Annotated in this window: 51 protein-coding genes and 3 riboswitches (2 of these 54 only partly in view); of the genes, 13 read left to right on the top strand and 38 right to left on the bottom strand. The window is 36.6% G+C overall.

What is annotated here, in order from left to right:
* The 7 genes from CAR_RS02475 to CAR_RS02445 form a co-directional block, all read right to left on the bottom strand.
* Nucleotides 1–665, bottom strand: the 5' portion of a protein-coding gene (locus CAR_RS02475; protein ID WP_013710152.1) for a carbon-phosphorus lyase complex subunit PhnI. The gene continues 442 nt to the left of window position 1, outside the view; only the first 665 of its 1,107 coding nucleotides appear in the window; the start codon lies at nt 663–665; its stop codon lies beyond the left edge, outside the window.
* Nucleotides 666–1,241 carry a phosphonate C-P lyase system protein PhnH gene (phnH, locus tag CAR_RS02470; protein ID WP_013710151.1) on the bottom strand — a complete coding sequence of 192 codons (576 nt, stop codon included), beginning with the start codon at nt 1,239–1,241 and terminating at the stop codon, nt 666–668. It lies immediately after the preceding gene.
* Between the two features lie 9 nt (nt 1,242–1,250).
* Entirely contained in the window at nt 1,251–1,673 is a 423-nt protein-coding gene (gene phnG, locus CAR_RS02465) for a phosphonate C-P lyase system protein PhnG (protein WP_013710150.1), read from the bottom strand.
* A gap of 238 nt (nt 1,674–1,911) precedes the next feature.
* Nucleotides 1,912–2,625 carry a GntR family transcriptional regulator gene (locus CAR_RS02460; RefSeq protein WP_013710149.1) on the bottom strand — a complete coding sequence of 238 codons (714 nt, stop codon included), beginning with the start codon at nt 2,623–2,625 and terminating at the stop codon, nt 1,912–1,914.
* Between the two features lie 246 nt (nt 2,626–2,871).
* Nucleotides 2,872–4,470: an ABC transporter permease gene (locus CAR_RS02455; protein WP_013710148.1), complete on the bottom strand. Its 1,599-nt coding sequence runs from the start codon at nt 4,468–4,470 to the stop codon at nt 2,872–2,874.
* A gap of 2 nt (nt 4,471–4,472) precedes the next feature.
* Complete coding sequence (locus CAR_RS02450; protein WP_013710147.1) at nt 4,473–5,387, bottom strand: ABC transporter ATP-binding protein; 915 nt, start codon at nt 5,385–5,387, stop codon at nt 4,473–4,475.
* A 59-nt stretch (nt 5,388–5,446) separates the two neighbouring features.
* A complete protein-coding gene (locus tag CAR_RS02445; RefSeq protein ID WP_013710146.1) occupies nt 5,447–6,631 on the bottom strand; it encodes a CapA family protein in 1,185 nt (394 codons plus the stop codon).
* Nucleotides 6,632–6,884: 253 nt separating this feature from the next.
* On the opposite strand from CAR_RS02445, the gene CAR_RS02440 reads away from it, so the two are divergent.
* From CAR_RS02440 to mgtA, 3 genes are all read left to right on the top strand, one after another.
* Complete coding sequence (locus tag CAR_RS02440) at nt 6,885–7,289, top strand: Zn-finger containing protein (protein WP_013710145.1); 405 nt, start codon at nt 6,885–6,887, stop codon at nt 7,287–7,289.
* A 239-nt stretch (nt 7,290–7,528) separates the two neighbouring features.
* Entirely contained in the window at nt 7,529–9,178 is a 1,650-nt protein-coding gene (locus CAR_RS02435) for a peptide ABC transporter substrate-binding protein (RefSeq protein ID WP_013710144.1), read from the top strand.
* A gap of 212 nt (nt 9,179–9,390) precedes the next feature.
* Nucleotides 9,391–9,554, top strand: a riboswitch (M-box (ykoK) riboswitch).
* Nucleotides 9,555–9,908: 354 nt separating this feature from the next.
* Entirely contained in the window at nt 9,909–12,524 is a 2,616-nt protein-coding gene (mgtA, locus tag CAR_RS02430) for a magnesium-translocating P-type ATPase (RefSeq protein ID WP_013710143.1), read from the top strand.
* Nucleotides 12,525–12,687: 163 nt separating this feature from the next.
* Here mgtA and CAR_RS02425 read toward each other — a convergent pair whose 3' ends face one another.
* The 5 genes from CAR_RS02425 to CAR_RS02405 form a co-directional block, all read right to left on the bottom strand.
* Nucleotides 12,688–14,013, bottom strand: a complete 1,326-nt coding sequence (locus CAR_RS02425) for an MBL fold metallo-hydrolase (RefSeq protein WP_013710142.1) — start codon at nt 14,011–14,013, stop codon at nt 12,688–12,690.
* A 15-nt stretch (nt 14,014–14,028) separates the two neighbouring features.
* Nucleotides 14,029–15,357 carry an ABC transporter substrate-binding protein gene (locus CAR_RS02420; RefSeq protein WP_013710141.1) on the bottom strand — a complete coding sequence of 443 codons (1,329 nt, stop codon included), beginning with the start codon at nt 15,355–15,357 and terminating at the stop codon, nt 14,029–14,031.
* Nucleotides 15,358–15,408: 51 nt separating this feature from the next.
* On the bottom strand, nt 15,409–16,170 hold the full coding sequence (locus CAR_RS02415; RefSeq protein WP_052303153.1) for a carbohydrate ABC transporter permease: 762 nt from the start codon (nt 16,168–16,170) through the stop codon (nt 15,409–15,411).
* Nucleotides 16,171–16,329: 159 nt separating this feature from the next.
* On the bottom strand, nt 16,330–17,220 hold the full coding sequence (locus CAR_RS02410; RefSeq protein WP_013710139.1) for a carbohydrate ABC transporter permease: 891 nt from the start codon (nt 17,218–17,220) through the stop codon (nt 16,330–16,332).
* Complete coding sequence (locus tag CAR_RS02405) at nt 17,217–18,272, bottom strand: ABC transporter ATP-binding protein (protein WP_013710138.1); 1,056 nt, start codon at nt 18,270–18,272, stop codon at nt 17,217–17,219. Before CAR_RS02405 ends, CAR_RS02410 begins: the two co-directional genes overlap by 4 nt.
* 501 nt (nt 18,273–18,773) lie before the next feature.
* Here CAR_RS02405 and CAR_RS02400 point away from each other — a divergent pair.
* Nucleotides 18,774–19,100, top strand: a complete 327-nt coding sequence (locus CAR_RS02400) for a MazG-like protein (RefSeq protein ID WP_041556096.1) — start codon at nt 18,774–18,776, stop codon at nt 19,098–19,100.
* A gap of 66 nt (nt 19,101–19,166) precedes the next feature.
* On the opposite strand, the gene CAR_RS02395 is transcribed toward CAR_RS02400, so the two are convergent.
* The 6 genes from CAR_RS02395 to CAR_RS02370 form a co-directional block, all read right to left on the bottom strand.
* Entirely contained in the window at nt 19,167–19,592 is a 426-nt protein-coding gene (locus CAR_RS02395) for an OsmC family protein (protein ID WP_013710136.1), read from the bottom strand.
* Entirely contained in the window at nt 19,589–20,356 is a 768-nt protein-coding gene (locus CAR_RS02390) for an amino acid ABC transporter ATP-binding protein (protein WP_013710135.1), read from the bottom strand. Before CAR_RS02390 ends, CAR_RS02395 begins: the two co-directional genes overlap by 4 nt.
* A gap of 13 nt (nt 20,357–20,369) precedes the next feature.
* Nucleotides 20,370–21,014 carry an amino acid ABC transporter permease gene (locus CAR_RS02385; RefSeq protein WP_007721307.1) on the bottom strand — a complete coding sequence of 215 codons (645 nt, stop codon included), beginning with the start codon at nt 21,012–21,014 and terminating at the stop codon, nt 20,370–20,372.
* 39 nt (nt 21,015–21,053) lie between these two features.
* On the bottom strand, nt 21,054–21,878 hold the full coding sequence (locus CAR_RS02380; protein ID WP_013710134.1) for a substrate-binding periplasmic protein: 825 nt from the start codon (nt 21,876–21,878) through the stop codon (nt 21,054–21,056).
* Between the two features lie 220 nt (nt 21,879–22,098).
* A complete protein-coding gene (locus CAR_RS02375; protein WP_013710133.1) occupies nt 22,099–22,863 on the bottom strand; it encodes a class I SAM-dependent methyltransferase in 765 nt (254 codons plus the stop codon).
* On the bottom strand, nt 22,864–23,397 hold the full coding sequence (locus tag CAR_RS02370; protein ID WP_013710132.1) for an RDD family protein: 534 nt from the start codon (nt 23,395–23,397) through the stop codon (nt 22,864–22,866).
* A 234-nt stretch (nt 23,398–23,631) separates the two neighbouring features.
* On the opposite strand from CAR_RS02370, the gene CAR_RS02365 reads away from it, so the two are divergent.
* Both CAR_RS02365 and CAR_RS12815 read left to right on the top strand, forming a co-directional pair.
* Nucleotides 23,632–24,117 (top strand): DNA-deoxyinosine glycosylase, encoded by a 486-nt coding sequence (locus CAR_RS02365; protein ID WP_013710131.1) that lies wholly within the window; start codon nt 23,632–23,634, stop codon nt 24,115–24,117.
* Between the two features lie 40 nt (nt 24,118–24,157).
* Nucleotides 24,158–25,045 (top strand): GIY-YIG nuclease family protein, encoded by an 888-nt coding sequence (locus tag CAR_RS12815; protein WP_013710130.1) that lies wholly within the window; start codon nt 24,158–24,160, stop codon nt 25,043–25,045.
* A 41-nt stretch (nt 25,046–25,086) separates the two neighbouring features.
* Here the strand turns inward: CAR_RS12815 and CAR_RS02355 are convergent, their stop codons facing one another.
* The 3 genes from CAR_RS02355 to CAR_RS02345 form a co-directional block, all read right to left on the bottom strand.
* Entirely contained in the window at nt 25,087–26,862 is a 1,776-nt protein-coding gene (locus tag CAR_RS02355) for a DUF2207 domain-containing protein (RefSeq protein ID WP_041556095.1), read from the bottom strand.
* A 289-nt stretch (nt 26,863–27,151) separates the two neighbouring features.
* A complete protein-coding gene (locus CAR_RS02350; protein ID WP_013710128.1) occupies nt 27,152–27,859 on the bottom strand; it encodes a DsbA family oxidoreductase in 708 nt (235 codons plus the stop codon).
* A 180-nt stretch (nt 27,860–28,039) separates the two neighbouring features.
* On the bottom strand, nt 28,040–29,251 hold the full coding sequence (locus CAR_RS02345) for an amidohydrolase (RefSeq protein WP_013710127.1): 1,212 nt from the start codon (nt 29,249–29,251) through the stop codon (nt 28,040–28,042).
* A gap of 430 nt (nt 29,252–29,681) precedes the next feature.
* Between CAR_RS02345 and CAR_RS02340 the strand changes: the two genes are divergently transcribed.
* A complete protein-coding gene (locus tag CAR_RS02340) occupies nt 29,682–31,124 on the top strand; it encodes a WD40/YVTN/BNR-like repeat-containing protein (RefSeq protein WP_238526703.1) in 1,443 nt (480 codons plus the stop codon).
* Between the two features lie 109 nt (nt 31,125–31,233).
* On the opposite strand, the gene CAR_RS02335 is transcribed toward CAR_RS02340, so the two are convergent.
* The 7 genes from CAR_RS02335 to CAR_RS02305 form a co-directional block, all read right to left on the bottom strand.
* Complete coding sequence (locus tag CAR_RS02335; RefSeq protein ID WP_013710125.1) at nt 31,234–31,899, bottom strand: HAD family hydrolase; 666 nt, start codon at nt 31,897–31,899, stop codon at nt 31,234–31,236.
* A gap of 9 nt (nt 31,900–31,908) precedes the next feature.
* On the bottom strand, nt 31,909–32,370 hold the full coding sequence (gene ribH, locus CAR_RS02330; protein WP_013710124.1) for a 6,7-dimethyl-8-ribityllumazine synthase: 462 nt from the start codon (nt 32,368–32,370) through the stop codon (nt 31,909–31,911).
* Between the two features lie 48 nt (nt 32,371–32,418).
* On the bottom strand, nt 32,419–33,612 hold the full coding sequence (locus tag CAR_RS02325; RefSeq protein ID WP_013710123.1) for a bifunctional 3,4-dihydroxy-2-butanone-4-phosphate synthase/GTP cyclohydrolase II: 1,194 nt from the start codon (nt 33,610–33,612) through the stop codon (nt 32,419–32,421).
* 18 nt (nt 33,613–33,630) lie between these two features.
* The gene (locus CAR_RS02320; RefSeq protein WP_013710122.1) at nt 33,631–34,284 is read right to left on the bottom strand and encodes a riboflavin synthase; all 654 of its coding nucleotides are present in this window, start codon (nt 34,282–34,284) and stop codon (nt 33,631–33,633) included.
* Nucleotides 34,285–34,311: 27 nt separating this feature from the next.
* Nucleotides 34,312–35,385, bottom strand: coding sequence for a bifunctional diaminohydroxyphosphoribosylaminopyrimidine deaminase/5-amino-6-(5-phosphoribosylamino)uracil reductase RibD (gene ribD / locus CAR_RS02315; RefSeq protein WP_148229435.1), 1,074 nt, complete (start codon nt 35,383–35,385; stop codon nt 34,312–34,314).
* Between the two features lie 144 nt (nt 35,386–35,529).
* Nucleotides 35,530–35,645: riboswitch (FMN riboswitch) on the bottom strand.
* A gap of 152 nt (nt 35,646–35,797) precedes the next feature.
* A riboswitch (FMN riboswitch) is annotated at nt 35,798–35,912 on the bottom strand.
* A gap of 423 nt (nt 35,913–36,335) precedes the next feature.
* Complete coding sequence (locus tag CAR_RS02310; RefSeq protein ID WP_013710119.1) at nt 36,336–37,124, bottom strand: enoyl-CoA hydratase/isomerase family protein; 789 nt, start codon at nt 37,122–37,124, stop codon at nt 36,336–36,338.
* A gap of 449 nt (nt 37,125–37,573) precedes the next feature.
* Nucleotides 37,574–38,374, bottom strand: a complete 801-nt coding sequence (locus CAR_RS02305; protein ID WP_013710118.1) for a MerR family transcriptional regulator — start codon at nt 38,372–38,374, stop codon at nt 37,574–37,576.
* A gap of 183 nt (nt 38,375–38,557) precedes the next feature.
* Between CAR_RS02305 and CAR_RS02300 the strand changes: the two genes are divergently transcribed.
* The 4 genes from CAR_RS02300 to CAR_RS02285 all read left to right on the top strand — a co-directional run bounded on the left by CAR_RS02300 (nt 38,558) and on the right by CAR_RS02285 (nt 43,697).
* Entirely contained in the window at nt 38,558–40,306 is a 1,749-nt protein-coding gene (locus CAR_RS02300) for an ABC transporter ATP-binding protein (protein ID WP_041556093.1), read from the top strand.
* Entirely contained in the window at nt 40,299–42,113 is a 1,815-nt protein-coding gene (locus tag CAR_RS02295; RefSeq protein WP_013710116.1) for an ABC transporter ATP-binding protein, read from the top strand. The genes CAR_RS02300 and CAR_RS02295 overlap by 8 nt, the downstream gene beginning before the upstream one ends.
* Nucleotides 42,114–42,529: 416 nt before the next feature.
* Complete coding sequence (locus CAR_RS02290; protein ID WP_041556092.1) at nt 42,530–42,943, top strand: SRPBCC family protein; 414 nt, start codon at nt 42,530–42,532, stop codon at nt 42,941–42,943.
* Nucleotides 42,944–43,298: 355 nt separating this feature from the next.
* Nucleotides 43,299–43,697, top strand: a complete 399-nt coding sequence (locus tag CAR_RS02285) for a VOC family protein (protein ID WP_041556091.1) — start codon at nt 43,299–43,301, stop codon at nt 43,695–43,697.
* A gap of 109 nt (nt 43,698–43,806) precedes the next feature.
* Here CAR_RS02285 and CAR_RS02280 read toward each other — a convergent pair whose 3' ends face one another.
* The 3 genes from CAR_RS02280 to CAR_RS02270 are packed head-to-tail and all read right to left on the bottom strand — an operon-like array spanning nt 43,807 to nt 46,700.
* Nucleotides 43,807–44,565: an ABC transporter ATP-binding protein gene (locus CAR_RS02280; RefSeq protein WP_013710113.1), complete on the bottom strand. Its 759-nt coding sequence runs from the start codon at nt 44,563–44,565 to the stop codon at nt 43,807–43,809.
* 2 nt (nt 44,566–44,567) lie between these two features.
* Nucleotides 44,568–45,635 carry a FecCD family ABC transporter permease gene (locus CAR_RS02275; protein WP_041556090.1) on the bottom strand — a complete coding sequence of 356 codons (1,068 nt, stop codon included), beginning with the start codon at nt 45,633–45,635 and terminating at the stop codon, nt 44,568–44,570.
* Nucleotides 45,636–45,659: 24 nt separating this feature from the next.
* Entirely contained in the window at nt 45,660–46,700 is a 1,041-nt protein-coding gene (locus CAR_RS02270) for an ABC transporter substrate-binding protein (protein ID WP_013710111.1), read from the bottom strand.
* A 683-nt stretch (nt 46,701–47,383) separates the two neighbouring features.
* Between CAR_RS02270 and CAR_RS02265 the strand changes: the two genes are divergently transcribed.
* Nucleotides 47,384–48,655 carry a DEAD/DEAH box helicase gene (locus CAR_RS02265; RefSeq protein WP_013710110.1) on the top strand — a complete coding sequence of 424 codons (1,272 nt, stop codon included), beginning with the start codon at nt 47,384–47,386 and terminating at the stop codon, nt 48,653–48,655.
* 580 nt (nt 48,656–49,235) lie between these two features.
* Here CAR_RS02265 and CAR_RS02260 read toward each other — a convergent pair.
* The 7 genes from CAR_RS02260 to sufC form a co-directional block, all read right to left on the bottom strand.
* Complete coding sequence (locus CAR_RS02260) at nt 49,236–49,889, bottom strand: hypothetical protein (RefSeq protein WP_013710109.1); 654 nt, start codon at nt 49,887–49,889, stop codon at nt 49,236–49,238.
* 8 nt (nt 49,890–49,897) lie between these two features.
* Nucleotides 49,898–51,415, bottom strand: a complete 1,518-nt coding sequence (locus CAR_RS02255) for a hypothetical protein (protein ID WP_041556089.1) — start codon at nt 51,413–51,415, stop codon at nt 49,898–49,900.
* A gap of 467 nt (nt 51,416–51,882) precedes the next feature.
* The gene (gene sufB / locus CAR_RS02250; protein WP_013710107.1) at nt 51,883–53,277 is read right to left on the bottom strand and encodes a Fe-S cluster assembly protein SufB; all 1,395 of its coding nucleotides are present in this window, start codon (nt 53,275–53,277) and stop codon (nt 51,883–51,885) included.
* Nucleotides 53,277–53,741, bottom strand: a complete 465-nt coding sequence (sufU, locus tag CAR_RS02245; protein WP_013710106.1) for a Fe-S cluster assembly sulfur transfer protein SufU — start codon at nt 53,739–53,741, stop codon at nt 53,277–53,279. The genes sufB and sufU overlap by 1 nt, the downstream gene beginning before the upstream one ends.
* A complete protein-coding gene (locus CAR_RS02240) occupies nt 53,728–54,966 on the bottom strand; it encodes a cysteine desulfurase (RefSeq protein WP_013710105.1) in 1,239 nt (412 codons plus the stop codon). The genes sufU and CAR_RS02240 overlap by 14 nt, the downstream gene beginning before the upstream one ends.
* On the bottom strand, nt 54,963–56,249 hold the full coding sequence (gene sufD, locus CAR_RS02235) for a Fe-S cluster assembly protein SufD (RefSeq protein WP_013710104.1): 1,287 nt from the start codon (nt 56,247–56,249) through the stop codon (nt 54,963–54,965). The genes CAR_RS02240 and sufD overlap by 4 nt, the downstream gene beginning before the upstream one ends.
* An 11-nt stretch (nt 56,250–56,260) precedes the next feature.
* Complete coding sequence (gene sufC / locus CAR_RS02230; protein ID WP_013710103.1) at nt 56,261–57,034, bottom strand: Fe-S cluster assembly ATPase SufC; 774 nt, start codon at nt 57,032–57,034, stop codon at nt 56,261–56,263.
* A gap of 253 nt (nt 57,035–57,287) precedes the next feature.
* Here sufC and CAR_RS02225 point away from each other — a divergent pair, with 253 nt between their 5' ends.
* A protein-coding gene (locus CAR_RS02225; RefSeq protein WP_013710102.1) for a gamma-glutamyl-gamma-aminobutyrate hydrolase family protein crosses the window boundary here: on the top strand, nt 57,288–57,671 show its 5' portion. The gene runs 345 nt beyond the window's last position; the window shows 384 of its 729 coding nt (coding positions 1–384); the start codon lies at nt 57,288–57,290; its stop codon lies beyond the right edge, outside the window.

Raw genomic sequence — 57,671 nt, 5'->3', positions numbered from 1 at the left:
ATTCCTGCATATCCTAAAGAGGTAACTGCCCCTGTTTGGCCACGAGTCAAAGATTGTAGACGTTGGCTGCGTGATGTAGGGAATTGAATACTGCTTTTGGTAATATCATCAGGTTCACGGTCGTTTAGTGGTTGCGAAGTATACAATCCTTCTTCTTCCAGATAATCTATGACTTTCGGAAGCTGCCGTAAATTCATCACTGGAGCATCAAATTCTTTTTTTTCGAAGTTTTCAGCTGTCTCTCGCACCTGCTCTTGGGTTTCATTCAGCAAATCAAAATCTAAGAAGCGTTGCTTGAAATCACTAGCACTTCCTAGCAATTGCCCTCCTGGAATGTCTTTAAACGAAGCTGAAATGCGTCGTTCAACGAACATGGATTTTGTGCTGGTCGTATTTGTGTAATAAAGTCTTGCTAAAGTTGAACGGTGGGCACGCATTAAAAATACAGCTTCCTCCATACTCCCACTTGCTTGTTTTATGGCCAATGCAGCCAGCTCTTCGTCATAAAGACTGCTTTCTGACATGACTTGATCGACTAAAGGTCGCATTCCTGCCAAGATATCAGCAACATCTAAAACTCTTCCATCTTTGATTCGGTCGTAATCCAATGCTAGATTGGAACGTTCAATGGCTTTTTGTCCACCTTTTACTGCTACATAACCCATTTAGCGCACCTCTCTCATTTTTGTTGTTCGTGGCAGACCCATACATTGTCCAAATTGGTCAATGATAAAACAGTCAACACCTAGAGGAAACTCGCTTATTGCTTCATTACGTGCCTCAATCCAAAACTCAGCAGTGGGAATAGCTACTTCACGACTACCATTCACGCCTGGTCCACTTAATGTATATTTTTCACTAGTTGTTAGGTTTTCTGTTTCGATAATTACTGTTGCACTACGATTGGGATCCATTAAAGTCCCTTTCTTAGCTTGCTGAAAAACATTAATCAAATAATCTTGATTTGTTCCATCTGGCAGAATAATATAATCTGCTTCAATAAGTGGTACGAAAGTAGCTAACGTTCGAATTTTTATTTCTTCAATAGCTGTTGGTTCTTCACCTACTAAATGAAATGTCACTTCACCGTCTAATAAAGTCATCAAGATATCCATTGTTTCATCCAAAAGACTTGTCTGATAGTCAAATGTCGTTCCCAATTCAACGATTTTTCCTGGACGAGATAAACTATCCAAAATATTTCGGAAAACTCTTTGCGTATCCTTCACTTTGTTTTGCATGTTATCCTCCTATTGATTCATTGTTTCGAAATTTACTTTTGTTTGAGCTAGTTGTCTTTGTTTCTCTCCAACGGCTTCTTCACCTGTTGTCTCTATATCTTTCAAGATTCTGAACCACTCAGCTGTTTCTGGCAATTCAGCACTGTATGCCGCATCGATGATTGCTAACGCTCTGGAAAATTTTGTTTCATGGCCTTTTACAATACCGATTCCAACTTTACCTTCAATGCGTACTTTTGTTTCTGTAATTAGCACTTCGCCTAAATAAAAGAGTGAATTTTTGGCTGACTCTCTCACCTTGATCATAGTCAATGCCTCGCTTGGTTCAGAAATCATTTCAATGGGATAATTATTTTCAATTATTTCAGCTAACTTGAGTGACTCTTCTTTTCCAAAATCGATTAAAATGCGTGTCCTTCTTTTTCTATTCATGTGGAACGCCCCCTTCGAAATTTAGTCTAACTTGTCGCCAAGTGGGATACTATGAAATTTGCGTAAAGGTTTGTAAAGTATTGTTATCGTTTGTTAAATTAAGACTTTTATTGTTAACTCCTGCTTCATCATTGAACCTTTTCTATCTACTAAGCTACCCAATAGTTCACGTCCTTCTACTCCTATAAAAGCACAACAAAAAAACCGCTTGACTGTTTGTCGCAGTCAAGCGGTTTCTTTAATCTATTTCAATTTTATATTTAAACAAATCACTCCGATAAATAATTTTAGTTATTTCAAGGAGTTTGTCAGTTTTTTTATCTCGACAATCACTTTTCATTATTAATAAGGGTACTAATTCTCCGCATTTGAGCAATCTTTGTTCCTCTAATTGCGGAAATGAAATACTTAACTCAGAACCGCTACTTGTAAAATTCGAGAACCCCTTTTTAAAATAATAATTGAATATTGAAGTAATTTTTTTCCCATCTTCTGCAATATTCGGGAATGTCTCAGTAGACACATAAGAGTAGTGCAATGCTGCTGGTTTACCATGAACGATGCGCAACCGACAAATTTCATACACTTGGCCTTCATTAGAAAACAGCTGCTGACGATCGTCACTTTCGTTCAATTGAATCGGAAGACAATGGATATTGATCGATTGATACGCTATACCTTGCTGTTTCATCTTTTCTGAAAAGCTGATATCTCCTCGCAATGCAAGTTCGATAGTGGGGCCTTTTTCACGTGGAAAATGACCGATTCCTTGTTTTGAAGTGATATAGCCCATAGCTTCCAACATTTGGTAAACTTTTCTAATTCTGTTACGAGTCGTCCCAAAATAATCTGCTAATTCATTTTCACTTGGCAACTTTTTATTTGTTGGAAATTCATGGCGAATAATTTTTTCCAAAATATAATCACGCATCTCTGTTTCTGTTATTTCCATAAAAATTCCGTCCTCATTTCAAATAATATTTCCGCTGATTAAATCGTGCATTCTCTATTTTAAAAAGAACCTTCACGTTACTCTTAATCAAGTTCTTACCTAGTTATGACTTAACGTTATATCATTTATCGTATTTTATCAAGCTCCTATTACTTAAAAAGCACACGAATTCTACAGCTATAAATCAACCTTTATTAAAGTAAATGACCTTTTCAACCTTTATTAAAAGCGACTAACTTATCATCCTTAGATATCCCTTTTGTTGTAGCCTAAAAACCCTATGATAGTAAGACCAACCCCTACTAGACTTAACGTAATAAGAGGGGACCAAGCAATTTCTTCATTTGGCAGTTGAGGTATGTGATGGAAGGCAGAGATATTATTTACCCACTCTGGAAATTCGAGTAAATTGCCAAGGTAGATGACCAAAATAGCAAAAGTTACATAGATCCAAATCAAGCCTGTTCTCTTAGGAAATACTCCTACAAGTACTGTTGTTAATCCTAAAACCACCAGAATTGCCGGAATATAGACTAGCCCAGATGCGATAACTGTTCCTACGCCAATAGTTGTTTTTATAATTTGACTTGCCGAAGCATACAACCCTAATCCAATCAGCAATTGCATCAGTACAGCCGTTAAAAATGCTATAGTATAATAACTTCCCATCACTTTATTTCGAGAAACAGATCGACTATATAAGTTTTCCGTTCGCCCCAATCGTTCTTCCTTTTTCAGTTTTAATAAGACCGATACCGCTGGAACAGCAGCAAAAACAGACATAATACCCACCAACAATGTAATAAACTGTTCAGTCATAGAATCACTTAAGTCATCGCCTAAGATGACTTGAACCAATTCAAAGTCCGAGAAATAAGCTTCTAAATCGCCTAAAATAGAACCGAAAGCAGCACTCATTAGAAAAACACCAATGGCCCATGAAATAATCGTTCCTTTTTCCAATCGCCAAGTTAAGCCGAATCGGCTCTTTAACACATTCGAAGCGTAAACTTTTCCTTTACGCTCAGGTAATAATCCAGCATTAATGTCCCTTTGCTGGTTCAAATAAAAGGCACTCACTAATAAAATAGCCATCCCACTAATTAATGCACTAACTGGCCACCAGTCATTGTCGACAAATACCGCTGTTCGAACAGTCCAACCTAATGGGGAAACGAGTGACAGCATCTCATTGTTAACATCTCCAACAGCTCTTATGATGTAGGCAGTTATTAGTACCGCAAAAGAAATTCCTGTAGCACCTCTAGATGTTTCAGCTAATTGTGCTGTAACGGCGGTCACGCTTGCAAAAAATAGCCCTGTGCTTGCAAGGATACCCCCATATAGCAAAGCAGATTCTACACTAAACGCTTCGTGGTTAAATAACCCTAGACCTAGCGACAAAATCATAAACAATAGACTATTTACGATAACCATCATACTAATTGTTGCAGCTAAATATGCTAGCCGTCCCACAGGTAATGCTAGAATCATTTCCAATCGGCCTTCTTCTTCATCCATCCTCGTACTAGAACTGACCAATAATATATTCATAACGCTGGCTGCAATAGCTGAAAATAATAACATTTCACTTGCAAAAACAGCCCCTAAATTAAAGGTATCCACTTCATAAAGCGATCCTAGCATGGCTATCATAGCTGGATTTTGCATTGTCAAACCAAATTCTATGATCTCTTTTTGACCGGTATAAATAGTTGTATAGGCAGTTACTGTAGCGATTGAAACACCAATCAAACCACTTAACCATAAAACAATTTTTACTCCATTTTGTTGGAAAAGCAGTCGTATGATCTGACCAGTTCCTTTAAAATGCTGACCAACCATCGCTAGACACCCCCTTTTAAGCCACTTTGTTCCTGACTGTCCCCTTTGTAGTGGCGTATAAATAAATCTTCCAAAGTCGGAGGAGCACTTTCAAGTTTCAAAATACCAAATTGACTGATATGGCGAATAACTTTCGCGAGTTCTTCGCTGTCTACCTGGAATACCCATCCCGTATTTGTCTGGACAACATCATGTACACCTTTTAGCTCGAGCAAATCTATCAAAGGTTCACTTGTCTCAACAGTTAATTTTGTTCGTGTCAAATGGCGCATCTCAGCTAATGTTCCTGTTTCAATAATTTCACCTTCGCGAATAATGGCTACCCGATCACACAGCTTTTCAACTTCAGAAAGAATATGACTCGACAACAATACACTCTTACCTTGTTGTTTCATCTCTAAAATAAGTTCTTGAAAAATACGCTCCATCAATGGATCCAAACCCGCAGTTGGTTCATCAAGAATATACAAGTCTGCCTCAGAAGCAAATGCAGCGATTAAGGCTATTTTTTGTCGATTCCCTTTCGAATAAGTGCGGCATTTTTTTGACGGATCCAGTTTAAACAGTTGAATCAATTCATCACGCCGGTTTTGATTTCCATTGCCGCGCATGGCTATGAATAAATCAATTACTTCACCGCCAGTTAAATTGGGCCATAGTTTAGCCTCACCTGAAACATATGCAACCCGTTTATGAATTTCTACAGCATCTTTCCAAGCGTCTTGCCCAAAAATCGTTACTTGTCCTTCACTTGGTTTCAACATCCCAAGTAAAACACGAATAGTTGTGGATTTCCCGGCACCATTGGGACCAATAAATCCGTAAATTTCACCTTCATTTACAGAGAGATCGACGTTTTTTAAAGCAGTAAATTTCCCAAATCGTTTAGTTAACCCTTTTACTTCTACTAAACTCATTTTTAGCCCTCCAATTGAAACAACTTTTAACTAATGGTGACCGTACTTTTTTGTTCCTTCTATTTTAGAAATTCAGCATCAATAACTGTTTCGGTTGTCTGCTGTAAAGACTCTTTAGAAATTTGATTTCCTTGAGAGCTGTTAAGGGTATGTTGACTGGCAATTTCTTCGGTATAATCATCCAGCTGGTAAATTCTAAACGCCTTTCTTGAATCCTTATTATCGCTTTTATTGCCTGTATAATGCATCACTGTCGCATCCCATTTCACATTTTCAAGGCTTTTCTCTTCTTCAGTCATTACAAAATCAAAGGAAATCATTCCTCCTAACATATTATTTTCAGTTCCCGTAGACATCGCAGAGAGAAAATTACCCAATGAGTAAACGACTAATGTCTGGTTCCCGTTTTTACCTTCTACCCAATCAATTGGTTGAATCACATGAGGATGAGTTCCAATTACTGCATCTACTTCTAAATCCGCAAACAATTGGGCATATTTTTTTTGAAACTCATTCGGTTCAAGCATGTGTTCATCGCCCCAATGAGCAGAGACAATAACGAAATCGCTAATTTGCTTTGCCCGTTCAATATCTTGAGTAATTAACGCTTCATCAAAGTAATTTAAACGATACGAAACATCAGGCTCAATTCCATTAGTTCCGTATGTATAAGCTAAAAAGGAAAACGTTACTCCATCACGCTCAATAACTGGTATCGCATCCCGTTCTTCTTGTGAATCAAACACTCCAGTAAAGATCATATTTTCTTGCTTATCCCATATTTCTAAAGTATTTATGACACCTTGCTTGCCTTTGTCCAATGAATGATTGGATGCTCCATTTACTAAATCAAACCCTAAAGTATTTAAATTGTCTGCCATATCGCTAGGTGTATTAAAGGCTGGATAACCTGAGAAACCAAAATCATCTCCACCAATCAAAGTTTCCTGATTAATAAAAGCTAAGTCTGCTGCTTCAATATCCTCAGCTACATTTTCAAACATAGGTTTAAAATCAAACGTCTCGTCTTCTAATTGCGCTTCTTCAAATATCACATTATGAATCAGGTTATCTCCTACTCCCACAAATGAAACTCTTTTTTCTTCACTAGTTTGATGTTCCACTTGTACCGATGACTCGCTTGATGAAACCTGTTCTGAAGTATCTTCATTAGGCTTCTCAACAATTGACTTTGCACACCCGCTTACTACTAATACGATTAACAAACAGCTCACTTTTTTCATGGTATCCCCCTTTTTTGTAAAACCAACCTCATATAAATCGTAAGCGTTTTAATACTTAATGTAAAGCCTGATGAACCCATACATGAATAGAGCAACAAACTAATAATTTCTTAAAGTATATTATCGTTTTTGATCCTTTGGCAACTCTATTTTTTATCAACTCAGACTAAAGACTGTCGCTGAATGCTGGTCAACATGTTACACTATTTAATGCTAATCTTATGGAACAAAGAGAAAGAGGAGACACTATTAAATGAGAAAATTTAAAACTTACATTCAAAAATTTATGATTGGGAGATATGGGGTAGATAAACTTTCAACCTATTTGCTTTATGGGGGACTGGCTGTTGTTGTCTTAGCTAACTTATTCAATTGGTCAATCATTGGCTTACTCGGCTGGGCAGCTATTATTCTTGGTTACTATCGAACTTTTTCCCGCAATCGGACAAAACGGTATCAGGAAAACCAAAAATTTTTAGCATCCACTCGTCAATTTACTAGGAGTTGGAACCAAAAGCGGAATAAATTTCTGCAACGAAAAGTTTACAAGTATTACTCTTGTCCCAACTGTCATAAAAAATTGCGCGTACCCAGAAACAAAGGAAAAATTAGTATCAAATGCCCACACTGTAAAGACCAATTCATCAAAAAAACTTAGTCAGTAACAAGCTTTATCTTAAAATTGAAGCCTTCTTTATAACTTATCGTTGATTTGCGATAAATTGTAAGAAGGTTCTTTTTTTGACAAAAAAAAAATAAACAACACTCTTTAATCGTATTATATTCTTGTTTTTATTCAGAATTGCGTGAATTTTAGATTAAATCACACATTTTTTTGTATAAACGTGTTATTATATTAAAATAAGGTTAATCAAATTAGATTAAGGAGTGTTTATAGTGAGAAAAACATATAAATTAGCAGCTACCATGAGTACCGCATTTTTATTAACAGCGTGTGGTGGGAACGAAGGTTCAAATTCAACGAGCGGTGATTCTGCAGGCTCTACCTCTGGGGAACAAGTCGTTAATTATACTGCCCCTACAGAGTTATCTACCATGGATACGGCTTTAATTACTGATATCAATAGTTCCAATTATTTGGGACATGTTATTGAAGGATTATTACGTATTGACGAAGAAGGAAATCCTGTACCCGCTATTGCAGCTGACGAAGGCGTAATCTCAGAAGATGGACTTACGTATACGTATACACTTCGTGACGATGCTGTTTGGTCTAACGGCGATCCTGTTACAGCAAATGATTTCGTGTACGCTATGCAAAAATTAGTCAATCCTGATACTGGAGCTTCTTATAGTTATCTAGCAGAAACGATTGTTAACGCACCTGAAATTATGGCTGGAGAAACAGACGTCAGTGAACTAGGCGTTACGGCTAATGGCGATCATGAAATTACGTTTAACTTAACGCAACCAACACCTTACTTCGAATTCCTATTAGCCTTTACGGCTTTCTTCCCTCAAAATGAAGCCTTTGTTGAAGAACAAGGCGATAACTACGGAACTTCTAGTGAAGCATTACTCGCTAATGGACCATTTACATTAGAAAATTGGGATGGCACGGGACTAACTTGGGACTTAGTAAAAAATGATGATTACTATGCAGCTGATGAAGTGACGTTAGACGCTGTGAATGTTCAAGTTGTAAAAGAAACTAGTACTGCTGTTAATTTATTTGAAGGTGGACAAGTAGATAACGCTCAATTAACCGGAGAGATCGTTAAGCAATTCGCTGAAGACGAAAATGTTGTCGTTCAAAAGAAAGCTAGAACCTCTTATTTGGAATTCAATTGGGATAATGAATACTTGCAAAACGAAAAATTAAGAGAAGCTTTAGGACTGGTTATCAATACAGATGATTTAGTGAATACTGTTTTAGCAGATGGTTCAACTGAAATCGGAGGATTTTTGCCAGCTGATTTTGTAACTGATCCAGCTACTGGTGAAGATTTTACTGAAGAAGCAGGAACTTTCTTATCTTATGATACAGAGCGTGCTCAAGAGCTATGGGAAGAAGCTAAATCTGAATTAGGCGTAGATAGTATCTCTCTATCTTTTGTTGGAGACGATGATGAAAAGAGCAAGCAAATCAGTCAATACATCCAAGGCCAAATTCAAAATAATTTACCTGGTATCTCTGTTGAGTTACGTAATGTACCTAAGAAGAACCGTCTTGCATTAGCTGATACTCGTGATTTTGATATCTTGCTTACTGGATGGGGTGCTGACTTTGCGGATGCCATTAACTTTATGGACCTGCTATACAGCGATTCTCCTTATAACGAAGGTGGATATGCAAATAGCGATTATGATGCTTTGATCGACCAAGCGAAAACAACAAATGCAAATGATGATGAAAAACGTTGGGAAGATCTCCAACAAGCTCATAAAGTCATAACTGACGATTTTGCTTTCATTCCTTTGTACCAAGAAGCAGAAACACAACTTCGTAACCCTGCTGTTGAAGGAATCATTTTCAATTCAGTTGGTGTAGAGTTTGACTTAAGTCGCGCTAGTGTTAAAAATTAATTAGTTGAAAACGAGAAAGACCAAAGAAATTTCCAATTCGGAAATTTCTTTGGTCTTTTTTTATTGTTATATAAAACCCTAATTCTACTCTTCAACTTTTAAGTATCTTTGTAATATTAACAAATAAAATAATTCTCCTAAGTATCCTTATCAAAATAATAGAGTAACTTGACTTCTAAAAATCTTTGAGCTAGCATAGAATATGAAATGAATAAGACTTCTGTTAGGTGAGGCTCCTATATGGACACACGCTGCTGCCCAAAAACGTCGAGAGACACCAATGGGTCAACAGGAATAATCGAATTAAGGTTATTTTTAATGTAGCTGATGGACAATCTACGCCATATAGTGCTAAAACTCAACGATGGAGATGGTTAAAGTTTTTTTGATATGAAAAAAAATTTAGCTAAATATGGAATCGTTTATTTGGAATGGACATTCAAGCATATACTCTATCGTTGAATAGAGTATATGCTTTTTTTGTTGTTGTCTTTACAAAAAGGTTTTAATCCTAATTTTGAAGCTTTGTCTTATCATTTCATATAGTGAATGGTTTGATCAAAAAAAGTGAGGTGAGTGGTATGGAAAAAAGTTCTAGTAATGATAGTCCAGGTGATGATTTTTGGAGAATGAAAGAAGGAATAAGTAAGCCTGCTATGAACCTCTTCTTGGTTAGGAAACTCGTGCAGTAAACCTTATTTCTTTTGGTAAGACAAGGGAGGAAATAATAATGACAAACAAAAAGAATTCTATTTATACAGAAAAAAAATCTAAAAATAACCAATTGAAGGAATTAGGTTACCTCAAAGAAGAAGCTGTTTTAAAACAGCTGAAGTCAAATGCGTCAGGATTAAGCAATCAAGAAGCGAAAAAACGTTTAGAAGAATTTGGGCTAAATGAAGTAGCAGCCCAAAAGCCTGTTTCTTGGTATCAATTAGTGTTTCAAGCATTTAAAGATCCTTTTATTTATGTTTTGACTCTTTTATTAGTCGTTTCATCTGCCACTAAAGATTTTGAAGCCAGTATTGTGATGGCCATGATGATTTTGTTTAGTGCTGGTCTTCATTTCATTCAAGAATACCGTTCTCAAAAAGCTAGTTTAGCTTTGAAAGAACTGATTGAAACGACTTGCGCTGTGACTAGAGATGGCGTAACAAAAGAAATTCCAATCGATGAAGTGGTTCCTGGTGATATTGTCACTCTTTCAACTGGAGATTTGATTCCAGCAGACTCTCGTTTGTTCTGGGCAAAGGATTTATTTGTTAATCAATCTTCAATGACTGGCGAATCCATGCCCATCGAAAAACTTGCTTCTTTGAAAACAGAAATAGAAGATTCACAGTTGACCGCTTTAGATTTTCCTAATTTACTGTTTATGGGTACCGATGTTTTAAGCGGCCAAGGTAAAGTTGTTGTTGTTAAAACTGGTGAAGATACTCTCTTTGGCGATATCGCTGCTCAATCTTCTAAGTCTAGAGGCGAAACGAGTTTTGACCGCGGAGTAAAAAATGTAAGTAAATTATTGATCAGATTTATGTTGGTTATGGTCCCTATTGTTTTTTTGATCAATGGAATCTCAAAAGGAGATTGGAGCGAAGCATTCTTCTTCTCAATAGCCGTAGCCGTTGGTCTGACACCAGAAATGTTGCCAATGATTATTACCAGCAACCTTGCTAAAGGTGCGATTACGATGTCTAAGAAAAAAGTAATTGTTAAAGAATTAAATGCCATTCAAAACTTAGGCGCTATGGATGTTTTATGTACTGATAAAACAGGCACCATAACGGAAGACAAAGTTGTTTTAGTGCAACATGTTAACCCAGTTGGTGAAGAAAGTAATCGTGTTTTAGAATTAGCGTATATGAATTCCAATTACCAAACCGGTTGGAAAAATGTGATGGATCATGCTGTGATTGAGTACTTCAATGAGAATCGTGAAGAAAATGAATTAGAAAAAATCGAGAAAATCGATGAAATCCCTTTTGATTTTTCAAGACGACGCCTAACTGTTGCTGTTAAAGCCGGTAATCAGCAATTAATGATCACAAAAGGTGCCGTTGAAGAAATGCTGAAAGTTTGTCAATATGTAGAATTAAATAACGAAATCATTCCATTAACTCTTGAGCTACAAAAAAAGATGGAAGAAGTTAGCATCAAGATGAATAAAGAAGGCATGCGTGCCCTTGGTGTTGCGTATAAACAAAACGTTCATGATTCAGCTGTCTATTCCATTAAAGACGAATCTGATATGGTCCTTGTTGGTTTCATGGGGTTCTTAGATCCGCCAAAACAATCCTCTATCACAGCTATTAAATCGCTTCATGAACATGGTGTGAATGTAAAAGTATTGACAGGCGATAATGAGATCGTTGCTCAAAAAATCTGCAAAGATGTCGGAATCCAAGTCGATCGAGCAATCCTTGGAACAGAACTTGAATCCATGACAGATACTGAACTGATGGACGCTACAGAAGAAGTGAATCTTTTTGCTAAATTAAACCCCACTCAAAAAGCTCGGATCATTGAGCTGTTGCAACAAAAAGGACACACTGTTGGATTTATGGGCGACGGAATCAATGATGCTCCAGCATTGAGAATAGCTGATGTAGGTATCTCCGTTGATACTGCAGCTGATATTACTAAAGAAGCCAGTTCAATTATTCTTTTGGAAAAAAGTTTGACAGTTTTAGAAGATGGCGTTTTAGAAGGTCGGACTGTTTTTGGAAACATGATGAAATACATCAAGATGACAATCAGTTCAAACTTTGGAAATGTATTTAGTGTCTTAGTTGCAAGTGCTTTTTTACCATTCTTGCCTATGCTTTCAATTCAACTTTTAGTACAAAATCTTATTTATGATGTTGCTCAATTAACGATTCCTTGGGATAAAATGGACTCTGAAGACTTAATGAAACCATCTAAATGGGGAACCTCAGATTTATTAAAGTTTACGTTTAGTATTGGACCAATCAGTTCTATTTTTGATATTCTAACCTTTATCTTAATGTGGTTTGTATTTCAAGCCAATACCGTCCAAGATGCTGCACTATTCCATACTGGTTGGTTTGTGATTGGTTTAATCACTCAAACCGTTGTCGTGCATATTATCAGAACGAAAAAAATTCCATTTATCCAAAGTAGAGCTAGTATGAGTGTAACCATCTCAACATTTGCTGTTGTAGCAGCTGCAGTGTTTATTCCAGGCAGTACATTTGGAACATTTTTTGACTTTGTAACACTGCCAACGACTTACTGGAAATGGATGATACTAATTGTCCTATCCTATATCGTAATGGTACAAGTCGTCAAATCTATTTATATCAATATTAATAAACAATGGTTATAGTAATTGAAAAATCATAGTAAAAAAGGAGTGAGATCATAATCTCACTCCTTTTTTACTATGAATGATAATATACTTTTCTACAAAAAATGTGACGCAATTGGTTAATCAATCTACTCTATAGGTTAATTAACCTGGTAACGATGCGAATCTTTTCAAACACACTTTACTCTATCACACCTATTTCAGTCTTTTGTTTCGCCAAGTAGTTCTTGTTTACTTCTGGAACAAAACTGTCCAATCCTTTTTCAATTAATCTCTGTTGGAAGACTTCTGGTTTAAAACTATGCCACGGAATCGTTTGTTTTGCGCCAACATTTTCAGCAATCGTAAGTAAATCTTCTTTTGTCGCATGACCGCTCGTCCCCATTTGAACAAAAGAAAATTGATGAATTTCTAAAAAATACAGTAATTCTGCATAACGTGCATCATAATCTCCTAGAGGTTCCCCGTTACTATGGACATAAATGCCGTTATTAAAATAAGTCACAGTCTCTTTATTTTTATAACTATTTTGTAAAACATAGTGTGATGGATGTTGAATCAATTCCTGTAAAGTCAACACTTCTTCTACATATTCCTTTATATCCATTTGAGTGCTTTCTAGAATCCGCCATTTTTTTTCGGGATAAAATGCATGCAGTACTTCTGCATATGCCGATTCAAAAACCATTTTACGTCCATACAATTCAGTTTCTTCAGCAATAGCTTTTATACGCTCGATATTCCGAATATAAGGATTATATAAAATAATTGAATCAGGATCATCTTGCAACAATTCTCCCCACTTTTGAAGCAGTTCCTTTTCAGAAACAGGTTCTTCTGTTGCTTGCTTTTTTTCACCATCAAAGCTAAAAGAGGTTCCTTCCAAAAGAAGCACATCCGGTTTCCATGCCTTTGCTTCATTTGCCCATTCGATGATGCGTTCAGGATGCTCTCCATTTAGACGAACATCTCCAGAGTGAATCAATTTTAATTCTTGAGTTTCAATAAAAAATGCACTGCAACCGACTGAATCGTGATCGCTCCATTTAGGTGTAACCGTAATATCGCCAACTTGAACTGCTGTATCAAAATCAAACAGTCGTATATCTGCTTTGCTAGGGTTTTCTTCACCGACTTTAATTAACACATAGTACAAACGGTATGCATCTTCAGATAGGTAAACCACAGTTCCTTCTGGTAAATACTGCAATCCCCCCATATGGTCCAAATGCAAATGAGAAATAAATAGAGTTGTCTTCAAAGTTGATTCATTGACAGATGCCAATTTTATTTTTTTGAACGATTCAGTCTCATAGAGGTAAGGTATTGAAGGCAATTGGTTAGTCACAAGGAGAAATTCCAGTTCAGATAATGTTTCATCAATCTGTTCAGTATCCCCACCAACACTCAAGCCAAAGTCGCATATGACTCTGGCTTGGGCTGTTTGGACTTCCATGATATTGCCGCCAATGGTGTGTAAACCACTCCAAAAACGATACTGTGTCATGTTTAAGTCTCCTTTTTAGTTATTATTAGTTGAAATAATTTCTTCTGCCTTCTTATTCAGTTCCGTTAACGCTTCTTGTTCATCTACATCATTTACTAAAACATCATCCATCGTGTTCAATAACTCATTACGGTATTCGCCATATCCAACAAATGAAGGTGCAGAGATTCCATAGTCTAATTCAAGAGTTGCTGCTTCTGCTGTTGGGTTTTCTTCTAAATAGGTTTTGTATTCTGGAACTTCTAAAGCAGCTTTACTAATCGGGACATAACCTGTTTCCATAGACCAGAAAGCTGTATTTTCAGGTTCTAATAAGAAGCTTAGGAACGCAACTGCAGCTTCTTGTTCTTCTTCAGTAGCAGAAGAAAAGACACCTAAATCATTACCCGCAAAAATGGTTAAAGGAGTATCATTGTAAGTTGGCAGTTCAGCCGTGCTCCAGTTGATTCCATTTTCTTCAGCTACAGGTCCAACATGTGCTAATCCAGCACTAGATCCAATATACAAAGCACTTTCCCCACGAGCAAATGGACCTGAGAAGAAACCATCTTCACCAGCTGTACGTGCGTGGCCTTCGTCAATCAATCCCATTAAAAATTCAAGAGTTTCAACACTTTCAGGAGAATCAATGTCTACTTCTAATGTTTCACCATCAATGAACGTTGAATCATTTTGACGAGCCATCGTTTCGTATTCCATCTCAAAGGCATTTTCAAGTCCCATGGCAATACTGTCATCTCCAGCAGCAACCATTTTTTCACCTAAAGCTTTTACGTCTTCCCAAGTAGTCGGCACTTCTACCCCATATTCATCCAATAAATCTTGGTTGTAGTACATGACACGCGTTGACTTTGAAAAAGGCATAGCATAAGTTTGCTCATTGTACACAGAGCTTTCCATAAATCCTGGGTAGATATCATCCAATTCTTCTTGTGTAAAGCCATTTTCCCCTGTTAGAATATCATCCAGTGGTAAAAGCAATTCGTTGGTCGCCAAATCCGGTACTAAACCAGGAGTTAGTTGAGACAATGTAGGAAGATCTCCCGAAACACCAGAGGCCATAATGGACTGTTCAAGCGTTTCATAGTCCCCTTGGTTCATTTCTTCTACGGTATACAATTCTTGTGATTCATTAAACTCTTCCGTCAAAGCTGTGATGGCTTCTTGGTGAGGGCCATTCATCGCATGCCAAAAAGTAATCTCAGTTTCTTCTGTACCTTCAGTTGCTTTAGTTGATCCCCCTGCATCTGCTTCTTCATTTCCTGTTCCACAAGCGGCCAATAAAAGACTGCTTGAAAGCAGTAAACCTGTACCAAATGTTAACCAATTCCTTTTTTTGCTCATCTGTCATTCTCCTCTAATTCTATTTTTTAAATTGCATAAAACCTATATAAATTACCCTTTTAATCCACTTTTTGAAATCCCCATAATGATGTATTTTTGGAGAAAAAGATACACAATAACCATTGGAATAACCACAATAGTTGCTGCCGCCATCAGAAGTTCATATTGCGTTCCAGCTTCAGTTGTAAAAGCCTGCAGACCAACGGGCAATGTACGTAAAGCACGATCATTTGTCACGATCAAAGGCCACATAAATGCATTCCAACTTCCAATAATTTTCAAAATGGTAATAGCTACAATTGACGATTTAGCCAACGGAACCATTATCGTCCATAAAAAGCGAAAATCACTACAGCCATCTACTTTAGCTGCATAATGCAATTCTTTTGGAACCGATTGAAAACTTTGCTTCAGCATAAATACCGAAAAAACACTTGCTAGATAGGGAACGATCAGCGCCGCATATGTATTGATCAATCCCATGTTGGATAGTGTCACAAAATTAGGGATGATCAGGATTTCACCGGGGACCATCATCGTCGCAATCAATAATGTGAACAAAATATTTTTGCCATAAAATTCAATTTTAGCAAAGGCAAAAGCAGCCAAAATCGTTGTGATTAGTTCTCCTGCCGTAGAAAGCACGGTAACAAACACACTGTTCAAAAAATAACGGCCAAATGGTGCTGCCTCGAAAGCTTCTGCGTAATTTCCTATCTGCAAGATATCAGGGATCCAAACCGGTGGCATAGCAACCGTTTCTCCTGGAGTCTTCAAGGATGTAGAAACCATCCAAATAAAGGGAATCAACATCGTTGCTGCTCCTAAAACCAACAAAATATAAAGGATGCTTTTTTTAACTTTACTCCCTACATCTGTGTTCTCACGTTCTTTTGAAAAATCTGCCAAAAGTGAACGCGATACTTTTGGGATAGCTTTATTGGATAATTCCTTCATCTTTTTTCTCCTCTCTTAGTAGTGAACAAATTTCTTGTTGTAAGCCATTTGAATAAGCGTAACCACTAAGATAATTAGGAACAACACAATTCCAGCGGCTGCGGCAACACCATATTGGTATTCGGTATAAAATTTTTCATAGATATAATAAACCACTGTCAAAGCTGAATTCCCTGGTCCAGGTCTCCCTTGAAAAAGCGAATACACTTCGTCAAAAACTTTAAAACTACTGATAACTCCCATAACTGTCACCAAAAATGTCGTTGGTCCTAGCAATGGAACTGTGATATTAGTAAACCGTTGCAAATCAGAGGCTCCATCAACCTTAGCTGCCGAGTAATAGCCTTTGTCAATATTGTTCAATCCTACGAGAAACAGAATAATATTGAAGCCGAGTCCTTTCCAGATAGCCATAATGACCAATGCCAACATGGAATATTTTGGATCCGTTATCCAATTGATTGGGTCCACTCCGAATAGTCCTAGAAAATAATTCATCAAGCCATATCTGGAATGGTAAATCCAATTCCAGACAATTGAGATAGCAACCGTACTGGTAACAAATGGCAAGAAATAAATAGACCTAAAAAATCCTGATAAAAACTGCACATTATGTAGAAGTAATGCAATACCCAGTGAAAGCATGATCGATAAAGGAACGACACCCAATACAAAGATAAAGGTATTTTTGATTGCTAAAAATAAATTTGAATCATTAAAAATCTGGATAAAGTTGTCCCAACCATAAGCGTAGACAACATCTTGATAAAAATTGTAATCAGAGTAAAAACTCATGGCAAGTGATTTAAGGATCGGATAGATATTAAAGACCCCAATAATAGCTATCATTGGTGCAATGTAAGCCCATGCTCGCAGGGTACTTTTCAGTGTCGGTTTTTCAATCATCCAATAACAGCCTCCTCCAACACCATCGTATTCCCTTGTTTATCAAAATGCAGAATATCTTGTACATCTGCTGTCAAATGAAGAATATCTCCTTCTATATAATTTCCAGAAAGATTGGTAGCAATGACTTCTTTCTCTCCACATTTGATTTTAATAGAAGTATCTTTCCCTACTCGTTCAATATGTCGAATCTGACCGCTAATAAATCCTTGCGATTCATCTGCAGCTTCTTTAAAATTCTCTGCTCGGACTCCAATAGAATGGAAAGTTGGATCAAAACTCAAAGCACTAGATAATTTGGACCAATTGACTTGTTGCTCATCCACAGAAAAGGTATTGATGATAGGAGTTCCCAAGAACTTCGCTACAAATAGATTAACTGGGCGTTCATACAATGGCTGTGGCTCACTAATTTGCTGAATGGCTCCGTCATTTAAAACCATCACTTGATCAGAGATACTTAACGCTTCTTCTTGATCATGTGTAACAAAAACAGTCGTCACATTTGTTTCTTGTTGTATACGGCGAATCTCTTCTCGCATTTCAATCCTCAATCGTGCATCTAAATTCGATAACGGCTCATCCATCAGTAATATAGAAGGTTCTTTAGCTAACGCACGTGCTATTGCTACCCGTTGCTGCTGTCCTCCTGAGAGCTGTTTCGGTTTTTTATCCACATGATCTTGTATTTTAACCAATTTCGCTAAATCCATCGCTCGAGTTATTCGTTCATTTTTAGACATTTTTGCCATTTTCAAAGGAAACATGATATTTTCTAATACGGATAAATGAGGGTATAACGCATAATTCTGAAAAACCATTCCTACTTTTCGTTTTACAGCATCAGCTTTGGTCACATCTTTTTCACCAAAGTAGATTTTTCCTTCTGAAGGTGTGGTCAGTCCAGAAATCAACATCAATGTCGTTGACTTTCCACAGCCGCTTGGCCCAAGTATCGAAACCAAGGAATGTTCAGGGATAACAAAATTGATATTTTGGAGTACATTTTTTTCTCCATAAGCCATTGTAATATCTTCAAATTTAACCTGCACAAAATTCCCTCCGTTGCTAATAAGCTTCCTTTTTCTTACTTTTCTACTCTAGCATAGGCATGTAGATTCTATGTAAATGCTCCGTAAATTCCGAATGTTTTTTTTAAAGTTTATGTAAATTGGATAGGATGGGGTTAAATACTAGTCATTTCACCCACTCAAATAGAATCTAGTTCTGAGTTGATAGAACTAAGGATCGTTGCGTCAACTCAAACGGAAAACAGTTTTGAGTTACTCGAACTAAGACTCGTTGTATCAACTCAAACGAAAAACCGACTTGAGTTACTCGAACTAAAGCTTGTTGTGTCAACTCAAATGAAAAACAATTCTGAGTTACTCGAACTAAAGCTCGTTGTGCCAACACAAATAGAATCCTGTTCTCAGTTAACTACACAATAAAAAAAGTATTTAAGACTAACATCTCAAATCCTTTTTTTGTTGTGCTATACTAAAACCTTCAAGTTTCACAAAGTGCTTATAGATGAATTGGGAGGGATTTTTATGAATGAAACAACATTTAATGAATTAGTTGAACGCTCTAAAAAATTACGAGCACGTTACCATGAGTTGGAGATAAAGCACCATGAGGATATTTGGAGCGTTGAAGAAGATGCATTAGCATTTCTGACCGATGCTGGTTTAGTTGGACGTTTAACTATGGCCCAACAAGAACGTTGGCCTAGTAGCTCAACAAACGAAACCGATTTAGAGTTAAAAATTGGTGAAACTATGTGGTGGTTGATTGTTTTAGCTGAAAGAATGAACATTAATAGCTCTGAAGCTTTAGAAAACTTTTTATCCACCACTGAAAAAAGATTAGAAAAATAATTCACTAAGTAATCAAAAAAAATACCCGCTCCCCTTGTAACACTAAGGGTAACGAGTATTTTTTCCTTACATTTCTCTTGCTAATTTTTCGCCATTCAATACTACATCATACGTGATTTCAGCCTTTAAGGAATTAGAAACCGTACAGTATTTTTCTTCACTTAAGCGAATAGCACGCCAAATTTTGTCGCTGTTCACTGTGCCGTCTACTACAAAGGTAACATTCATAGCGGTAAAGTCTTTAGGAGCTTCTTCTCTGCGAGTTCCATCAGTAATAATTTCGAGTTTCTCGATTTTATCCAAATGCGGATTCAAAACCATGGTTGCATCAATTCCGATGCAGCCTGCCAAAGAAGCCAACAACATTTCTGTTGGTGTTGCGCCCTCTCCTACTCCGCCATAAGCTGGTGTAGCATCCATCTTAAGTTCATAACCTGAATCGCCTTTAGCGGTAAACTTACGACCTTTATTCCATGTTGTTGTTACAATCATCGTTTTACCCCTTCTCTATGTTCTAATTCTTCCATTTTTAAAAATCTTCTAGCACGCTCTGTTTTTGGTTGTGTAAAAAAAGCTTCTGGTTCATTTTGTTCAACAATAATACCGTCTGCCATAAAAATCACACGATCTGCCACTTCACGTGCAAATTGCATTTCATGTGTCACGATAACCATTGTTCGACCTTCTTTAGCTAATTCTTTGATGACTGTCAAAACTTCATCGACTAATTCAGGATCCAATGAAGATGTTGGCTCATCGAATAACATTACGGTAGGATCCATAGCTAACGCACGTGAAATGGCTACCCGCTGTTGTTGTCCACCCGATAATCTAGAAGGAAATTCATCTTTTTTATCTGATAATCCTACTTGTTCCAACATTTTTTCGCCAAGTTGGTTTGCTTTAGTTTTATCCATTTTCTTAACAGTAATCAACGCTTCCGTTACATTTCCCAATGCCGTTTTATGGGGATACAAGTTAAATTGTTGAAAAACCATTCCTGTATGCAAACGTGCTTCACGAACTTTTTTGGTGCGCTCTTTTTTAGACTGCTCAGCGTTCATAACAACGCCGTTTACTTCAATGCTTCCAGCTGTTAGTTCTTCAAGACCATTCATGCAACGCAGCAAGGTGCTTTTTCCAGATCCACTAGGTCCCAAAATAACCACAACTTCACCTGAACTAATTTGCAAATCAATCGACCTTAAGACTTCTAATGCTCCAAACGATTTTATTAATCCATTTATTTTAATCATGTTAATCCCTCAACTATTCATAGATTGACATACGTGCTTCCAACTTGTTCAGTAGGAAAGAAAAAACTGTGCTCATGATCCAATAAATGACCGCGATTCCCAAGTAAAACGGCATGTAACTATAATATTGAGCAATCAGCAATTGAGCCGAACGCAATAATTCCGTTACACTGATGACCGATACTAAGGACGTTTCTTTCAACATACCAATAAAGGTATTCCCTACTGGCGGAATAGCAATGCGAATGGCTTGCGGAAGAATGATTCGACGCATCGCTTGCCAAGGTGTCATCCCTGTTGCATAAGCAGCTTCCATTTGACCTTTTGGAATCGACTGTAAAGCTCCACGAATCGATTCAGATAAATACGCTCCATTATTAACACTCAATGCAATAAAAGCAGCTGGCAAAGGATCTAAACTAATTCCAAAATCAACTAAACCATAATAAATAATGATGATTTGAACCAATGTCGGTGTGCCTCGGATAATTGATACATACCCTCGTGCAACAGCTTGGATCGCTTTATTGCCTTTCAAACGGGCTATTGCGACGATAATCCCGATAAGAGAACCAAAAAACATCGAAACCAATGTAATTAATAACGTATAATACGCTCCTTGCAACAAGAACGGGATATTCTGTATTAAAACTTCCATAAAAGAAGTACCTCTCTTCTACTTATTCTTGCTTCATGTTTAGTCTTTTGGTGGTGCTTCACCGAACCATTTCATAAAAATTTCATCATACGTACCATCTGCTTTAATATCAGATAAAATAGTATTTACTTCTTCAATAAAGGCTTCATTACCTAATTGAACAGCAATTCCGGCTTGGTCTGATTTGATTGGTTCGCCAACTGCTTTAATCTTCAACCCATTTGCTTCAATGATTGGTTTTAAAGCATACATGTTGTTGATAGTAGCGTCGATTCGACCAGAATCCAAGTCTTTCAATGAAGTGATCACATCATCATACGTACGAATATTAAACTCACCAACTTCAGGCATCAATTCGTTACGCAAATAAGTTTCATCATTTGTTCCTAGACCTACTCCAATATCTTTACCCACAAAATCCTCAACAGAAGTAATCTCTGTATTGTCATCTTTTACAATAACTTTTACTTGATTGGTGATATATGGATCTGAGAATAGCATTTCTTTTTTACGGTCATCCGTGATCGTCATTTGACTAGCAACCATATCAAATTTACCCGTTTGCAATCCAGCGATCATTCCTGAAAATTCTTGAGAGACAAATTCAATGTCCACATCTAATCCTTTAGCAATTTCTTTAGCAATATCTGCATCAAACCCATCCATGTCTTTATCTTCATTGATAAAGTTGTACGGTTGATACGTTCCCATTACGCCGACTTTTAATACCCCAGCGTCTTGAACAGACTGCAATAAATCTCCGCCTTCAGTTGAAGTGGCATCTTCTTTTGTTGATGTTCCACATGCACTAACAAATAATGCTACTGCTGCGATTCCAGCTAGCATCCATTTTTTCTTTTTCACTGTTTATCTCATCCTTTTCTGTTGACGTTCTTAATTTTCAATTTTATCACTTTACAAAAAGTAAGTAAAGTAAATAGTTTGTCATTTAAAAAGTCTACATTCCGTTGATTTTGCGAACTATCGTGTCTCTAGTTTATAACATTAAAGACTGCAAAGGCTAAAAGACGATTCTTTAGCCTTTGCAGTACCTATGATTTCACGCATTCGAGTCTTTATCACTCTATCTTTTTGACTTAGTGGCCTTAAACACCATAAAATCAGCACATCTCAAATCTTCTTCGAATGACGGATATTTTTCCAACATTATTTCTGATGGCTTCGGTTCGACTATACTTTCTATCATAAAGCCTGCTTTAGTTAACTTATCAACATAACTGGTTAATGTCCTGTGGAAAAATAATACTTTATCTTTATCTCCTAATCGTTGTTCATAGGCACCTTCATAAAAATAACGATCCACATTCCAATGCAATTTTTCACTATTATCATTTTTCTCCCACCCACTTCCAGGAGTGACAAAACAAGGATGCAAAATTGAAAAGATAAAACTCCCTCCATCTACTAACAAACGAAACATTTCTTGAAAGGCATTTTCGTAGTTTGGTAGATCTTGTATCACCATGTTGGACACAATCAAATCAAAACTGTTGTCTTCGAGCATATCCAACTTCTCACAATTTCCTCTCATATACTTAATTTGTAAGTCAACTGGCGTTCTCTCCAGTGCAATTTCAATCATTCTTGGAGAATAATCCACAGCGGTCACATTTGATTCAGCCTTGGATAGCAATCTGCTTAAATAACCCTCGCCACATCCTGCATCCAAAACTTGTTTATCTTTCAATTCGCCCATAAGAGAAAATAAAGTAGGATTTAAAAATACTTCTTTGTGAATATCCCCTTGTTCGTTGTGATTTTTTGAGTACGCATCGGCAAAAGCATCCCATCTTCTAATCGCTTCTTCAGCATCAACATTCTGTTCCACTTATGATCCCCTCCTAATAGGAACGACTTGAGTTCCGGCTAACAAATCACCTAAATGACGTTTATCTTTTCTAAAAAACCCCATAACCAATAAGATGAGAGCTAACAGAATTCCAGCATTTGTAAAAACAATCGAACTCCAGGTTGTAAATTCAGAATAAACACCATCGATGACCCCAATATGAGCAAGCTGCCACGGTAAAAATTTAATGCTATTTCTAACCAAACTTCTAAAAAACGAAGGCGTTTTATACTGCACTTTTAACCCAGCACTTCTCTTACCGTATGTCCCAAAGGGTTTCTTGTAATCAAGTAGCGAGAAAATCAGCACTATCGGAACAACCGATTCAAACGTCGCTATCAGTTGGGATTGAACGATTGTGAATTCAGGTATTCCATCTAACACTAAAAAATAAATGACTAAGTTAGCCAGAAGAACAAAAACAAGATAAAGCAAAATCACACCGTAATCAATTGCTAGTTCTTTGATTCTTATTTGCACTCGAATCGGATTATTCTCCCTCACTAACTTCACCCTTTCAAACTAGAATTTGAACTTATGCGTCAATTATACTACATATTTTTACTTATCAGGTTTAAGTACAAGCTCAAAATGCGTTTAGAAAAAACCAAAATATACAAAAGCTATTGCAACGGCAATAACCCTATAGGAATTCCCAATTTTTTACTATACAATTGAAAGATACTAATTCATTTTTTTACATATAGCGGGTGTCTAAAATAAATTTACTATTAAGGAGTCTAACTTATGAAGAGTGGTTTAGAACCAATCTATGATGAAAACACTAAAATTTTAATACTTGGCAGTGCTCCAAGTGAGAAGTCGTTAGAATTGCAACAATACTATGCAAATAAAGGCAATCAATTTTGGAAAATCATTTCTGAATCTTTAAATACTATTGATCCAATCGACTATGAAAAACGGTTGGAATTACTGGTACAAAATCAAATTGGTTTATGGGATATTTATAGTCATTTTGATAGAATTGGAAGTTTAGATAGTAACTTTAAACAAACAAAATTAAATGATTTTGATACGTTACTTTCAACAGCTTCCATTAAACTTATCATTGCAAATGGAGACAAGTCTTATCAAGAAGTTTTAAAATCAACTATTTTTGAGCACCTCACTGTTATAAAATGTTTATCCACTAGCGGTGCAAATAATGGCAAAGCACAAGAACGAAAAATAGAATGGAATGAGGCTCTCCAACTTCCCTTTCTTAGAGAGTAATTTATTCAGATCTTACAGTAGACATGGAGGAAAGAATACAATGAATCGATTTACAGAAGAAGTTATTACTCAGCTTCGCTATTACGTTTATATTTTAGTTAATCCTATTGACCATACCGTTTTTTATATTGGTAAAGGAACAAAAAATAGAGTATTCGCTCATGAATTAGATTATCTAAAAACTGACTTCTCTAATGACCTTGTGGAAAAGCAAAAATTAAATGAAATAAAGACTATTCATTCAAATGGTATGGAAGTTGAGAAATATATTTTGACTTTTGGATTAAGTGAAGATGAAGCCTTCCACGTAGAAAATGCGGTTATTAATTTTTGTAAACTAATTGATGAACAAAAACTGAACGTGAAAAAATTGACTAATATTATGAGTGGACATCGTTCTGATGGACAAAAAGAAGCATTGCAAACTTTTGGAAGAGTCGAACTTTTACAAGATGCACTTAGTCCAAAACCCGTTGATATTAATCAATTAAATTCCCATAAAATTATGTTTGTAAAAATCAAGCCAACTAAAGATAAATCTGATTCTAGTAAGGATTTAAAGGCTGAAGAAATGTACAATCCTGTATCAGAAGCCCTGAAAAAGAGAACATTGGGTGATTGGGTAATGAGTTTAGATAAAGCAAACAGTATAGAATATATCCTAGGTGTCTATCCTGGCAGCGGCATGATTGTTAGTGCTTTTAAAATCATTAAAGATAGTCCTAGATATGAAGTACTTCACAGCACAACAAAATCTGGAAGAAAGCAAAAAAGGTATAATTTCTATCAATATGCCGAACCACTAACAGAAATAGATGGTATCCAACTTTTTCCAGATCATATCAAATTAACAAATTATCAATACGTTAATAGCAGCGGAGTCCCTTGTAATGTCCAAAGTGAAAGAGTTTATGTCGGATTTGATTAGGATACGTTAAACTAATTTTATAACAGTAAAAAGAGGCTCATCTATCGAGCCCCTCCGCCGCCTCCACCACCGGCACCTCCACCTCCACCAAAGGAAGTTGATCCACCTGTTCCGGATGCTGCTGATGAAGCACTTGAGTTAAATCCACCACTTGCTAATCCACTAGACCAGTTGTTTCTAAATCCAGTCATGCCGTTCCAATACCAATAATAATAGATGAAGGAGTTGTCTCCAGAGACATCATTCGGATTCGGAATCATTTCCTTAAATTCATCTGTGATTTCCTCACTTCTAAAGTACAAGGTATTCCAGAATAGAAATTCTTCAAATGTAAATGGATTGGTGTTGTCCGCAAAACCTTTTAAGTCAATTTCTTCTAAATAGTTATCAAATTGAACCAAACGATCAAACAGTTCGTCGCCTTCAGGACTGGCAACAGATACCTCATGTTTTGCACCCCATACATCAACTTTCCCAAAAGAAATAAGGCCTTCTCTTTCTAAATACTCTTTTGAGTAGTCAATCAAATAATCTGCAAACTTGCCTACTTCTTTGGCATGTTTCCTTGCCCATTTTTTCATATCCTCGTCTTTAACAAAACCACTATTATTTGCAGCATCCAATAACATCAACCATAATCCAGTTTCATACGTTTCATCATTAGTCTCTAAATGAGCAATAAAGTCACTGAACGATTGAGGGTAACGTGTCCGTTCTTCCTCAAAATGAATTATTTCTATTTCCGTATCAAATTTCTCGCTAAATAATGATTTGGTTTCAGCTGTGTGGATAAGGATACGTTCTTCATAAGACCATCTCAGCAAGTAAGCTGAAAAGTAATCTTCAAAATAACCTTTGTTCATGTCTTGCAATAAAAATGCAATGCCTGCAAAGTCTTCTCCTTTATAAGGAATTTCTTCTAATATAACTTCTTTATTCTCCTTGATTCTTTGTAATCCAGTACTCATTTGTCCAGCTTCTTCTCTCGCTTGATGTAATTTCTTAACATATTTGATAATAAATGTTGTGATTCCACCAACAGCGACTGCTAGGACAGAAAAAATAACGATAGGTATCGTGTTAGAAATAGGCTCATCATTGTACGCTGAGCCGTTCATGGCCATGTCACGCTGTTCTTCCAAAGTCATACCTGCACTGGCTTGTGTAGTGAACATTCCTTGAGGAAATTGCAGCAATATTGTTACATCGTTGCTGTCGTCTACTTCTTCCTCAGCTTCCCAAACGATCGTGTTGCCCTCTAATTGCATATCCCCTTCAAAACCAAAGCCCCAGAAACGGACATTATCTTCTGTAAAGGGTTCAAATCCAGTAATTTCAACCGTCAAATTTTCAGCTGGAATATCGGAAAACGTATCAAAGTTCCATAGCAGTCCTTGTCCATCTTCCAATTCGCGAACTAAGTTTGATATGGTATACGTTACTTCGTAGTCGTTTTCTCCATACTCACCTATACCCCATATAAGTTCTACCCCATCATCTGTTCCTACAGTACCGTATTGACCTGCCTTTTCCTCTAGTGAAGCGTCTGGATTCCATGGTTCCAACTCTTGATAACCGGCTACTGAAAAATCAAGCAATTTTGAATCCTGCAGATCATCTAACACGATGTACAATTCAGTACCATCATCCATGTTCATCTTTCTATGTTCTGTAACAATCCCCGATCCATCTTCTTGCAGTTCGATTTCGATTCTCATATCCGATAATTGATTTTCCGCAAAAACCGTTTCGCCAAAAGCCATACTAAACAAAAATGCTACCCCTATACTAAGCGACCTTCTTACCCTTTTATTCATTTACTTCCCCCAATTTCTCTTTTACAAAACTCATTTCCAACTAGTTTTGAGTCCGAAGTTTTCTCTATACCTCTAGTATACACAATATCACGATACACTAGGAAACGTTTTCCCTAAAAGCAATTAGAAGTGATTTTTATTTGCACAATGTATTCCTTTAAAAAACGATCTTTTAGCATAAAAAAGAGAGCTTTATCGTTAATTCTTAAAATCAGTATAAAACTAATTTCTAGAAATAACTTAAGCTCTCTTCTATACTATACAACGCTTTTTAATGTTAAAGAATATTTTAGTCACAGACCCATTTGCCATCAATCATGTTACACGCTGCAGCATCTGACCCCATTAACGTTAATCCTTTTAATTGAAATCCTTCTTCTTCAGCAATTTGTTCAATGGTTTGTTCGATCACTTCTTGTGGTTGTGCTCCGCTGATTAAATATTTTTGGTTCACCACTATAGCAGGAGCCCCTTGGATACCATAGTCTTGCACTCGTTGTAAATCTTCCATCACGACTTGTTCTGTTTCTGGATTTTCAAATTGAGTTTTCCAAGCATCAAAATCAATAGAGGTTTGTTTCACAACACTATAAATAACCTTCATGTCTGAAATATCTCTGTTTTCTACAAATAAAGCTTGTTGTAAACCATCAAAAACAGCCCAATAGGCTTCTTGATCCGCGATTATCCCCGCAGCTTTTGCGGCTTTCAAACCATTCTTAGATGTTGGAAACAAGAAACCTTGTTCTTTCATGCCTTCGATGTTGAAACGATGTTCGTCATCATTTTGATTAGCCGATTCCCAATGATGGATTACTTCAGGTTTTACTGCTTCATGAGAACCAAATTGTTGGATAAACTGTTCTTTCTCCCACCCTAAAGCAAATGAACGATGAATAATTTCTAATTTTGGATACTTTTTAGCTACTTTTCTCATACGATAAGACATTGGAAAACAAAAACTGCAGATGACATCATGAAAAAACTCTACTTGCATTTCAACACTCCTATTCGTTAACTTTATTTCACTTACTTATTGTAACTTAAATGAATTTCCTTATCAACTTCTTGATGTGCCATAAAGATGGGTCGAACAATACTTAGATAATTATTAGCCCATTTGGTAATTTCTTCAGGTGCTCTCTCTTGATAGTCTCTAACTAAAAACTTCTACAAATTAGTGAAACTTTCCAGAAACAAGTTCTCCATTAAACATGACAACTCTTTCTGGACAAACTCGTGCAATTAGGTGTGCAGAACTATCTGCTTTTGCAAATAATATATGAGCTTGGTCTCCTATTTCCGGCCATTGTTGATTGCCTTTTGAATCTAAAGGAGTTAATCCATTCGATACCAAGGAATATGCTTGAGCTAATGACCTTTCATCTTTCATCGAAAACACTTCTGCAGCCCGTCTAGCTCGTTCAATTAAATCCCCAGAACCAAATGGGCTCCAATGGTCATTGATATTATCATTTACCACTCGTACTTTTACACCTTTTTCTTGAAGTAATAGAACTGGTAGAACTGTTGTATCAATCGGAATAGTTGTGTTAATTCCAATACCCGCTTCAGCTAATTTTTTTGCAATCGTTTGGATTATTTCTTCTTCTCCATCAGCCAAAGCAAGTGCATGGCTAATTTGAACTTTTCCTTCTAATTGATATTTTTTTGTGTAGTCGATTATTCGATTAATTTCAAATAATCCTAATGTTCCTCTATCATGGAGATGGTAATCAATTTTTCTATTGTATTGACTAGCTAATGTAAAAGTTGTAAGGAGCGATTTTTCTATATCTCCATCAATCGTTGCTGGATCCAATCCCCCTAAAATAAACGTATCATCACTAGCCAAAGCTTTACTTAATAAGCCTTGTTCTTCAGTTATCAACGTGCCATGTTGTGGAAAAACAACAATTTCATAATCTAAACGGTGTTTATTCTTTTCTAATACTTGTTTTACACATATTAAATTATCTAACTCTATTACCGAATCAACATTTGTTTGAACTCTTAAAAAAGTAGCTCCTTTGCTACAAATTAAATCAATCAACGCTTGTGCTTTTTGGGGTGTTTCAGAAAGAAAATCTCTTAAAAATTCTTTCTCTTCTTGAATCCGTTCTGCTACTCCTGAAGCAGGTATAACAGCTTGCCATTTCCCGCCAAAATGACCTTTATCTAAATGGACATGATTATCTTGCAGAGCAGGTAAAGCTAAGTAACCTTTTGCATCAATTGTCTGTATATTAGTTTCTGGAGCTTTTTCAGTAATCGTCTTGATTTTGCCATTCTCAACTTCTAAAGCAAATTCAGCTGTAGTCGTTACAAATTTATTCGGTCTGACTTCCTCGTAACCTGTCTCTAAATGAACATTTTTAATCCAAACCATATTAATTATCTCCTTCTTTGAAATGAATCTATTATCATTTTATTTTTTACACATTTATTTAGTGCTTGAGAGTGAATATTATCTATAAAAAGAAAATATATTACGTTTTTTAAAGGGTAATTATTATGATCTTTTATCCATACTTGTACGTTTGTTTAGTTTACTATCTCAAATATAGGATTGTTCTTTATAAGTCATATTAGTATGCGCTTTATTATAATTCAAGTGATTTCTATAAACTTCTTATTTACTAAGTATAATTTTTTCTTTATATTTACTAACTGGCTGTAGTCCTATTTTATTTTATTGTATACTGTTCTTTAGACGAATAATCTATTGATATTATTCTTTTAATCGTTCCTGCAATTATTTGGTCATCCATAACTCATTACCACAGAAATTAACCTACACAACTGGAGATGAAATTTACTTGAAGAACAAGAATTACAAATTAAAAGCTTTTATTTTTAATCCTGTAACCGTAGCTATTTACGCTATAGGTTGTTATTACTTATGTTCACTTGCTCAAGACGGCGGGGTTGCTCAGAAGGCTCCCATTATCCTAATCATTTTTCTTAGTCTGTTTGTTTGGGTTGGCTGGAGTCTATATTGGTACATATGGAAACTCAATAAAAAACAATCCACTTCTCCCCGTTCCATAAGACGAAGTAAGTTTCTTTTTCTGTTCAGCGTGAATTCGTTTCTTTTGATCACAGTTGCAGCTGGAATAAGCCTTTATCAAAGCGGGACAAATTCCCAAGGACGATTAGACTTTGTGATTCAAGGCTACTTGCAATCTAGCGATGTTACATTTGTTCATAATAATGTCTACGAAGATGGCTTAAATGGATTGATTGAAGACCTTGAAACGAAATATGATTTGCCAGAAGAATTGTATGTCAGTAATCAGGTCGAATTGACTTTTAATAAACAGGGCGATATTACTACTTTATATAGCTTTTTGTATGGCTTAAACGAAGATGGTGAAACGGAAAGCTTTTTGATTGATTATGACAGTTCAAAAAGTGATGATCTCAGTATGACTTTAAACGGAAACGTGAATCCAACTTTTGAGAAAACGATGAGACTTCAACCGTTGCTAGATGCAGTAGAAAATCTTCCGATAAAAGACACTGTGAAAAATTGGAATGAAGAAACCCTTGGCATCTATTATGCTGGTTCCCGTAGTTGGGGATACAATACTGAAGGGGTCCTTTACTTTGATGAAAAAGGCGATACCTTTCCAATCGAAACAGCCTTTAATGAAATTATTGGCTACACGATTTCTGTTTACACCCCAAATAACAACACGATTACACCGGTACGTTTTGTTGACTATTCGCCAACAGTATCTCCTGCACAAATTGGAGACATTCCAACAAATCAAAATATGAATGATAACGAAACTTATTTTTTAACTGAACAACTTGGTTACCAACTATTTGTAGTAGATGCTGCGTTAGGCTCACGTTTCTATACCTTGAACAAAACCACAAATGGTGGAAATACTTGGGACGTTGTTAATTCGGATCCATTTGTGGGACAATTAGGGGTTTCATCTGGGATAACTTTTATGGATGAAAATCTTGGCTTTATTGGATTGTCCCACAGTGGAGGTAGTTATGCGGATCTATATTTGACGACCGATGGCGGCCTCACTTTTGAACAAGTAGAATTGCCCATAATCGAAGTTCCTTTAACCGATACAGAGAAGTACGTTCCTTTCGATTTTCCGGAAATGCCTTATAAAGAAAGCGACAGTTTGTTTATCCAAGTGGGTCAAGGTCAAGATGGCGATTATAACGGCGGCAGTAAAGCCTTGTATCAATCCAAAGACAACGGCATAACTTGGGCGTTTGTTGGAGAAGTTTAATAATATTCACCTTATTAAAAAGATAGCCTTCAGTTTGTCATAAACAAACTGAAGGCTATCTTTTTTCTTACTTGCGTAAAAAGTAACCATCTTATTCAAGTTTTCCTATCTAAAGAATGTCTTGCAATTCTTGGATATCATTTATCCTTAGATCTGATTGCTGCAATTCTTCTTCTGACCCAAATCCATAATTACACCCTATGCTAACTAGATTATGGTAGTGACCAATTTCAAAATCCTGTATGCGATCTCCTACAATAAGAAAATTATCTTTATACTGTTTTTCAATTAATTCAAAGATCTTGTATTTGGCATTATAATCAAATGTTTCTGTGCAGTACATGTCCTCAAAATACTGATTTAACTGAAAAGCTTGCCGATGTGCATTCATATATTTTTCACTACAATTACTTAAAAAGATAAGTTGGTATCCTTTATCTCTTAAGTAACCTAATGTTTCCAAAGCTCCAGTATAAAGAATTGCTTCTTTTGCGAGAACTTTTTTCAGCAACTGTTCTCCTATGATTTTTGAAGCTGCAGTTTGGTGTTCAACATCTAAATTCGGCATGAAATTTCCCCACATGTCTTTACTGCTGTATCCTAGCCATTTAGTGATTTCTTCATCTTTCCACTCTCTTGGGTCAGCTTTTTTATTCTCTATCAAATAATTATAAGCCATTTTGAAAGCAGCAATATAGTTTGCCGTACTGTCATGTAGTGTCCCATCGTAATCAAAAATAATTGTTTGAATTTTCTTTAGACTTGTTTCATCCATGATCCGACCTTACATGCCTTTCAATAAATTGGCCATTTCAATCGCTGAAACTGCAGATTCATAACCTTTGTTTCCAGCTTTCGTACCGGCACGTTCAATGGCTTGTTCGATATTATCTGTCGTTAAGACCCCAAACATTACGGGTACACCTGTATTCATTGCAGCTGCAGCTACGCCTTTTGAAACTTCAGAACAGACGTAATCGTAGTGCGATGTAGACCCTTTAATGACTGCCCCTAAAGTGATAATAGCATCATACTTTCCTGAAGCTGCCATTTTTTGTGCAACTAATGGAATTTCATAAGCTCCTGGAACCCACGCAACTGTGATTTCTTCCTCTAGCATGCCATGTCTTCTTAAACCGTCAACAGCCCCACTTAATAATTTTGATCCTATAAATTCATTAAACCGTGCAATCACGATACCCACTTTTAAGTCTTTTGCAATTAATTGTCCTTCGAATACGTTCATTTTAATTCCTCCATTTATGGTATTTTTTTATCATGCGCTGTTCTTTTCTTAATAGTTCAAATGATGATGCATCTTTTCTTGCTTAGTCTTTAGGTAGTCTTTATTTTCCGTAAAAGCTTCCATTTGAAGTGAAATTCTTTCTACGATGTCCAAACCGTATTTATCCATACTCTCTACTTTCAGTGGATTATTAGTCATCAGGCGTAGTTGAGAAACACCTAAATCATCAAAAATTTGTTTGCATTCATAGTATTCTCGTAGATCAGCTGGAAAACCAAGCATTAAGTTAGCTTCAATTGTATCGTGTCCTTGATCTTGTAATGCATAAGCTCTTATTTTATTGACTAATCCAATTCCACGCCCTTCTTGACGCATGTAAACTAAAATCCCACGTCCTTCATCTGCAATTCGTTTCATTGCTGCATCCAATTGTTGACCACAATCACATTTTTTAGAACCAAATACATCACCTGTCAAACATTCCGAATGGACACGACATAGTACTGGTTCCCCATCACTGACTTCACCCATAACCAAAGCGACATGGTGTTCCCCAGTTACCGCATGTTCATAGGCATAGATTTCAAAATCTCCATATTTGGTAGGTAATAGTGCTTTAGATTCGCGGAAAATAACTTGTTCTTGGGTTTTTCGATATTCAATTAAATCGGCAATTGTACCGATTTTCAATTCATGTTTATTGGCTAAAACCAATAAATCATCTCTTCTTGCCATCGATCCATCTTCATTCATGATTTCACAACATAGCCCCACTGGTTGCAGACCTGCTAAACGCATCAAGTCAACCGTTGCTTCTGTATGTCCGTTTCGAGCTAGTACACCCCCGTCAACAGCTTCTAATGGGAACATATGCCCTGGTCTTCTAAAGTCTTCCGCTTTTGCATCATCGCTCACCAATTTCATAGCTGTCAATGACCGTTCCCCAGCTGAAATACCCGTTGTAGTTTCCACATGATCCACTGAAATGGTAAAAGCTGTTCCATGATTATCTGTACTGTTTAAACTCATTTGTGGCAATGCGAACTTCTTTGTATAGCTTTTAGGCATAGGCATACATATTAGACCTTTGGCATAACTAGCCATAAAGTTCACATTTTCTGTAGTAGCAAATTCAGCCGCACAAATAATGTCTCCTTCATTTTCTCTGTCTTCATCATCTACCAATAAAATGTTTTTTCCAGCTCTTAAATCAGCAAGCAATTCTTCGATTGTATTAAACATAAGTCTCTCCATTCTGTTCTAAAAGAACCCGTTATCTTTCAAAAAACTTGTCGTTACTTGACTCTCTTGAACTGGTACTTTCGAATCCAATCCTAATAATTTTTCAACATATTTTCCAATCATATCGCATTCAAGATTTACAGCATCTCCAAGTTGCTTACGCAATAGAACTGTCTCTTCACCGGTATGAGGAATGACAGAAACCTTGAACGACTGATCATCTACTGTCACAACTGTCAAACTAACTCCGTCAATCGCTATAGAACCTTTCTCGATAATGTAACGCAATAATTTAGGACTTGTTTCAACCGTGATCCAAACGGCATTATCCTCACGCTTCATTTCTCTTATCTCTCCTGTTCCATCGATATGGCCACTCACCATATGGCCACCAAGACGCGTTTCCAAACTTAATGCTCGTTCCAAGTTGACGTAACTTCCAGGCGCTAATTCCCCTATGTTCGTCCGTTTTAACGATTCGGACATGACATCCGCATCAAAGGAATCATTTCCTATCTTCGTCACGGTCAAACAAATGCCATTTGTCGAGATACTATCTCCGATACGAGTCCCTTGCAATACTTTTTGTCCCTTTATTTTGAGTATTGAAGACTTTTCACCTCGTTTGATTGATTGAATCGTTCCCATCTCCTCAATAATTCCTGTAAACATGCTTTCCCTCCAATCGATTGTTTCTCTTTATTTAACAATATAGCCTTCCACAAACAGATCTTCTCCGACCATCACAGGCGTCATCCGATCAATTTGAAAAGCACTTTTTAATGAGTGAACTCCTGCCCCTTCTACAGCTGTTTTAGCCTCTTTTCCTCCGATGATTTTTGGTGCAATATAGGACTGTATTTTGTCCACGATCCCTTCTTCCAAAGCCGAGAAATTCAAAGTTGCACCGCCTTCCAGTAAGATACTATCGATTCCTTTAGCTCCTACTACCTTCATTAATTCTTGTAAATCAACTCTTCCATATTTTTCTTTAGTCACAATCACTTCAATCCCCATTTGCTTTAAAGTTTCTAATTTTTCATTATTGGCTCTTTTGGTGGTAGCCACAATTGTCTTCGCTTTATCTTGTTGGGTTAATACCTTTGAGGCGATTGGGATTCTTAGCTGACTATCCACAACAATTCTAATAGGATTACGACTGTTTAGTGTTCTAGAAGTTAGTTGTGGGTCATCCTTGATAATCGTTTCAATACCGACCATGATTCCCGCTAATTCATGGCGCAAAGAATGAACTTGTTTCCTAGATGACTCACCAGAAATCCATTGAGATTCGCCTGTCACTGTAGCGATTTTTCCATCTAGTGACATCGCATTTTTCATAACCACAAATGGTTCTTTTGTGACAATGTATTTTATAAAGATCTCATTCAATTTTTGACTCTCTTCTTCTAATACACCAGTAACTACTTCAATTCCGTTGCTACGAAGTCTTTCAATTCCTTTTCCAGCAACTAGTGGGTTTGGATCAAGTGTGCCCACGACTACTCGTTTAATATTCTTGTCTATCAATAAGTCTGAACAAGGTGGTGTTTTCCCAAAATGAGAACAAGGTTCTAACGTGACATACAACGTTGCTCCAGTCACATCTTTTTTTGCTGATACAATAGCATTTACTTCCGCATGAGGCTGTCCATATTTTTGATGATATCCTTGCCCAATAACTCTTCCACCTTTTACAATGACCGCTCCAACTAAAGGATTAGGAGTTGTCCACCCTTTTCCCTTTCTTGCCAAGTCCAGTGCCATCCTCATGTACAATTCATCCAATCTCTCACTCCATTCAATTTAAAAAAGCCCCAAGAATATACTCTCAGGGCTTTCATCATTTTTTTGCTTACAAGACTCAACAAATAACTCCGAATACTCTGTACTCGGTTACTTTTTGATTTTTGTAAACTTTGTCTTCGCTTTATCCAGACTATAACTGTCGGCTTCGGAATCTAACCGAATCTGCCTTACGGCTCGTGGGCTTTACCACCGGTAGGGACTTGCACCCTGCCCTGAAGACTATTCAATTTTTACTTTTCGACACAAAAAAGCCCCAGATTTTTATATCCAGGGCTTCGACTTATAGCTAAATAAGACTAGTTAATAGTTGCTTCACAAATTCATGATAGCTATCTGTCCAAAAAAGACTATAGCTATCTTAACTTCTCTGCAATTACTTTGTCTTCGCTTTATCCAGACTATACTGTCGGCTTCGGAATCTAACCGAATCTGCCTTGCGGCTCGTGGGCTTTACCACCGGTAGGGACTTGCACCCTGCCCTGAAGACTAATTTACTTTTATAATGTAAGAATATATTTAAATACAAGAGATGTCAATGTCTTTTATTTTAACTGTCCGACTACCTTTATTACTAAGTGTACTAAAAGTACTTTCTAAAGGATAAAAATCATTCTTACTTACTTTTTTATTTTTACTAATCTACCTGCACGATAATACAAATCTTGATAATTTAAATCAACTAGGTAGATTTCTTCAGTTTCCTTTAAAGGTTCATCTTCATAACTATTTAAACTATACAAAATTATTAACTGGTTGCATCCATTTTCAAATTGCTCAAGAATATAACCTTCCAATGCTTTTAATGTGTTTTTAAATTTTGGTGCTTTCCCTACATTTAGGATGCCGTTTATTTAAAACTTCCGAGGCTGTTTTTCAGAAGTCTATTAATCGCTTTTTTACATGAACAACTTAATTCAGTGTCCTCTGAAGTGAGGTGCTCTTTTTTCAAGAAACGCCGTGACAGCCTCTTTATGATCATCTGTTAAAGAAGACAGATGCATCAGTTGTGCCTCTCTATGATTGAATTTCTCTAAATCACTATAAAAAAACTCATTGGAAAGTTGCTTTTGATAGGAAACCGTCTGTGTTGGTAATGAAGCTACTTTTTTTGCAAATGCCCATGTTTCTTCCTCTAATGTGCCATCTTCAACCACTTTATTTGCCAAACCTAAATCAAATGCACGCTCTCCTTTGATAGGTTTAGAAAACATTAACAATTCTGTTGCTATTGAGATCCCTACCATCTTTTGCAATAAATAAAGTACACCTGTGTCTCCTGGTAATCCCATGCCTATAAAGGCTGTAACAAGAGAGCTGCGTTTCTCCATGATACGAAAATCAGCTGCTAATGCTACCCCCATGCCCGCGCCCGCTGCCGCTCCATTGATAGAAGCAATAACCGGTTTGCTGCAGTTTCGAATGGCACGACCCATTGCCCCTGTAGCTTCGACCAAATGTTCTGGAATCCCTTCATCATCTTTTTCTATCATCTCTTTAAATTGGTTGATGTCTCCTCCTCCACAGAACAACTTTCCTTTTCCTGCCAAAACCACTGCACGAATATTACCATCTTCTGATGCTTTCGTTAAAGCTTCTGGAATCTCTCGAAATGAAACTTCTGAGAAGGCATTTCCTACTTCAGGTCTATTAAAAGTGATGTACGCAATATTCTCTTTTTCTTCATACAGGATTGTTTTATACATTTCTACTTACCCCCTCTTTTCTGACAATAATACGGACGACTTAGCAGCAATAGCTTTCTTACAAAATCAGTAGGAAATTCATTTTATGGTAATAATTTTCGACCATGCAGAAAGCGATTTCTTTTTACACGTTCAGTATATTCCTATATCTCATTCGATACAAATTACCATTATTCATACAGGGTATTAGCAAAGCTAATGACCTGTATGAATTTCTTAACTAAACTAATTCTATAGTTGCTTCGGTTAAAACTATTTTACTGACTTATAAAGAAAATCCTGTATTTTTTCCATAAAGTTCATTTTACCTTTAATTATTAATGAACTTTAAAAAACTGAAATGCTAATATATTAACATTTCAGTTTTACTTTTATTTATCCTTCTCTTGATTACTTATTGAAACGGGTAATGATTCACATAAATTAGTTTATAAAAGCACACTTCATTTTTATTTTTTTACTTTAATCATTACCTTCACCAAATACTTTTCTGGATTTTTTTCTGCCACTTCATCAATAATGTATTCTTCATAGGCGTCCCCATCAATCTCATAACCCTTTTTTGCTAGACCATCCAACATTTTTTGATATAGTTTTCCTGTTTTATTGTAATCACAATAATCATACATAACTGCATAACATCCTTCAGGTTTTATACTTACCTGATTTTTATCTTCAGTCGATTTATTGATATAGAAATAACTAAAATTTGAAAACTCTCCCTTGGCCAATTCATTTTTCCCAATAATCGCTCCTATTGGAAAACCTTGGACAATGTGTTGTTGGTCAATAAGTGAATAAAAATCAATAAGGGCTTCATTGTATTGTTGATTTATTTTTTTACCGATTAGTATCGGCTTCTTTTCTTGCTGGATAAAGGTTAGTTTTCCTACAGTTATTACATCTGCCAATTTTGTTAACTCTATTCTTTTTTCCAACATATCTTTGTATTGCTGTAACGTACTAATTTTTTTATCAATCTGTTTTTGTTCTTCTTGAAATAATGACAGCATTTTTTCTGGAGTTCGTTCTTGTAAATAGATTTTTATTTCATTAATTGGTTTCCCTAATTCTCTTAAAATATAGATCACACTAATGGTATCTAATTGTTTTTCTTCATACATTCGATACCTTTTATCTGTAACCATTTTAGGTGAGAACAAATTGATTTTGTCATAATAAATAAGGGTCTTTCGACTAATTCCAGATAAAACTGAAAACTGACTAATGGTTAGATATTCCTTTTCCATCTGATTCCTCTCTTCCCGTACACAATTTTTGAAAATAAAACTTGACTGTATAGTCGCTATACAGATTATACTGCTATTATTCGCTTATTTCAAAGCATAGTGCCCCCTCCTATGCTAATGAATTGGTTTTATTATAAACTTGTGCTAAGTTTATCCGAATAACTAAAAGGAGACATGAACAATATGCATTTATTTTTTACATTTTTAAAGAAAAACAAACTGCTTGTCCTCGCTACAAGTAGCTTAATTTTACTTCAATCAGTAGCAACTCTATTCATTCCTTATTTAATCGCTCAACTCATTGATAAAGGCATTTTAGAAAAAAATACCAGCGTCGTTTCTTCTATTGGAGTCCAGATGTTGCTTACTATACTTATAGGTGCCGTTGTTGGAGTGCTTGGAAGTTACTATACTTCTGAAATTGCTTCACGTTTTGGAAAAGAAACACGTAAAAAACTATTTAGAAAAATACAAGATTTGTCACTAAATGACACTAATAAAATTGGTGTGGCCTCTTTAGTCACGAGAACGTCTAGTGATGTTGTCAATATTCAAGAAGTCACTTTGTCTCTCTTTCAAATGGTTTTACCAAGTCCATTTATGGCAGTCATTTCTATAGTATTGGCTTATCGGATTTCCCCTATTATGATGGTCATTCCACTTGTATCCATTCTTATTTTTATCGGTGTGATTACTGCCGTGATGTTCAAATCTACTCGCTTGATTAATAACATCCAGAAAAAGATGGATAAAATGACGATGCTTGTTAGACAATTTTTTAAAGGCGTAAAAATTATTCGTGCGTTTGATAATGCAGAATATGAAAAGAATAAAGTTGATGGTAGTTTTAATGATTTTGCTGCTAACATGATTCGGATCAATAAGTACTTTGCCTTTCTAACACCTGTTGCTTTTAGCCTGAACGCCCTTACGATGATCCCTATTATTTGGGTGGGCAGTTCATTAGTTGCAGAAAACAGCATTCAAGTAGGTTCCATTACTGCCGTTATAGGGTACTCAGTCATCACAATGTCTTCATTTATCATGACCGCTTTGATCATGTTTAATATACCAAGAGCAATCGCATCATTAAATAGACTTCAAGAAGTACTGACGCTTCAGCCAGAAGTGGAAGATGAAATTCAGTTAAACGAAAAAGTAGATGTTACTGTGCAGCCTGCTTTGTCATTTGAAAATGTAACGTTTAAGTACCAAGGTGCTGACAAATCAGTCTTAGAAGACATGGATTTTTCCATCAATACAGGTGAAGTATTGGCTATCGTTGGTGGAACGGGCTCCGGTAAAAGTACGATTGCTAAAATCCTTTTACGGTTCAATGACATTCAAAAGGGTCGCATTTTGATACACGGTACAGATATCAGCAAACTTTCTCAAAAAGACCTTCGTTCATTGATCAGCTACGTCCCACAACGAGCATTTCTATTTAGTGGAACCATCCAGGATAATATTTTAGATGGAAATAAAGAAGCTACGATTGACGAATTGAGACATGCTGCTCAGGTTGCTCAATCCTTACCGTTTATAGAAGAACAGGATCAGCAATTTAATGCCTTGGTAGCTCAAGGAGGAACCAATTTTTCTGGCGGACAAAAACAACGTTTGGCAATCGCACGTGCATTGATAAAGAAATCTCAGATTTATGTATTTGACGATAGTTTTTCGGCACTGGATTATAAAACAGATGCGAAACTAAGAGCCGCTTTAAAACCAGAATTGAAAGATGCGGTAACGTTGATCATTGCCCAAAGAATCAGCACGATCATTGATGCCGATCAAATCATCGTCTTAAATGAAGGTAAAATTGTGGGTAAAGGAACCCATTCAGAATTAATTGAAAAAAATCCTGTCTATCAAGAATTAGCTAGATCTCAAAATATGCAGTCTAAAAGTGAGGTGACAGAAAATGTCTAAAAAAGAACAAGTGCTTTTAGAAGAACTAGACTCAGAAAAACCAAAAAATCTAAAAAAAGCCGTTCACTATTTTTTCGAACTGCTAATGCTCCAAAAAAAGAAAACCATTCCAGCTATTCTTTCAAACATCATTGGCACATTAGCCTATGTCTCGATTCCTTTAGTTACAGCTCAAGCTATTGATGGACTAATTGAAGCTGTAAGATCACCGGGTGCTTCAATGATGGAAAGTATTCGAGCTGCGATCACGGGACCTCTTTTAATATTATTGTTCATTGCTGGAATCACGTTTGTTTGTAATTACTTCCAGGAATATTTAATCGCCACTGTCAGCGAAGAAGCCAGTCTAACCTTACGCAAGAAAATAACAGCTAAACTAAATAAATTGCCATTAAATTTTTACGATCAAACGCAAGTGGGCGATCTATTAAGTCGAACAACAGCCGATGCGGATAAAGTAGCGAACTTTATTATTATGAGTTTTAATCAATTTATTAGTTCAATCATCATTGTCGTTGCTGGGTTGAGTCTAATGATTTATGTTAGCGGACGTTTATCCTTGATTATTATTTTTATGATCCTGATCAACATTATCGTCACGAAAGTTATTTCTAAAAAAAATCAAACGTTATTTGGCGACAATATGTATACCTTAGGAAAATTGAGTGGCGCTACGGAGGAATATTATTCTGGAACCACGATTATTAAAGCTTTTAATAAACAAGAAGAAGTCATTCAAAAAGCCAATCAATTAATCGACGACCAGTATAAAGCTCATAAAAAGGCCCAATTTGTTAACTTCGCGATTTACCCTATCATGAGAAGCATTACTCAATTAGCGTATATCAGCAGTGCGTTAATGGGTGCTACTTTAGCCATCCAAGGAACGATAACGATTGGATTGCTTCAAGCATTTCTACAATACGTTAATCAAATTTCAGACCCTATTACAGAAGCTTCTTACGTCGTAAACATGCTTCAAGGTTGTTTAGCTGCCATTGAACGGATTTATGAAGTTTTAGATGAAGAAAATGAAGTTCCAGATATCCAAAAGGCTAATGTGATTGATAATCCACTTGGTCAAATCGAATTTTCTCATGTCAGCTTTGGCTACAACAAAAACCAATTGATTATGAAAGACGTTAATTTTATTGCAGAACCCCAAAAGACGATTGCTATCGTAGGTCCTACAGGTGCTGGAAAAACAACGCTTGTAAACTTATTGATGCGTTTCTATGAAATTAATAGTGGTTCTATTTTATTTGATGGAATCGACACGAGCACCCTAACCAGACATGATCTAAGAAAACAGTTTGGTATGGTATTGCAAGATACGTGGTTGTTTGAAGGAACCATTGCTGAAAATATCAGTTATGGAAAGAAAGACGCTACTCGAGAAGAAGTTATTGCCGCAGCTAAAAAAGCGCAGTGTGACTCGTTTATCCAAACGTTACCGGAAGGTTATGATACGATTATTTCGAGTGAAAACAATATGATTTCTCAAGGTCAACAGCAATTGTTAACCATTGCTCGGACCATTTTATCAGATCCGAAAGTCATGATTTTAGATGAAGCAACTTCCAGTATCGATACTAAAACGGAAATTAAAATCCAACAAGCAATCGATCATCTCATGTTGGACAGAACCAGCTTTGTGATTGCCCATCGATTGTCGACGATTAAAAATGCAGATCTTATTTTAGTTATGGACAAAGGGAATATTATTGAAACTGGAAGCCACCATGAATTGTTAGAAAAAGACGGCTTCTATGCTGATCTTTATCAAAGCCAATTCCAATCAGCATAAGTCTAATAGTATTATGTAAAAAGTGAATACTGGACAAAAAAAGCTAGGAACAGTTTCTGTTTCTAGCTCTTTTTTCAGTTCTTATTTGAATAAACATCCGTGCCTCCGTAACGACATCATTATTTTCCATTGATTGCCACCGAATGCCTTACTTTTTCAATACTCATGTGAGCAATCACCACACTAGAGCGTTTATCAAGTAGTGGTAGAACTTGTAGGTAATTTTGGAGTTAATAAATTAACAAGAAAACCAAAATGTATTGTACAATAAATAATAACTAAGACACCAATTGAATGCCAAGCCATTGAAAGAAGTTCGTAATTGAGTATCTTTTTACGAAGATTTCTGGAACGAAAAATTAGTTCATTTAGATAGTTTATTGGAACAAAAAATAAAAGTACTGGAGGAAAGAATAATGACAGCAGATGTAATGTTAGATTTTCAATATGCAAGTTCAATTAACCAAGTATGGAAGGCATTAACAGTATCGGATCTTCTGGAACAGTGGATATGGGCAAACGATTTCAAACCAGTTGTAGGACACACTTTTCAATTTAAATCTGAACCAAATGAATATTGGGATGGCATTGTTAACGGAGAAGTACTCGAAGTAGATGAACCGAAAAAATTATCTTATACTTGGGCAAGTGCAGGAGAAACAACAACCGTTGTATGGACTTTAACAGAGAATACAGATGGAAAGACAGATTTACATTTTGAGATGTCTGGTTTTAGTGAAGAAACTAAAGCAACTCCTGGTGCCATTGAAGGAGCTGTACACAGCTGGACTGAATTTGGTAATAACTTGAAGACAGTGTTAGAGAAATAAAAATATAGGCTGACAAACCCTATGAGCGAAATAGAGTACAAAAACAACTCTTAAAAGGTGATATTCTTCACTTTTTGGGAGTTGTTTATTTATAGATATTCTTATTAAACACACGAAAGTCAATTCCAATCACTCGATACCATCGCCTATATATTCTACTGCAATAGATGCATTATTATTATTTCCTTTAATCAATTTTTTTATCGTTAATAGGATTCATTACTTACTCATGTAAAATTGGCATAAACCTTACGATGACTAGCGCAATTTAATCTACTATTTTTGACAAAAAAGCTCCCTCGTGAGATGCTTTACTTGTAATAAAATCAGTATATGAAAAGAATGGAGGATTTTTATGTCAACCATGGTTTTTGTAAATTTCCCTGTATCTGATCTCAATCGCTCTACTGCATTTTATGAAAAATTAGGTTTTACTAAAAATAACGAATTCTCAAGCAATGAAGCTGCCGCAATGGTTTGGGATGATAACTTTTGGATCATGCTGTTAAATCACGAATTTTATAGCCGTTTTCTTAAAGATAAAACAATTGCAAATACCCAAATCACTAGCAGCGCTCTAATTACATTCAGCCTGGAAAGTGCTGATGCCGTCAAAAAAATTGCTGAAACAGCAAAAGCCAATGGCGGTGATTTCCATAAAGTAGAAATGGGGATGTCTGAAGATCAAATGTTTTTACTTGAAGTACAAGATCCAGACGGAAATACCTTGGAGCCCAGTTGGATGGCTATGTAACTTGATTTATTCAAACCACTTAAATTACTAAATTGACGCAAAACACCTCTGTCTCATTCAGATACATTGAATGCGACAGAGGTGTTTTTATAAAGACTTTTTCTTATTTTTATAGAAATTCAATGGTTTGTTTACCTGAAATAGGGTTAACGTAAGTGTGACAATCCACTTCATACAATTCTTTAATGACCGCTTCTGTTAACACTTCTTCAGGTCTTCCCTCTTTAATGATCCGTCCATCTTTCATCGCATACAAGTAATCCGTAAAGCGTGCAGCTAGATTCAAATCATGTAAAGCTGCTAATACACCAATAGGCAAGGAAGCGACTGTTCTTAAAATACTCAATTGATGTTTGATATCCAAATGATTGGTGGGCTCATCTAAAACTAAAAATTTAGGTTGTTGGACCAAGGTTCTCCCTAATATAACGCGCTGTTTTTCTCCACCGGATAGTGATAAAAAACTCCTATCCGCGATTTTTCCCAAGTCTAGTTGGAGAAGAACCTGTTCAACAATTTCATAATCTAAAGCATTGTCTCGCTCCATTAAACCTTTGTATGGTGAGCGTCCGAGCAATAACATATCACGGATGGAAAAATCAAAATTGATTTCGTGAAACTGTCCCACGACACCTAATTTTTTTGCGAGCTGTTTATTTGAAAGCTCTTGAACATTTTCGTCACCCAGAGTAATGACTCCCTTACTGGGTTCAAGTAGTTTAGAAACACTTTTCAATAAAGTTGATTTCCCACAGCCATTCGGTCCAATTACACCTACAAACTGATTCTTATTAACCTGTAAGGAAATACCTTCTATAATCTTCTGAGAGGCAATAGATACCGATACGTTATCAATCGTTAAGTTCATGCTTACCCTCCAAACTCGTAGCCTTTTTTCACAAAAATATAAATGAACAGTGGTGCACCAATTAAAGAGGTCAAAATACCAATAGGCAGTTCAACCGTTGGCAGGATAATACGAGACAAGATATCGCACCATACCATAAACAAAGAACCCGAAAAAACCGATAATGGTAAAAAGTACCGATGATTTGACCCAACTATCCCACGAACAATATGTGGTATTATCAACCCTACAAATCCAATCATTCCAGTATTTGCCACAATGACCCCCGTTAAAACCGAAGTAATAATGAGATACAATTTGCGGTGAAATTTCAAATTTACTCCAAGCGTAATGGCTGACTCATCGCCTAACAACATAAGATTCAACGTCCGTATTTGGGTTAAGAAAAAGAGCAAACATACCAAGACAACTGTGGCTATCAAAGGAAGCTTCGACCAACTTGCTCCTACTAAACTTCCCATCATCCAAAAAGTGACTGAACGAATCCCTTCCGCATCATTGGCGATATAAATAATAAAATTGGAAAAGGCAGTAAAAAGAGCATTTAATACCATCCCAGATAAGATCAATTTAATCGAATTCATTTGTCCAGTAGCATTAGACAAGAGTAAGACCAGAAGAGCAGCAGTCACAGCACCTAAAAATGCCCAAAAAGATAAACCAAACTGAGCCAATATACTGGTTCCACCAAATCCGATCATGATAGCAAACGTCGCACCTAGAGAGGCTCCAGACGAAATACCTAAAATATATGGATCTGCAAGTGGGTTCTGGACCGTTGTCTGCATGACCGCACCGGCTAAGGATAATCCCATACCCGTGAGCATCGCTAAGAGTACTCTCGGAAAACGAATCTGCCAGATAATATTTTCAAAAGAATCAGAAGAACCTCCCGGTAAGTTATCAATCATTCCCCCTGACAAATTTTTAAGCAGTATTTGAAAAGACTCTTTTAAAGGCACTGCGACTTGTCCGACCGCGACACCAATCCCAACCGAAAAAATAATCAATACAGTAAATAGGAGTAAACACATATAAAATAATTTGCGCTGTTTATCGATGTGGTTCATCAGTTTACTCCTTTCTACTATGAATTAATTTTTTGACTGCATTTCAGCACTGAGTTGCTCCATACCGGTTAAAATTTGATACCCGTAACTCCAGAACTGATTGTAATCAATAATATAGATACGGTCTTCTTTGATCGCTGTCAGACTTGAAAGTGCGTCATTTGCTTTCAAATCAGCTAAGCTCTCTTTTGGATCGCGTCCACCCGTATAGTTAACTAGCAATAATATGTCTGGATCAGCTTCCAATAAGGCTTCTACACTGATTTCTCCCGTTGCATCTGCAAATGTATTTTCTAAACTCATGTAGCTTAATGCATCGTTTAAGTAAGTGTCTGCTGCACCACCGTAAATATCTACATTAGTACCTTCTGCCCCAAAAATATAGGCATAATCAAGTGTTTCCTGTTTATCCGGAATGGCTGCAACGATTGCATCCATTCGCGTTTGCACATCCGTTGAAAATTGTTGTGCCTTCTCTTCAACTGTAAATAATTTTCCTAACTGATCAATATCTGTATAGATATCCTCAAAAGTTGCACCAGTCGTTGATGTCGCTTGAATATACGTCTGAATACCCACGTCATTCAATTCTTCCACTGTCCCCGTTCCCCATTCGGCATTGGCAAACAATTGCCCACGTCCCACAACAATATCCGGATCAGCACCTACAACTAATTCTTTTCCAACATATCCTTCTGACAAAACAGGAATGCTAGAGAAAACCTCAGATACCATTTCATCACCTTCACCGTATAAGGCCGCTACGCCAACAATGTCTTCAGCTAATCCAAGTTGGATCAGCAACTCCGCTGTTCCTTGATTATTGGCAACAATCGATTTCGGTCTGAATTCGTACGTTATTTCTTTTTTTGAAAACACTGCGCCTTCTGACGACGCAGTGTAATTATCCAACGTTAATGGAAAAGATGTTTTTTCTGTCTGTTCTGTAGACTGTTCGTTAATAGTTGTCTGTTCTTCTGCAGCATCTTTTTGTCCACACGCACCTAATAGTAAAGTTGCGGCTGTAACCAGTCCTATATATTTTATTATTTTTAGTATAGTCATTTTTTTGTCCCCAATTAGTTTATATTTTTTTCTATTCGTTCAGTTTTATACTTTAATTTCTTATTTATCAATTAGCTGAAATCAACTAACTAGATAAAATAAATCAAGTTTTTTAATTAAGAAGCATCTTTATTTTCAATTATATAATTGAATTTTGTTAAAGTAAACATAAATGTTAAAACATTCACAAATATTCATAATAAAACTGATTATTTCGATGTTATTTTATTGGTTAATTCAAAAAAAATTCATATATATGAACTAAATTCATTAGAATTCTAAATCATATTCAAACGTGGTTAACTTATTATTATTTTCACTTGCAGACACTATTTACTCTTTTTATTAAACAATAAATGTGAGATACAATGAATTTCAAATTTTCATTCAATAAAGTAGTAATTATCATAAGATAACTATTTACTTTTTCAAAAAACAAGTGTTTTTGGTAATCCTCTTTATATAAAAATAAAAACGCTAAAACCCCAAAAATGGAATAATGTGACTCTCCCTTCCATTTCTGATATAATAGGCCAGTCATGCTATTTCTCAGAGAAACTATATACTTGTTCGGATCAGGTCGATTTTTGAAAGATAGTCAGACTCTTGTATGCTAAACCAACCTAATCCGAAACACATTCACAAAAATTAAATGCATGTATACCATGCCGAGGGAGAACCATTTGTTATTTAATGAATTAGAATTGAACCAACACCTATTGCACGCACTGAAAGAAGCAGGCTATACGAAAGCAACACCTATCCAAGAGGATGCCATTCCGCATCTGATGAACAACAAGGACTTGTTGGGTTGTGCCCAGACCGGTACTGGTAAGACAGCTGCCTTTGCCTTACCCATCCTTCAAAATATTATGGAAGAAAAAACAATTGGAAAAGGTGCCATCAAAGCCTTAATCCTTGCTCCTACACGTGAGCTTGCCATACAAATCGGTGATAGTTTCCAAACATACGCTAAATACCTTCCATTGAATATCCAAGTAATTTTTGGTGGCGTTTCGCAGAATCCTCAGACAGCCACGCTGAAACGCGGAACGGATATCCTAGTCGCGACGCCAGGCAGACTATTGGACCTTATCAGACAAGGATTTGTCAAGCTGAACCAGGTTGATTTCTTCGTCTTGGACGAAGCCGATATGATGTTGGATATGGGGATGCTACGTGATGTACGCCATATTATCCGAGAATTGCCTAAGAAACGTCAAAGCATGTTCTTTTCAGCAACGATGCCGAGTGAAATCGAAAAACTTGCAGGAACCATTTTATCAAACCCGGTAAAAGTGGTGGTCAATCCGGTTTCATCAACTGTTGAAGTCATCCAACAGAATGTTTATCGAGTAGCCAAGACCGACAAAACTAACCTACTTATCTATCTCTTGAAGAATAAGCAGGTTGAGCGCTCCCTAGTCTTCTCCAGAACCAAGCATGGTGCCAACAAAATTGTCAAAAAACTTTTGCAAGCGGGTTTCTCCGCCGAAGCGATTCACGGCAACAAGTCTCAGAATGCGCGTCAGCAAGCTTTAGAAAACTTCAAGACCATGAAAACTAGCGTTCTAGTAGCGACAGATATCGCAGCCCGTGGTATCGATGTGCCTGAGCTTTCGCAAGTTATCCAATTTGACTTGCCTGAAGTTCCAGAAACCTACGTTCACCGTATCGGCCGTACAGGACGCGCAGGGCTAAGTGGAAAAGCTATCTCTTTCTGTGATGAAACAGAATCAGACTTGTTGCGCGACATTGAAAAACTTAGTAAGAGGAAAGTTCCAGTCATAAAAGATCATCCTTATCTTTTGAAAGAAGGCACTCAAGCACCAACACAGCAGGCGAGAAAAGCTGTTGCCACGCGCAATAGTGGAACACGCGCTAAAAGTAAACAAGTTCGAAGAGGAGGTCAAAAAGCCGCACAAAGACCTCGTGTACAAACGAAAAACAGGTAAAGTAACCGATTGACAAAGTCATCCTCTTTTATATCGGTAATGACTTAGGTGAAGTAGATTAAATCATCGATTTACAATCAAAGAACATACAAATAAATACACTCCCACTACTGAAACATTAGTTCAGTAGTGGGAGTGTATTTATTTGAAATTTTTTTCTCCAGCCTCTTAATTTGTCTATGGAATCATATTTTTGGCAATCAAATTTTAACTGAATCAGTTGTCGATCGGTTTATTCATCATCCGTATCTCCTGGTAATTCACGATGACGGATATCAAGCAGTATCTGCACAATACAATTTAGCAGTCACATGGATAACCTTTCATCTGATTCTTTTTGATATAATTTAACTTCTATCATCTTAAATTGTTTGATTTATTTAAATATAAAAAAGCACCTAAAAGTTAGATTTCTCTTTAACTTTTAGGTGCAGTAAACAATGCATAAATATTTTTAAGTTTTTCTATTATCAATCGTTTTTAGTAGAAATATTATATTACAATTTACTTAGCCTTTTAAATAGTGACTTAAAAGTCAATTTAATTTTAAGCATAATTTTAAATATCAAAAATATTTCATTCACGATAAATCTATACTTCCAGTATATAACTCACTTCCATTTTCTCCAATATTATGATTAAACACCACAATTTTAACAGGTAATTCAACTAAGTCTTTACCCTTTAACTTGTGGTATACCTGATTAGAATTAATCAGTAATTGAAGTCTATTATCGTTATATACCGGTTTTCCAGGAATAACTTTTTTAGGTGTACTATATGTTATTTTTTTCCCTGAGCAAATAAACAATTCATAGGTCAGTTTAATATCATGGATGTCTACAATTTCCTTATTTTCTACCATAATTCTTGATTCAGTCATTTTAATAATAGAAATTGCATGCAATATACCTGAATGCAGCTGTTTAGGTATTTTATCAAGATACTTAGTTATATCTCTCTTCATTTCAATTATAAAAATTTTGTATTCCTTTTCAGAAATTTTTTTTATAAAAACACCATCAGGAAACTCATTATAATGAAGAAATTTAATTTTGGAGTGTTCATCCTTTAATTCAAACAGTTGATATATGTTCGAAGGTTCACCTTCTTTAGATAATAATAATTCTAGAGTCATTTTAAAATTATTGTTTTTTAATTGGTCTTCAACTATTTTGATTTTTTGTTCGGGTAAACATTTAAAAAAATTCTCCTTAATAATATTAATATTCATCTATCATACTACTCCAGTCTATCAATTTCATGTTGAATAGATTCAGTATTTTCATACAACAACTCTAATTGACTAGTTATAAAGTCTGATGATACTCCTAATTTCCCTGAAACTTCAAGTTTCTTTATAAAAAAAGGAATAGTTGTATCTAGTATTTCATACCCTGAAACTTTATCAATTTCAGAGTTTTTTAAATATAAATTATTTATTTGAGATAAGAAAACATCACTATGTGTTGATAATATAATTTGATTTTTTTTATTTAGTTCGTAAATGTAATTTGCCATTTCTAATATACCTTTAGTGGATAAATTAGCTTCAGGTTCTTCAATTATTATGGTCTTACTTCTACTTCTTAAATTATGGAACCCTGCTCTTCCATTAAATCTTGAATACGTCTTGCGATTATAATTTCCATGTAACATAAAAAATGGATAAATTTTATTTTGTTTAGTTGAAAATAAAGTCCTATTAACAACTATTCCATTTGTATCTTTTATGCCAATAATTTCACCTGTTTCATCGAATTGAGGGCTACCACCAAGTAGCTTTTTGTATGTTTCATTGAAAAAAACTTCCTCTTTCAATTTATCAGATGTTAGAGAATAGTATTCTTTAAAAGATATATATTCTTTTGCAAATTTTTCTTCGCTATATCTTAATCCATTATAATTATTCTCCGATACTTGTTTCTCAATAAATTTACTCATAGATACAATTCTTTCAGAAGGTATATAAGAAATAACTTTCAAATCATTTTCTTTAATAGTTAAATCCTTTAAAACATCAGAAATTATATTTTTTAATTCTTTATGAATAATATCATATTCATTATTTAATATTTTTTGTTCATATAAAATATTCTCTTCCCGAGTAACCCACTTTCGTGTGCTAACTCGTCCATGAAATGTTTTATCTCCAAAATCTATAGATAAACTGTCTCCAATCGCAGAAAAACTATTTGAATCAATTTCATTGTCAGTATCATTAGTAATCATTGGAGAAATTAATTCCACGTTGTATGTTATGTCCTCACAAACTTTTAAAATTGGAATAACAAATTTGGGTCCAAAATTCTTTATTAAATTATTCTGTTCGCCTTGTACATTAATAAATAAAATATCTTGCTCAATAACTTTTTGAATTTCTGATAACATTTTTCCAACGTTTTTATCTGTATATGAAAAAATTTCTTCTTTGTTTAACAATTTACTCTTAACTTCAAAAGAAATTGTATGTCCATCAACTTGTTCTTCTGAATTTTTTTTTAATCCCCATTTATTGACTTCAACATATGGCTTAGTATGTTTATTTAAAATTTTTGTTTCAAATTCCATTTTATCTGCTATTTCATTAATAAATTTAGTGCTCATTACTTTTTCAATAAAAAAATCATTTGTTTTGGCATATGTTTCTAACAGTAATGTTTTTCCAACACCATTATTTCCTATCAATATTGTTAAAGGACTATTAACTACCAATTCTCCAGGCCCTATGTTGACAAATTTGTCAAATTTTATATCCATTAACCGTCACCTCGTTAAGTTTTCTATTTAAATTAATAATAACATATAGTAATGCTTAATAAAATTTAATAGGTATATAAATTATTTATAAAACTTTTACAGCTCTATTTTAACCATCATCTTAGTAATACATTTTATCTCATTTCAAAAGTTAAAAGTACTTTTATTCTATGAATATATAAAGTGCCTTAAACATTGATATATTATCATCCTCGTTTATCAAATCAAATTAAAACATTCCTGTTCTTTTATACAACTTAAAAATATTTAAATTATTTGATAAACCAAATATTTTCTTAGAATTTGATTCCTTATGGAAACAAGACAGTTACTTAAAAACTCATAATATACTATTTACTATAAAATTCAAATTACATCATACTTTTTCGTTTAAGAATAATTTTTAGAAGTAAGTATTTATCTAAATTTAAGATGTTTATTAATTCTTTTATCCAAAATTTTTATTTCTACCCCACAGACCCTTCCATCTCATAAGCAATCAAACGATTCAATTCAACTGCGTATTCCATTGGGAGTTCTTTGGAGAAGGGTTCGACGAAGCCCATGATGATCATTTCAGTTGCTTCTTGCTCTGTCAAGCCGCGACTCATCAGGTAATAGAGTTGTTCTTCTGAGATTTTTGAGACTTTGGCTTCGTGTTCTAGGGAGACATTTCCGTTATGAATCTCGTTGAATGGAATCGTATCGGACTTGGATAAGTCATCCATAATAATTGTGTCGCATTCGATATGTGAGATGGATCCGTCTGAGTTTTTGCCAAATGTCACTTGTCCGCGGTAATTCACTTCTCCACCGTCTTTAGCGATTGATTTTGAGACGATCGAACTGGAGGTGTTTGGTGCATTATGAATCATTTTTGCGCCTGTATCCTGGTTTTGTCCGGCTCCTGCCATTGCAATCGACAACATTGTTCCTCTAGCTCCGCGACCATTCAATAGGATGCTTGGGTATTTCATCGTGGTTTTCGCTCCAAGGTTGCCATCGATCCACTCCATTGTGGCTCCTTCTTCGGCTACAGCGCGTTTCGTCACTAAGTTGTATACATTGTTGGACCAGTTTTGAATCGTCGTGTAGCGGCAGTAAGCGTCTTTTTTGACGATAATCTCAACGATTGCCGCGTGTAGACTGCTGGATGAGAATGTTGGTGCCGTACAGCCTTCGACATAATGCACACTTGCGCCTTCATCCACGACGATCAACGTGCGTTCAAATTGGCCCATTGCTTCATCGTTAATTCGGAAGTACATTTGCAAAGGTACATCACAGCGTACGCCTTTTGGAACATAAATAAAGGTTCCACCAGACCATACAGCTGAATTTAAAGCTGCTAGTTTGTTGTCGGTTGCGGGTACGACAGTTCCAAAATGTTCTTTGAAGATTTCTGGGTATTCTTTTAGCGCTGAATCAGTATCGGTAAAGACGATCCCCATTTTTTCAAATTCTTCTTTCATATTGTGGTAAACCACTTCGGATTCGTACTGTGCTCCGGCGCCCGCTAAATATTTGCGTTCAGCCTCTGGGATCCCAATGCGTTCAAAGGTTTCTTTGACTTTATCGGGTACATCTTCCCAACTGCGTTCTGGTTGATTGCTGACGGTTTTGTAATAAGTGATGTTATCAAAGTCGATTTCTGATAGATCCGCTCCCCATTCAGGCATCGGTCGTTTATTGAAATGATTGTAGGCTCTCAAACGGTAATCCAACATCCAGGCTGGCTCTTGTTTGCGTTTTGAAATTTCTCGAACGGTTGCTTCAGAATGTCCTTTACCTGTTGTATAAACAGACTCCACGTCATCATGAAAGCCGAATTGGTAATTCTCGCGTTCTGGTACTTCTCCCATTATGCTTCACTCCTTGCTTTTCCTTCATCAGGATTTTTTTCACTCAATGCTTTTTCAAGTGCTTTCCACGATAACGTCGCACATTTGATGCGAGCAGGAAATTTTGCGACACCATTCAACAACGCCGCATCTCCCAGCTCTTCCAGTTTTGGAACGTCTTTCCCTTGCACGAGCAAAGAGAATTGATCTGCTAAGGCTAAAGCTTCAGAAACGGTTTTCCCTATCACGACATCGGTCATCATACTGGCACTGGCTTGGCTGATGGTACAACCGCTTCCATCAAAACGAATGTCTTTGATCACTTGGTCTTCGACGACCAGTTGCAGCTGCATCACATCGCCACAAGTCGGGTTAAGCAACTCGATTTGAGTCGTTGACTGCTCCAATTTCCCATGGTGATGCGGATGGCTGGAATGATCCAAAATGACTTGACGGTACAATTGATCCAGTTTAGTTAAGGCCATGAGCAAAAAACTCCTTTGTTGCCAGCAATGCTTCAATAAATTTATCCACATCTGCTGTCGTATTGTACAGATAAAAACTCGCTCGAGCGGTTGAATCCGCTGATAATCTGCGCATCAAGGGTTGAGCACAATGATGCCCGGCTCGAATCGCGACCCCTTCCATATCCATGGCCGTTGCCACATCATGTGGATGAAGCCCATCTAGATTGAATGTCACGATACCGGTTCGTTTTGCTAAATCCTTTGGTCCATAAATCATTAATCCTGGGATTGCCAATAGTTTCGGCCACAAGTAAGCCATTAATGTTTTTTCGTGTTCTTGAATCGCTAACAGTCGAATCGTTGATAAATAGTCGATGGCTGCACCTAGTCCGATGGCTCCCGCAATATTAGGGGTGCCTGCTTCAAACTTCCAAGGCAATTCTTTCCATGTGCTGTCTTGTTCGTCCACCATGGCGATCATTTCCCCGCCAAATTCAACGGGTTCCATTTGTTCAAAAAAGGCACGTTTCCCATACAGTACACCAATACCAGTCGGTCCGACCATCTTGTGTCCACTAAAGGCATAAAAATCAGCGTCCAACTCTTGGACATCCACTGGCATATGCGGAACAGCTTGCGCTCCATCGACCACTATTACGGCTCCTCTTGCATGGGCTAGTCGCGCAATCTCTTGAATAGGGTTAACAACCCCAAGTACATTGGAGACATGCGCCAACGCCACAATTTTGGTCTTCTCGCTTAATTGAGCTTGCAAACTCTCCATGTCCAACAAGCCTTCTTCCGTCAGCTCGATATATTTTAATGCAGCTCCAGTTTTCTTGGCTAACTGCTGCCATGGAATCAAGTTGGAATGGTGTTCCATCACTGAAACTAGGATCTCATCTCCTGACTTTACGTTCGCTTCACCATAGCTTTTAGCTACCCAGTTCAAACTGGTCGTGGTGCCGCGGGTAAACAAGACTTCAGCTGATTCATTGGCGTTGATAAAGTATTGTACTTTTTCACGCGCTGCTTCGTATTGCGTTGTTGCTCGCTCAGCCAAAGTATGCACGCCGCGATGGACGTTGGCATTGGCTTCACGGTAATAGGTTTCAAGGGCAGCCAATACGGCTGTGGGTTTTTGAGTGGTTGCCGCATTATCTAAATACACTAACGGCTCATCGTTCACAATTTGAGTGAGAATTGGAAAATCGTTTTTCAATTGTTCAGCTGAAAAACTCATTTGCTTAACTTCCTTTCGATCGTATCCACTAATCCGTCACGCATGACTTTTAACGGTATCGCTGCGATAACGGAACCTAAGAATCCTCGAATGACTAAGCGTTCGGCTTCTTGTTTAGGAATGCCTCGACTCATTAAATAATACAAGTTTTCTGGGTCTACTCTGCCTACACTAGCTGCGTGTCCGGCCGTCACATCATTTTCATCGATCAACAAAATCGGGTTTGCGTCTCCTCTAGCGTGTTCAGACAACATCAAGATGCGGCTTTCTTGCTGAGCATCTGCCCCTTTAGCCCCTTTGATGATGTGTCCAATACCGTTAAACGTTAAGGTCGATTTCTCTAAAATCACACCGTGCTGTAAAATATGCCCAATCGTATTGCGTCCATAATTGGTGACACGGGTATCGATGCCTTGAATCTGTTTACCCATACTGATGGCCACAACTTTGACTTCGCTGTGAGCACCTTCTCCAATCAGATCAGTATCAAAGTCAGCAATCACATTTCCAGCATTCATAACGCCAATCGCCCACTCAATCGTTGCATCTTTGAGTGCATATCCACGACGATTGATATACGTAGTAGTAGTTTCTCCGATTTGATCGACCGCTGAGAATTTCACTTTCGCTCCGGGGTTGGCAATCACTTCCACAATAATATTGGCCGCATTTTGTTCAGTGCCAATGGTCTCGTATTTTTCGACATACGTAAATTCACTATTGGTATCCGCAAAAATCAAGACATGCTTGATCCAACTGTTTCGGACTTGACTGTTTTGGACAAATAACGCTTCAAGCGGTTCATCGATTACGACATTTTTAGGAACATATAAAAACAAGCCACTGGTCATAAAGGCCGCATGAAAAGCGGTCAATTTGTCTTCATCGTGTTCAACAGCTAGCTTCATGTAGACCTTTTTCACTAAATCCGGATGCTCTTGCAAAGCCGTAAAAATATCGGTAAAGATCACACCTTGTTCGATGTACTTCATTGGCAATTGTTCCATAACGGTTTGGTTGCCCACTTGAATCACTCGCGGTGCATCGCTATCACCGGTTAAAAAATCTTCTGCTAGCATGATTCCCTCTTCATAGCTGAATAGGTCAGGGACTTGCAGCAACGGCCAGCGTTGGTACTTAACTCTTTCAAAAGATGGGAGCTCTAAAGAGTTGATTTTGGTTAACGCTGATTTTCTAAATTCCATCATCCACAACGGTTCTTCATGCATCAATGAAAATTGCTGAACAGAGTCAAGATAATCTATATAATTGGTCTCTTTCATCTTGATCCTCCTTAATCGTCTTCTAACACAATATCTAAGCCTAGTTCATCACGGATACCTTTGTAGCCTTCCGCTTCCAAACGTTTAGCTAATTCGGCTCCGCCTGTTTTAACAACAATGCCGTTCATCATCACGTGTACCACATCTGGTGTCACATAATTTAACAAGCGTTGGTAATGGGTAATGATCAATGCCCCGAAGTTTTCACCGCGCATCGCATTGACTCCTTTTGACACGACTTTTAATGCATCAATGTCTAGACCTGAATCAATTTCATCCAGAATAGCAAATGTTGGCTCGATCATCATCAATTGTAAAATCTCATTGCGTTTTTTTTCGCCACCAGAAAAGCCTTCATTTAAATAACGCTCAGCCATTTCCTCTGGCATATCCAAAACCGCCATTTTGTCGTCTAACTTTTTGATAAAATTCATAACCGATATTTTGTCGTCTTCTGGTCTTCTAGCATTGATTGCTGCACGCATAAATTCAGCATTCGTGATACCCGCGATCTCGCTGGGGTATTGCACGGCTAAAAACAATCCTGCTCGAGCACGTTCATCAACGGCCATTTCTAAAACGTCTTGGCCATCTAATAAAATCTCGCCTTCTGTAACGGTATAGCTCGGATGGCCCATGATAGCGGCAGATAAAGTTGATTTCCCCGTTCCATTTGGTCCCATGATGGCATGAATTTCGTCTGTTTTCATTGTTAAGTTAACACCTTTTAAAATTTCTTTGTCTTCAATCGATACATGTAAGTTTTTCACTTCTAATACGGACATAGCTTGGATTCGCTCCTATGCTTTAGAATTTTTTCACAAATGATACTTCTTCAGTAGTTACTGTCTTTCATACTTTATATTTTAGACTAACCCTCTTGCTTTCGCAATCTTATTAACAAATGCTCTGAAGTTACTTTTCTGCTATAATCAGGTAAACTAATAATGAAAAAAGAAGCTGGCAGAAACAGACCTATTACTTAAATGTGCTGTGTTTTAGTTGTACTGCTTTTATTAATGAAAGGACGGATCGTTTATGAAACCATTAATTGGAATAGCCGGAAATATTTTGTTGAACAATGCCGACCTGAATGGCTTACCGATCACCTACACACCACAAGGATTTGTTAACGGCGTTCGCCAAGCTGGTGCTATCCCTGTTGTTTTCCCAATCAGCGACCCGACTGAAGCAAAAGATTACCTATCAAAAGTTGATGGCCTACTATTAGCTGGTGGACAAGATGTGTCACCGTTGTTATTTGGCGAAGAACCCAGCTTAAAGTTAGGCGCGACCAATCCAGCACGTGATGCCTTTGAGATTGCACTTGTAAAAGAAGCGATTCATCAAGCAAAACCCATTTTTGCTGTATGTCGTGGCTTGCAACTCGTGAATGTTGCTTATGGCGGAACGCTGTATCAG

It is taken from the genome of Carnobacterium sp. 17-4 (genome assembly GCF_000195575.1).
GTDB lineage: Bacteria > Bacillota > Bacilli > Lactobacillales > Carnobacteriaceae > Carnobacterium_B.
The sequence above is the reverse complement of the archived record's forward strand: the minus strand, read 5'-3'. Positions and strand labels throughout refer to the sequence as shown.

Bases quoted from the DNA above. Each gene is read 5' to 3' on its own strand.
- CAR_RS02425 (WP_013710142.1), bottom strand. From the start codon at position 14,013: ATGACACAGTATCGTTTTTGGAGTGGTTTACACACCATTGGCGGCAAT.
- CAR_RS02260 (WP_013710109.1), bottom strand. From the start codon at position 49,889: ATGAATATTAATATTATTAAGGAGAATTTTTTTAAATGTTTACCCGAA.
- CAR_RS02300 (WP_041556093.1), top strand. From the start codon at position 38,558: ATGCATTTATTTTTTACATTTTTAAAGAAAAACAAACTGCTTGTCCTC.
- CAR_RS02415 (WP_052303153.1), bottom strand. From the start codon at position 16,170: ATGTTGATTCCCTTTATTTGGATGGTTTCTACATCCTTGAAGACTCCA.
- CAR_RS02270 (WP_013710111.1), bottom strand. From the start codon at position 46,700: ATGACTATACTAAAAATAATAAAATATATAGGACTGGTTACAGCCGCA.
- ribD (WP_148229435.1), bottom strand. From the start codon at position 35,385: ATGAGGATGGCACTGGACTTGGCAAGAAAGGGAAAAGGGTGGACAACT.
- ribH (WP_013710124.1), bottom strand. From the start codon at position 32,370: ATGAACGTATTCGAAGGACAATTAATTGCAAAAGACTTAAAAGTGGGT.
- CAR_RS02295 (WP_013710116.1), top strand. From the start codon at position 40,299: ATGTCTAAAAAAGAACAAGTGCTTTTAGAAGAACTAGACTCAGAAAAA.
- phnG (WP_013710150.1), bottom strand. From the start codon at position 1,673: ATGAATAGAAAAAGAAGGACACGCATTTTAATCGATTTTGGAAAAGAA.
- CAR_RS02335 (WP_013710125.1), bottom strand. From the start codon at position 31,899: ATGGATGAAACAAGTCTAAAGAAAATTCAAACAATTATTTTTGATTAC.
- CAR_RS02460 (WP_013710149.1), bottom strand. From the start codon at position 2,625: ATGGAAATAACAGAAACAGAGATGCGTGATTATATTTTGGAAAAAATT.
- CAR_RS12815 (WP_013710130.1), top strand. From the start codon at position 24,158: ATGAATCGATTTACAGAAGAAGTTATTACTCAGCTTCGCTATTACGTT.
- CAR_RS02440 (WP_013710145.1), top strand. From the start codon at position 6,885: ATGAGAAAATTTAAAACTTACATTCAAAAATTTATGATTGGGAGATAT.
- CAR_RS02400 (WP_041556096.1), top strand. From the start codon at position 18,774: ATGAATGAAACAACATTTAATGAATTAGTTGAACGCTCTAAAAAATTA.
- CAR_RS02395 (WP_013710136.1), bottom strand. From the start codon at position 19,592: ATGATTGTAACAACAACATGGAATAAAGGTCGTAAGTTTACCGCTAAA.
- CAR_RS02385 (WP_007721307.1), bottom strand. From the start codon at position 21,014: ATGGAAGTTTTAATACAGAATATCCCGTTCTTGTTGCAAGGAGCGTAT.
- CAR_RS02310 (WP_013710119.1), bottom strand. From the start codon at position 37,124: ATGTATAAAACAATCCTGTATGAAGAAAAAGAGAATATTGCGTACATC.
- CAR_RS02320 (WP_013710122.1), bottom strand. From the start codon at position 34,284: ATGTTTACAGGAATTATTGAGGAGATGGGAACGATTCAATCAATCAAA.
- CAR_RS02455 (WP_013710148.1), bottom strand. From the start codon at position 4,470: ATGGTTGGTCAGCATTTTAAAGGAACTGGTCAGATCATACGACTGCTT.
- CAR_RS02285 (WP_041556091.1), top strand. From the start codon at position 43,299: ATGTCAACCATGGTTTTTGTAAATTTCCCTGTATCTGATCTCAATCGC.
- CAR_RS02350 (WP_013710128.1), bottom strand. From the start codon at position 27,859: ATGCAAGTAGAGTTTTTTCATGATGTCATCTGCAGTTTTTGTTTTCCA.
- CAR_RS02240 (WP_013710105.1), bottom strand. From the start codon at position 54,966: ATGAGTTTTTCAGCTGAACAATTGAAAAACGATTTTCCAATTCTCACT.
- CAR_RS02365 (WP_013710131.1), top strand. From the start codon at position 23,632: ATGAAGAGTGGTTTAGAACCAATCTATGATGAAAACACTAAAATTTTA.
- CAR_RS02390 (WP_013710135.1), bottom strand. From the start codon at position 20,356: ATGATTAAAATAAATGGATTAATAAAATCGTTTGGAGCATTAGAAGTC.
- mgtA (WP_013710143.1), top strand. From the start codon at position 9,909: ATGACAAACAAAAAGAATTCTATTTATACAGAAAAAAAATCTAAAAAT.
- CAR_RS02355 (WP_041556095.1), bottom strand. From the start codon at position 26,862: ATGAATAAAAGGGTAAGAAGGTCGCTTAGTATAGGGGTAGCATTTTTG.
- CAR_RS02305 (WP_013710118.1), bottom strand. From the start codon at position 38,374: ATGGAAAAGGAATATCTAACCATTAGTCAGTTTTCAGTTTTATCTGGA.
- sufB (WP_013710107.1), bottom strand. From the start codon at position 53,277: ATGGGAGAAGTACCAGAACGCGAGAATTACCAATTCGGCTTTCATGAT.
- CAR_RS02450 (WP_013710147.1), bottom strand. From the start codon at position 5,387: ATGAGTTTAGTAGAAGTAAAAGGGTTAACTAAACGATTTGGGAAATTT.
- sufU (WP_013710106.1), bottom strand. From the start codon at position 53,741: ATGGCCTTAACTAAACTGGATCAATTGTACCGTCAAGTCATTTTGGAT.
- CAR_RS02410 (WP_013710139.1), bottom strand. From the start codon at position 17,220: ATGATTGAAAAACCGACACTGAAAAGTACCCTGCGAGCATGGGCTTAC.
- CAR_RS02280 (WP_013710113.1), bottom strand. From the start codon at position 44,565: ATGAACTTAACGATTGATAACGTATCGGTATCTATTGCCTCTCAGAAG.
- sufC (WP_013710103.1), bottom strand. From the start codon at position 57,034: ATGTCCGTATTAGAAGTGAAAAACTTACATGTATCGATTGAAGACAAA.
- CAR_RS02345 (WP_013710127.1), bottom strand. From the start codon at position 29,251: ATGGTTTGGATTAAAAATGTTCATTTAGAGACAGGTTACGAGGAAGTC.
- CAR_RS02325 (WP_013710123.1), bottom strand. From the start codon at position 33,612: ATGTTTAATACAATCGAAGAATTGCTTGCTGATTTAAGAGCTGGAAAA.
- sufD (WP_013710104.1), bottom strand. From the start codon at position 56,249: ATGAAAGAGACCAATTATATAGATTATCTTGACTCTGTTCAGCAATTT.
- CAR_RS02275 (WP_041556090.1), bottom strand. From the start codon at position 45,635: ATGAACCACATCGATAAACAGCGCAAATTATTTTATATGTGTTTACTC.
- CAR_RS02255 (WP_041556089.1), bottom strand. From the start codon at position 51,415: ATGGATATAAAATTTGACAAATTTGTCAACATAGGGCCTGGAGAATTG.
- CAR_RS02290 (WP_041556092.1), top strand. From the start codon at position 42,530: ATGACAGCAGATGTAATGTTAGATTTTCAATATGCAAGTTCAATTAAC.
- CAR_RS02445 (WP_013710146.1), bottom strand. From the start codon at position 6,631: ATGAAAAAAGTGAGCTGTTTGTTAATCGTATTAGTAGTAAGCGGGTGT.
- CAR_RS02420 (WP_013710141.1), bottom strand. From the start codon at position 15,357: ATGAGCAAAAAAAGGAATTGGTTAACATTTGGTACAGGTTTACTGCTT.
- phnH (WP_013710151.1), bottom strand. From the start codon at position 1,241: ATGCAAAACAAAGTGAAGGATACGCAAAGAGTTTTCCGAAATATTTTG.